Raw genomic sequence first — 56,678 nt, 5'->3', positions numbered from 1 at the left:
CGCTCCACCGTTCTCGTCATCGGCCTCGCCTACAAGAAGAACGTTCCCGATATTCGCGAGAGCCCATCGTTGCGCCTGATCGAACTGATCGAGGAGCGCGGCGGCCACACCGCCTATCACGACCCCTACGTTACCGAGATCCCGCCGACGCGCGAGTATGCCGCTCTGAAGGGCCGGCGTTCAGTGACGCTCGACGAGCCCACGGTGGCGGCGTTCGACGCCGTGCTGATCGCCACCGACCACGACCAGGTGGACTACGCAGCCCTCGCCAAGTGGGCGCCGCTCGTCGTCGATACCCGCAACGTCTTCCATCGAAACGGCCTGACGGGCAGCCACATTATCAAGGCATAGCGCAACGGTCGTGCGCATCCCTGTGGCCACAACAGCTAGCCGGCGCCACCCGCAAAGGGTTGAGTGGCCTTGTTGCGCGCCAGCGCGGCCTTGAGATTGCTCGCCGCCACCGCATAGCCTCCAGAGGCGCCGTCGACGAAGTGTATGTGGTCGCGGGTCATCGGCGTCGGCACGATGCAGGTCATCAGCGCCGAATCCTGCCGGTGCAGGCCATAGTGTCCGACGCCCTCTGCCTCTGCCCGCTGCAGCCGCGCCTCGATCCGTTCGAGGCACGGGGCGCTGATATCGATCGTCATTTTCAGGCCGTCGTCGAATTTACGGAAGTCGGTGTTGTCGGCAAGGTCGCGGCGGTATCGGTTCGTATCGAAGGGCCCAAGGTTCCAGCCCATGCGAAGGCAGACGAAAAGTGCCAGCGTCTGCACGGTGATAACGCAACGCTTCAGGAAACGTCGCCCTCGCGGAGCGGCCGCGCGCGTCTCGGTGTCGATCCCCTGGAAGGAGAACCGCGCGGTCGGCCCAAGCTCGGGAACGGGGTGACCGCCGCGATCTTCCTCGTCGGCAAGCGCGACGATGTCGGCGATCAGCGCCTGGAATTCCGGTCCGTTGCCCTTCGCGCCCGGCACCGCGATGATCGAGGCAATCGTGCCGTGGCGGGACTCGATCGGGTTCCAGCGACAGGAAAGGCCGGTCAGGTCCGGCCGGCTGCCGGCAGGCGCCGCCGCGACGTGATAGCGCCCGGCCTTCATCGCCGCCTCGGCCCAGCTTGCGCCGCCGCCTGCAAACATCGCGTAGGAAACCTCGTCGCTGGCCTTGAAGCGGGCGACGCGCATGTCGAGCCCGTGCTGGCGGATGTCGCTGACCGGAACGAGCGCGGTCCGCAACTCAAGGTCAAGTTCCTCCGCCACCCAGGTCTTCACCGCGGCCAGCGCGTCGCGGGCCCTGTCGTCCATCGATGCCGGCAGCGCCGCCAGGGCGCCATCCCCCCCGAATACGAAGGGCATCGTCTTTTCTTCGAGCACGTTCATCAGGGCGGATATGACGCTGGCGCCGGCCATGTTGACCGTCTTGTAGCGGCCGTCGGCAATCGCACCGGTCGAGTTGACGATATCGGCCACGGCCAGCAGCCAGCCGTCCGGCAACGGCCGGTAATTCGCTTCGTCCGCGACGCCTTCGAAGGCGTCGAACAACGGCACGCTATCGTAAAATCGGCCTTCCATTGCCTCAGCCATCAGCGCCTCGATCTTCGCTCGCCCTTAACGTTCGTCAGATAATTCACGCGGGAGCGCAACAAAAAGTTTCATTGGCTGTTACCACGGAGACACCTCTGTCCGTTTCTGCAGCCTAGAAGATAGGCGAGGAGCGGATTTGGCCGGAGGGGGACTTGGCGACGCGATGGTTAGTTTCCAAATAATAACCCATGGCATTGCAGGGGTGTGGCCATCTGTGCTTGTTTAACAGTCACACAAGGATCAAAATGGTCCAAGCGTGCGTAGTGAAGCCGAAACTGAATGCGTGACGACAACTTTCGAGTGCGGTTCTGGGGCGTAAGAGGAAGTTTGCCGGTCTCCGGCCAACAATACGTCGCCTATGGGGGAAATACATCCTGCATCGAAATTCGATGCGGCAAGGACGTATTGCTGTTCGATGCCGGCTCTGGCCTGCGCGAGGCTGGCTATGCGCTGATCGCCGAAGGCGTCGAAGAGTTCGATCTGTTCTTCACTCACAGCCACTACGACCACATTATCGGTCTTCCCTATTTCAAACCCATCTACAAATGTCGCAATTCGGTGCGCTTCTGGTCTGGCCATCTGCACGGCACCATGACCACGCGGGAGATGATCCGCGATTTCATGCGCCCGCCGTGGTTCCCGGTCGATCCCGACATCTGTCAAGCGAGCCTCGACGGCATGGACTTCAAACCCGGTGACGTGCTGACCCCGCGTGCTGGCGTCACCATCCGCACGACGAGCCTCAACCATCCCGGTGGCTGCGTCGGCTATCGGATCGAATGGAACGGCCGCGCCGTCGCTCTCGTCTACGATACCGAGCACGAGCCGGGCGTCCTCGATCCCGGCGTGCTCGAACTGATCGCCGGGGCCGACCTGTTCGTCTACGACTGCACCTATCTCGAAAGCGAGATGGAGCATTTTCAGGGTTACGGACACTCGACCGGCATGCATGGCGCACGACTGGCGATGGCCGCCGGCGTCAAGCAGCTCGCCATGTTCCACCACGATCCGTCGCGCACCGATGAGGCGTTGGCCGCCATGGAACGCGATGTCCAGGCGACATTCCCCGGCGCCTTTGCCGCCCGCGACGGACAGATCGTCGAGCTCGATTGAGCATCTGAAATCGCGTCGGGATGTCCTTTACCCGAAATTCGGGCCGGAACTATTTCACGCCTCGTGGATTCCTTCTTTCCAAAGAAGGAGTACCGCATGAGCAAGGACAAGAAGGCCCAGCAGGCGATCGAGGAAACCGGCAAGGATCCCTCGGGTGGGCAGCATCTTCCAACCGCAGGTCCTCACGCAAAGGATCGACTGACCGACAAGACCAAGACCCCCGGCTCAGGGTTGCTGCCGGACAACGATGACGACACTGTCGTACCCGGTAGCGGCTGAGGTGGTGTTCTAGCGAAACATGGGCCGTCGCATCCGACGGCCGCACCTCCCTGACACGGCGGCAAGCGTCCCTAATGTTTGTCGCGGCAGGTGGCGAATCCAAACTACGCTTCCGCCAGCGAAAGGACCATTAAGCTACGAGATCGGCTCCGGTCCGCCAGCGACAGGCCGGATGCGCGGCCGTAAGCGTGAAGAGCTCCTCCATGAAGGACCAAACGCCGGCGTCGTGAACCAGGTGATGGGTGAGCACTCCGATGGTTCGCCCGGCCTGATCCCGCCTCTTTTCATCGTCACCGCAGACCTGCCTTAGCCTGGCGATGATGTCAGCTACAATCGCCGCGTGCTCGCGGCAGCCGCGTGTTCCCTGCCAATCCATCACATCGGCATGGGTGTTGACGAGCTTGAGGAGCGAGGGCTTTTCCGGACCGAAGACCGACAGCGCCGCAAAACCGATCCCGGGCAGGTCATCCAGAAGCGCGCCGTCGATCCGGTTCCACGGCGGCACCAGCATCGGCACGAAGCTGCGCGGAAACAGCGCCTGGAGGCGCGCGTAACCCTCCGTGAGTTCATCGAGAACCGTTGAGCGTGGCCGGTGCGCGCCGAGTTCCTGTTTCTTTTCCTCGGGCGGAGCATGGTTGCGGTGCGCCCAGCCGTGCACCGCGACGCTGACGCCGGCATGCCCGTCGAGGCGGCGCGCAAGCGCCTCGCCCGTCGGCGCGGGCGGCACGGCGATGACCACCGGAACCAGGTGCTTGTCAACCAGCGACAACAGGCGGTCGAGTGCTGCCGTCGGCTCGGCGGCGTCGTCGTCCCGCAGCCAGAAATCAACCTGTCGACCGGACGCGGCCACGCGGTCGAGCGCGACGGCAAGCTGCTGCCAATGGGGTTGTCTCATGCCGTCGCCTCCAGATGCTCGTCAAATATCGTGCGCAGCCGCCGCGCCGCGGCAGGGAAGGAACGTTCGTCATGGACGAACCGTCCGGCGGCCGTACCCAATCTCCGCCGAAGGACCGGATCCTCTATCAGCGCGCGCATCGCCGCCGCAAAGGCGGTGGCATCGCCGTCGGGCGTAAGGATCCCAGTCTCGCCGTCCCTGACCACTTCCGGCACGCCGGCGGTATTTTGCGCAACGACCGGCAAGCCCGCCGCCTGTGCTTCGAGATAGGCAAGCCCATAGGCCTCGCCGCAGCCCGGCCAAACGTAGAGGTCGCTGCCGGCAAGAATAGCCGGCAGATCGGCAGCGGTCCTTTCGCCGAGCCAGTCCAGCCGGTCGGACGGCAAGGCCGAGAAGGCCTGTTGCACCTCGTCGCGGCACGGACCGTCGCCAACGATCGTCAGGGTCCAGCGGCTATCGGCGATGTGTGTCAGCGATTGCGCCAGCATGCGGTAGCTGTCCAGCTTGTCGCCGCTGCGCATCATGGCGACAGCGACCATGCGGCAGAGGTCATCCGTGCTTCCGCCGCCCGGCACGAAAGGGGCCGCATCGATAAAGGGAGCAAGCATCGCGTGGCGGCAGTCGGGCGCGGCCTCCAGCAGGCCATCCCGGTCCCGGCGCGTCAGGCAGATGTTGACTGCCGCCTGCTCGATGGCCTGGAGCACCTGGCGTTGGGCGATCGCGCGCACGCCCTCGTTTCGCCGCGCCGAGTAGGAGGCCTCTGCCGTCACGTAGGGGATGGTGAATTCGGCGGCAAGCGAAGGACCGAGCAGGTCCGGCGCCTTGTAGTAGGGATGGTAGCAGAACCACAGATCGGGGGCGCCGTCGCGCATCCAGCCCTGCCGGAGGCGAGTGATCTCGCCTGCCGCCGCTTGCTCCAGTTCACGAAAATCTACGTCCGACGCGGTCGCCATGAAGCTGCGCAGGTCCGAGACGACCGCGACCTCGTGCCCTCCCGCACGGAGTGCTGCAACCAGCATGCGCGCCATCAAGCGATCACCCGAAGGCACGGGATGGTCAGGGGATTTCAGCGGTGCGTAAAAGGCGATCTTCATCCGCAGCGAGCTATCGTTTCTCCGCGGCGGCCTGTCAACCGACCGCGCCGGGAGCTTGCCGCTTTCCGGTGGGATCGCGGGAGAGGAAAGCATGCGTCCGCGCCGCCGTCTGCAGCCAAGGGGATACCAGGCCCGACCGCCAGCGGTTCATCGGTCGATCGGCAAATCGTAGTAGTCCCGGCGGATCAGTTTCAGCGAACGGTCCGGCTCGATGACATAGGTTTCCTGAACGAAGCTGTTGCCGCTCGTGAAGCGGTGCGGGACGATGCTGCCGACGGGCGCCTTCGTCAGCTTCGTGCGCGGCTGCCCGCCATAGGTGATGCTGCCGGGGATCGGCTCCAGGTCCGGCGTCGTGCAGCCCGCAAGCGTCACCGCGGACAGAGCAAGCAGGCCAAACAGCCCGCCAAGGCTGCGGATGTTTTTCACCATGATCACCTGGCAGCCCCATCGCCGTCCGTGGACCGCTCCGTGCCTGCCACTCCTTGTTTCGTTTCTCTTCTTCCAGCGCGGCCAGATCGCGCCGCCGCGTTCGCTAAGGCGTTGCAGCCACCCCTGTGCTGCCGGCCTTCTCGACCGTGGTTTCCGTATCATGCTCCGAGAGCAGGCTATAGGCGACATAGTATTTGTAGATATTGCTGACGTATTGCACCGTCTCGCGCCCGACGATCGCCGCCGCCGCATTCTCGACATTGCCGAACCAGAGGTTCGGGTCGAGCCCCATATCCTTGGCCTTGGCCCTGAACTTGCGCAGGTTTCCCGGTCCGGCATTGTAGGCCGCGAAGGCAAACAGCATCTGGTTTTTCGGCGTGACGGCCGGGTCGTCGATGTAGGTATCGACAAGGTAGCGCAGATATTTCGAACCCGCTTCGACGTTGAGGTTCTCGTCCTTATCGATGCCGCGAATGTTGACGGCCTTGTCCGCAGCGGTCGATGGCAGCAACTGCATGATGCCGACCGCGCCCCTGTGGCTGCGGCGGGACTGATCGAGCTGCGATTCCTGGTAGCCCTGCGCCATCAGCATAGGTCTTCCCGTGCGTGCGGAAGATTTCCACGAGCTGCTTGAAACGTTCGACATCGGCTGGCGCATAGGCGCGCTTCAGCATCTTGTCGCCCTTGTAATAGGTGCTCCTCAGGATGTTGCCGAAGGTCGTCCCGACCTTGTGGGTCTTGACGAAGTCGTCGAGCACACCTTTAAGCTTGGGGCTGTCCTTGCGGATCGCCCAGGCGATCTCCCCGTGGTCGGAAACGACGATGTCGTCGCGCACCTTGAGGTCGGTGAACACCTTCACCCAGATGTCCGCCTTGTATTTGTCGACGACCGTCCAGGGCAGCAGGCCGGCATTGATCATCTCCAGGACGTCTTCGTCCTCGAGGTTCTCATCCATGTCCTTCAGCGTGATCGGCGCGCGACCGGCCTTTTCGAAGCCGGCGCTGAGCGCCGCCAGGTGCTCGTAATAACTGCTCGATCGGCGCACATGCAGTTCCTGCCCGCTCAAATCGTCGACGCTTGTGATCGCCGGCGCCGAAGGACCGGTGACCAGCACCTCCTTGGCTTCGTCGAACAGCGGCGCGGTGAAATCGACCTTTGCAAGCCGCGTCTCGGTGATCGTCAGATTGGCCATGACGATATCGCCAAGCCCTTCTTCGAGCGCCGACAGCAGACGCGCCCGCGGCATCGGCAGGAACCCGACGCGGATCTTGTCGATCTGCTTCTTCTTCCCCTTGTTGAGTTCGTTTTCGAGCGCCGTTCCGAAGTCGACGGCCGTGCCCAATTGCTGGCCGCGATCGAGGAAATAGATGGTCTTGCTGAAAGGCACGATGATGCGGATCACGCGCCGCTTTTCCATTCCGTCGAAGTCGTCCTTGTGGGGGACGAACATCGAGCGAAGGAATTGCTCATTCGACTGTGCCAAGGCGCCGCTTCCCGTGAAGAACACGAGAAGCAGCAGCCCCAAGAGAACGCGTTTCATGTCAGCCCCCAGCCCGAGAACCCTGTTGCCGAAATGCTATTCCTGCGGCGGACCGCCTTCGCCAAGCGCGGCGGCCGCATTCTTCTTGGCGATGGCGTCGCGGGTCGCGGCGGCCGCGGCGACGGATTGCTGCTGCTCGTCGCCCGCCACCTGCACGGTCGGCGAGGCGAAGTTGATGCCGTTTTCCTTGAAGGATTCCTTGATCATCACCTGCGCCCGGCGCCGGACCTGGGTCTGTGCCCCCGGCTTCGTCTTCATGGCGAAACTCAAGGTCATGCCGTAGTCGCCAAAGTTCTCGACACCCTTCATCTTGACCGTTTCCAGGATCAGCGGCCCGATATCCGGATCTTCGAGCAGCTTGGCGCCGATGCCCTTCACCAGTTTCTTCACCTTGGCGACGTCGGCATCGAAGGAAACGTTGATCAGGAACTTGTCGATCACCCAGTCGCGGCTCATGTTCTGCACCGCGCCGAGCGAGCCGAAAGGCACCGTGAACACGGGACCGCGATGATGCCGGAGCTTGACCGAGCGAATGCTGAAGGATTCGACCGTGCCCTTGTAGCTGCCGCTCTGGATGTATTCGCCGATGCGGAAGGCATCGTCCATCATGTAGAAGATGCCGCTGATGACGTCCTTGACCAGCGTCTGCGAGCCGAAGCCGATCGCCACGCCGAAGACACCGGCGCCGGCGATCAGCGGGCCGATTTCCACCCCAAGGCCGGAGAGCACCATCAGCACGGCCACGATCGCGATGAAGGCTGCCAGAAAGTTACGCAGGATCGGCAGCAACGTCATCAGGCGGGTGTTGCGGGCGCGCTCGGCCGGGTCTTCGGTCGCGTGATTGGCCTGCTTGACGCGCAGGTTGATGAAACCCTTGACGAGCTGCCAGACCAGATCTGCAGCCAGCAGGATGACGATACCCGCCAGGACGCCGCGGAACACCCGATTGAAGGCGTCGTCCTGCATCATCGACGTGGCGCTGACCTTGAAGACGAGCGCCAGCCAGCCGGCGGCAAGCGCGATGACCAGCAGCCGTGCGCCGCGCTCGATGAAGATGTTGCGCACCACGCGCGGATCGTCCTCTGCCGAGCTATCCAGCATCGTCTTGGTAAAGGCGCTCGTGAAACGCAGCAGCGGCGGCAAGCCGATCACGTAAAGGCCGATCCAGAACAGCACGTCCATGCCGGCGACCCAAAGCAGCCAAAGCACGATCAGGAAGGCAACCAGGAACACGTTGCCGACGATACGGCGCGAACCGACGACGGCCCCCACCGGACGCCGCACGACTGTGAGGATCCCGAGCGCGAGGACCACGAGCCCAAGAAGCGCGGTGATGAGATTGCGCACGTCCGCGGAAATCGACAACGCGCTCATCGCGTCGCCGACACCCCAGACGAGCGCCCCGCCACCGATCAGCCATAGGGCATGCCGGTGCCAGAAGCTGGCCTCATCGGGCGTGAGCGAGAGGTAACCGCCTCGCCCGTCCGCATTCCCCTCGTTGACCGGTCCCCCCGTCAGGACCGCCGAGGCGATGATCATCAAGAGGCGTGCTCCGATCCAAGCGCCGAGCAGCGGCGCGATCGTTGTTTCCAGCCGCGTCGGCCAGTCGGCGATCGCCAGCACCGACATGCTGGCAGCCGCAAACACGATGAGCGGCAGAACCCGTGTGAGCATGGTGCGGGCCGGCCCCGTCAGCACCGCCCCCTTCAGGCTGCGTCCGAGCAACCAGCGCAGGAGATATTCGGCGCCGTAGCCGATCGCCAGGATCAGGAAAAATCCCTTCAGAATGGGAGCGGCGCCATGGCTCTCCATGTCGCCGGAAAGGCGTTCGCGCGCCGCCTGCATTTCCGGAAGGACACGCGGCACGGCGTTGCCGATGCCGGTGAGATGACGCCTGATTTCGGCGGTCCAACGCGCCACGACACCGGTTGCGGGCGTTCCGGCCGGAGCTTCGGCCGCAGTGGTTGGCGGGGCTTGCTTCGTCGACAGCCACTGCTTCACTTCCGGGTCATCGAGAAGCTGGATCAGCTGCTGGACCTTTGCAGGCGGAGCCGCAGGCGCGGCTTCCTGTGCCAGGCCTGGCGCAACCAGCCCAAAAACAACGGAAAGAAAAGCCACGAGACCGAAGACCGGCCCCACAAGCAAGCGACCCGACGACCCGATACAGCCCATTCTCAGCCCCCCCCGACGAACATGCCCGTCCCCCGACCGGCACGACTCTCAATCATTACAAAGGCTAACATACCAGCGGGCTGTTGCGCCAACGTCAAGAGCGTCGCGGTCAACGGCGACGGAATCCACCACCGCCATGGAACCCACCGCCTCCATGGAAGCCACCTCCGCTAAATCCACCGCCACCACCAAAGCCACCACCGCCGTGGAAGCCGCCGCCACCGTGGAAACCACCGCCATCAAAGCCGCCGCCACCAAAGCCACCGGGTCGGTCAAAGCCGCCTCCGCCACTGCTCGGGAAATTCAACGGCCGCTGATCGAAAGACTGTCGTTCGAAGGAGCGCTGGTTGCCAAGTTGACGTCCGATATTGTCGATCGCCAGATGATCGGGGGCACGAGCGCGGTCCGCGCCTTGACCGGCTTGCTGGCGCGTGTCGATCCGCTGGTTGAGGTTCTCCGCTGCATCCGGATGATTGGCGGAGAATTGCTCGCCCGCCTTGGTCCTATCCTGGATCAAAGGCTTCTGGACTGGCTGCCAACCGTCGGGCGTATGCTTTTGCCATTGTCCGTCGTCACGACGATACACGTTTCCGTCACGGCCGGCATAGACGTCGCCGCCCTTGCCGCCGGCGACAAAGCCATGGTTCCCGTCCGACGCGCGCCAATTGACGCCGGCGCCATTGGCGGTCGAGCCGCCGCTGATGCGGGCAAAATCGGACCCGTGCTTGACGGCCGCGGTGCCCCAGCTTCCGTAGACGTTATGTCCGCCGCGGGCCATCGCCGCGTTGCCGGTGCGCGGATTGTAGGCGGCGACGAAGCCGCGGTCTCCGTTCGGTCCGTAGCCGGCCACGCCGCGAACATAGGTGCCCGTGCGCGGATTGTAGGCCGCACCGGCAGCAATGCCGCGATAGGGCCCGTAGGCATATCCATAGCGGCCGAACGTACCGATGGCCGGATTATAGAAGGCGCCGACGCCATAGGTTACCGGGCGTGGATAATAGGGCCAGTAACCGCCACCGGCCCAGCCGTAATCCCAATAGTCGTCATAGTACCAGCCGGTGCCGTAGACGAAGGTGTCCCAGGCGAGATAGGCACCCAGGTAACCCATCGTATAGCCGAACCAGACCGCGTCGGGCTCGGTATCGTAGATGCGCACATAGGTGGCATTGTAGATCGGCGACGACGGCGGGATGGTATAGATCTCGTCCGGCACCGCCTTTGCCACAGCGAACGGCCCGGTCGGTGCATCGCCGACGAACCAGACCCCGTCCTTCAGCACGAAATACTTGTCGCCGACCTTGATGACGGTCTCGTTGGTGTTGACCGCGTAGGTCAGGGACGTCCCGTCGATCGTTTCGAACTTCGGGTCGCCGCTATAGGCGACGTCCACCGTGACGGAGCCATCGAGCGAGACACGCGCCTTTTCGGGGATGCTCGCCTTCAGCCGCGCCTCTGCGTTTTCGGAGGTACCGGGAACGGACGCGCGCACCGTGTAATAGGCGGCATCCTGCGGAATGTTCTGGAAGTCCTGCGGCAGCTTGGGCGTAGCGAAGGTCCAGGGGCCGTCGAGCGTGGTACTCGCGAACCAGCGACCGGATACGAGGATGTACCAGCTTGAGTCAGCGTCACGGTAAAAGGCGTCGCTCTCGGTGTTGGTCGCAACCTTGAGACCGGTGCCCGGCACCTGTTCGAGTTTCGGCTCACCGTCGAAGGCGAGCAGTTCCGACGGCTTATCCGAATAGATGACGTCGGGCACGATCACCTTGTCCGCCTGCGGCGGGATCGCCGCCTTGGCATCCTTCCAGTTGTCGTCGTCCGGCAGTTTGCTGAGTATGTCGGGAAGCGACGAGGCGGACTGCCATCCCGAGGCGAGATCCTTCGATTGCAGCCATGACTTGTCGTTGCGCAGGTAATAGGTGGCGTCAGCCTCGACCTTGAACAGATCCCAATTGGTGTTGACCGTGAAGGAGAGCCCCTCGACGCCCTTGACCGGGGCAAACACGGCCTTGCCGTCGGTCTGCACCAGGATCGCCGGCTTCTTGCTGATAAAGATCGGCGGCGCGTCGGCCTTCAACCCCTCGACATTGCCGAGCCGCTGGTAGTCGGCGAGGCTCGCCGTCAGCTTGTCCTCCGAAACGGTGATCGTCCCGACCGGCATCAGCTTGCCGACCTCGAGCGTCAGATCCGCCAGTTCCTTCCGGTCGAGGACGGAGAAGTTGATCTCGGTCATATTGATGTCGGAAACGACGACCTGGCCGGAGGCGCTGTCGGCATCGGTCTTGCCGGTAACGCCAACCACGCCGAAGATCGGCTTGGCGTCGTCGGACTGCTTGTATTCGGCGGCGATCAGCGCATCGAGTTCGGTGAAATCCTTCCAAGCGTTGATCTGCGGCTGATAGAGCGTGATGGTCGCGCCACTATCGGTCTTGTAGGCGCGCGGCCAACCGAGCCCCTTGGGATCGGCATCGTTCAGGTACTTGCCGCTCACGAAGCCGTTCTGGCCATTGAAGCTTACCGCGCACCAGGTGCCCGCATCGTCGCATTCCTTGACATCGACCTCGGTTCCCTCGGCGATCGTCCCCAGACTGTTGAAGCCGGTTCCCGGTGCTTCCCGGAAATTGACTGAGGCGCTCGTCGTTGCCGGCCCGGCCTGCGCCGGAACCGCGGCAATCGCGAGGAGGGTGAAGGCGAGTGTCAGTCTGCGCATTACGGTTCTCCGAGATCCCGGGCGGCCGACCCGCGCCCGCAACGACTGAAGCCGAAGCTGGCACCGGAACTGGTTGAGCCATAGACATCTTTGCCCATCACCAAAGCGCAAGTACGTAACAGTAACGGCGACCGTAACGGGTCGCCGAGAAGTTAGACGCAACGGAGCGGAGCGTGCCGCAGCAAACGCCGGATACCGGAACGATTCGGAGCACCGCAGGGGCGCATGCCGTTTCACCACCCCTCCCCGGTCCTTCAGGTTGCCCGCTTCTGTCCCGATCGCGACGGTCGCTATCCCGTCTCCCCGGGTAAAATCATTAAAGCGTCGCAAATCTTTGTGTTTTAGCCCGTAGTGATTGCATAGAGTCATTTATTCAAGCAAACTCATATGTATGATTTGACCACTCCTACGTGCGGAGGAAATACAAGTGAACACGAAAGCCCCCAGCCAGATCGATGTCTTTGTCGGTTCCCGCGTCAGGATGCGTCGGTTGATGGCCGGACTGAGCCAGGAGAAGCTGGCCGACGGTCTCGGGATCACATTCCAGCAGGTACAGAAGTACGAAAAAGGCACCAACCGCATCGGCGCGAGCCGTCTGCAGGCGATCGCCGATATCCTCGGCGTGCACCCGAGCTTCTTCTTCCAGGAGGGTGAAGACCCTGCCGGCGCACGCAACGGCGACACAACGCGCGAGCCGAGCGAAATCTCGTCCTTCGTTTCGTCGAAGGAAGGCATCGCGCTCAACCGCGCTTTCCTGAAGATCGCGGACCCGGTGCTGCGCAAGAAGATCATCTCGCTGGTCGCCGCCGTTGCCCAGACGCCGGAGACCGAGACCGTCCGCTCAAGCGCGAGCCACGCTCAGGACCTGCACGGCTAAGCACCCGCGCCCGACAGGAATGACCGGATGACATTCAGACTGCAGACCCTCGGGCGCTTGCGGCTCGTCGATAACGGCGGGCGTGAGGTAGCGTTTCCCGAAAAGGGTCTGCTGATCCTATGTCATCTGATCGTCGGCGGCCACAGCGAGCAGTCAAGAAACGATGTCGCCAAGCTCCTTTGGGACGAGATCGTCCCGAGCCAGGCCTTCGTCAATCTGCGCAAGACGGTCTCCCGCATCAGCGCGCGCCAGGAAGAACTCGGCTGTCACTTCCTGAGTTTCTCGCCGTCGGCCGTGCGCCTCGACGCCAGCCGGCTCAAGAGCGACCTCGATACCATCGGGCGTGAGGCGGGCGATCCACTTTCCCGTCTCCAGTGGGCGGTCGAAACCTTCCAGGAAGACTTCCTCAAGGACTTGAAGTCCCAGGGCCAGGCGCTGCATGGCTGGATCGAGCGGCAGCGTAGCGAGCATATGGCGCTGCTGCGCGAAAGCCTGCTTCTTGCGGCAGCGGAGGCGACGAACAACCATCGCAAGCTGGTCAAGGCGGCAGCGACCCGGCTGCTCGAGCGCAACCCGCTCGACGAGGACGTGCGCAAGATCCTGACCCAGGCGTTTCAGCTTGAGGGCAATCATCTGGAGGCACGGGCTGTCTCGAATGGCGGCGGCGCGATCGCGATCAACAGGCCGGAATGGCGATCGGTCTCGACGATAATCGCGCCGACGTCGGAGCCGGCAGCCGACTCGCGCCCGCCGCGCGTCGTCCTTCTGCCGCCGAACAACGGCGCGAACGACAGTCCGGCAACACAATTTGCAAGCGCATTGATCGAGGACGTGACGATCGGGCTTTGCGCGCTTCGCTCGGTTTCGGTGATCGCGCCCTACACGGCCGCACAGATCAGCCTGCAGGCCGACAAGGCAAGCACCTACCAGAAGCACGCCATAAGCTACATTCTCGACACGCGCCTGACCGACGAAGGCAGCCGGCTGACGCTCTTCACGCAACTGATCTTCTTTGCCAATGACGAAGTGATCTGGGCAGACCGTTTCAATCTCGATGGCGACGGGCTGATGGCCTCACGGCGGGAAATTGCCCGCCAGATCGCACTGGCGATCGCCAACCAGGTGGAGCGCAACGAGACCCATCGCCAGACCTACGAGACCAATGTCGGCTCCTACCGCAGCTTCCTGCTCGGACAGCGCTATCTCAAGCAGCTCAACCTTCCGGAACTGCGGCGCGCGCGCAAGAGTTTCCGCCAGTCGCTCTATGAGAACTCCGGCTTTGCGCCGGCGATGAGCGGGCTCGCCCGCAGCTATTTTTTCGAGTGGCTGCTGACAGCCCGCGGCGACGCAGAGCTGCTGGCGCTTGCGGAACGGCATGCGCGCGATGCGGTGGTGGCCGACGACACGCTGGCAACGGGCTATCGCGAGCTTGGCGTCGTCAAGCTCTACTTGAGACAGTTCGACGAGAGCATGGAATACCATGACAAGGCGGAGGCGCTGAGCCCTCAGCACGCCAACGTGATTGCGAGCTACGCCGACACGCTGGTGCAAGCTTCGCGCCCCGAGGGTGGCCTGCGCAAGATCCAGGCAGCAATCGATCTCAACCCGATTGCGCCGGACGAATATTTCTGGACCGCGGCCGGCGCCAGCTACTCGCTTGGCCAGTATGAGCAGGCGATCGCCTATATCGAGCGCATGCGCGATCCGACCCCTGCCGACCGGCTGTCGGCGGCAAGTTGGGGCATGCTCGGCAACCGGAAAAAAGCGCGCCAGTTCGTCCGTAAGACTTTCGACGTGCATCCGGACTTTGATCTCGACAAGTGGATGACCATCGTTCCCTTTAGGGAAGAATGGCAGCGCGTTCATTATTGCGAGGGCCTGCGCAAGGCGGGCTTCTGATTTCTCACATCAGCAACGGCCAGGAGGGGAAAATGGCAAAAGTAGTGGTGATCGGTTTGGCGGGTGACAACCGGCTTTGGGTTGCGGATCTGGATGCGGGCACGGTCTCGCAGATCGCAACGCCGACGCAGGGGCCGCTGGCTGCGGCCAACGACCTGCGTAACAACAGCGGGGCAATGGTGCACAAGGGCGTCAATCTCGCCGTGGTTGCGGCCTCGTCCGGCTCCGTTTCCGGCGGGTTCATGGACGGCTAGTCCACGCGTGGCACAAGCCGCTGAAACTGGCCGGCCGTCGGACGAGCATTCCAGCCGTCCGGCGGCCGAGCCGCTTTCCTACAGCGATCGCGCCTGCCCGCCAGAAGAAACGTTCCGGCGGATCGAGGCATCCCTGCCGGCGCTCGGCGTCACCCGGCTTGCGCGGCTGACCGGCCTCGACCGGCTCGGCATTCCCGTCTGGAGCGCCGTGTCGCCCAACGCCCGATCGATCGTCATCAACCAGGGAAAAGGCATCACCGACGTTGACGCCAAGGTTTCGGCGGCCATGGAGGCGATCGAGCGGGCAGTGGCCTGCGCGCCGTCGGCCGCGACAAGAACGGCCACCAGCCGGGCTCTTTCCGAAACGGGCGATCGAACGCTGCATCTGCCGGGGCTCATCTCGGCGGGGCAAGCGGACCTTCAGAACGACGAAACGATCGACTGGCTCCGTGGCTTCGACCTCTTTGACGGCGCAACCACCTGGGTCCCGCGCGAAGCGACAATCCTCGACCGGACGATCGTCGGTTATCGTTACTGGCAGTCCTCCGATGGCCTGGCCTCGGGCAACACCGAGACCGAGGCGACCCTGCACGGCTTGCTCGAGCGCATCGAGCGCGACGCCGAAACGCTGTGGCGAATGCTGCCGCTGAACGGCAAGCACCGAGGCTGCATCGATCCGGGAAGTTTCGAGGATCCTGTCCTCGATGCCCTTACGGAACGGATCGCCTCTTCAGGTCTGGAGTTGCGCCTGTTCGACATGACCAGCGACATCGGCATCCCCTGCTATGCCGCAACCCTCGCCGAAGCGGGCATTCTCTCGGCCAGGCAGCCGCGTTATCACGACGTCACGATCGGCCACGGTGCCCACCCCGTGGCGCGGCGCGCCGCCATCCGTGCCGTGACCGAGGCCGCCCAGTCGCGGCTTACCTATATCAGCGGCGCCCGCGACGATGTGTTCCCGGAAACCTTCACCCGCGACCTTCCCGAGGAAACGCGAGGCCTGTTTGCCGCCGTGCCGCTCCGGACAAGCGTGGCGGCCCCCGATGCCCCGGCCGGGCCTCAGGCGCTGCTCGATTACGTACTGCTGCGGCTTGAAGCGGCTGGCATCCGGACGGTTGTCGTCGTTCCGCTGATGGAAGGCGTTGCACCTTTCTCGGTGGTCAAGGTCATCGTTCCGGCCCTCGAAAATCCCGACGGCCTGCGCAAGCGTCGCTTCGGAGAACGCGCGCTCGCCCGTGCTCTGGAGGCCGGATGAACGTTGTCTTTGTTGGCCCGACGCTGCCGGACGCACGAAACGCGGCGGACAAGAGCGTCCTAATCCTCCCGCCTGCCGTTCAGGGCGACGTCCTGCGCGCAGTTGAGGGCGGTGCAACCGCGATCGGGCTTATCGACGGCAACTTCGAGAATGTTGCGCCCGTCTGGCACAAGGAAATCCTTTATGCGCTGTCGCTGGGCGTGCAGGTCTTCGGCGCGGCCAGCATGGGCGCGCTGCGCGCGGCGGAATGCGCGCCCTTCGGCATGGTCGGCATTGGCGAGATCTACCGGCAATACGCCGAAGGAGCCCGCGTGGACGACGCCGATGTTGCGCTGATCCACGGCCCGGCCGAACTCGGCTATCTGCCGCTGACACTCCCGCTGGTCAACGTCGATGCGACACTCAAGCGCCTCTCGCAGACCCAAGCCCTTGCCCCAGCGCTCATCGCATCGATGGGCGCGACGGCGTCCGCCATGTTCTACAAGGAGCGCAACTGGGCGGGCATCGTCGCGCGCGTTGCACTGCCGGCGGGGACGGACCCCGCCCGTCTCACCGCGCTGCTCGCGAGCGAATATGTCGACCAGAAGGGCATCGACGCGCGACATTTACTGGACGCACTGCGACACACGCCAACCCAACGGACGGTTGCAACGCAAGGCTGGAAATTCAATTCTACCAGCATGTGGAAGAGGTTGTTCGGTCAACCTGACGCTTCATCTTAAGGATGTGGTTTTCACATACAACGTGTGTCACGCTCATGTCACGCGCAATGCCGCGAAGTCACGCTATGATTGGCCACGGTGGGCTGGATCTGCGGATCCAAAGGAAGCTGGGGAAAATCATGCTATCTTCATTTGCTGTGCCGGTAGAACCGGAAGACAAGGAAAAGGAGCTCTTGGCACTGGCTCGTCTTGTCACCTATGCGCGCGACTCCGCCAAGACCCTCAACGTCGAAGGCGTGCAATACTGTCTCGAACTCGCGCTCGCATCGCTGCTCAAGGAGGCCGAGGACTGCGGCAGCCAGAGAGCGCATCTGACCAACGAGTTGCTGACGCGCCCGAGCCTCGGCCGCTGCTGAGTTCAACGCCGCTTTTGGGATTGCCGTCATCCCGCGATTGGTCCGCCTGCGCGGACCGGTGGCTTTGCGATTGAGCGATGACACGAAGATAGCCCCGTTTGGCCGAAGGCGAAGCGGGGTTTTGGTCGTTGTTAGACCTAGCGTCTGCCGCTCCCCGCGTTTCGCCGCAAGCGGATTTCGTCGCCGAACGATCGTTGCTCTCGCACGCATGAGACAGCTCAGGGAATCCGTAAAACAGACGGCCGGGACGGATATTCCCCGCAAACCAGTTCCGTTCGAAAGCCCGCTTCGCGCTTTCGTTGAAATTTAGTCCATAATTTCCATAGACAATATTGAGTGAGCGAGCCACCTCCGGTTAGGCTTCTCCCATCATGTGCGAACCGGCGCAGGGCCCTTATCGACTGGCCCACCGCCTGAACGACAAGGGAGACCAGCTTGAGCCAGACAAATCCAACCCTGCCCGTCCTTGACCTTTCGCGCTTTGCGGCGGGCCACCCCGAGCGGGCCGCAGCGCTCGACGAGTTGCGCAGCGTTGCCCGCTCGGTGGGCTTCTTTTATCTCGAGGGCCACGGGATCCCGCAGGACGAAATCGACGGCATTCTCTCGCTTTCGCGCCGCTTCTTCGCGCTGCCGGAGGACGACAAGCTGGCGATCGAGATGCGCAAGTCGCCGCACTTCCGCGGCTACAATCGCGCCGGCCTCGAATACACGCGCGGCACGCAGGACTGGCGCGAACAGGTCGACTTTGGTCCCGAGCGCCAGAGCCTCAATATCGCGTCCGGCGATGCGCCGTGGAAGCGGCTTGTCGGCCCGAACCAGTTTCCGGACGCCTTGCCGGAACTGAAGCCTGCGATCCTTGGCTATATCGAAGCCATCACCGGGCTCGGTATCCGGCTGATCGAGATTTTCTCCGAAGCGCTCGGGCAGAAGCCCGATGTCTTCGGGCCGATCTATCGCGATGGCCCCAACCAGTTGCTGAAGATCATCCGCTATCCCGGCCGCGACAAGACCGAAAGCGATCAGGGCGTCGGCGCCCACAAGGACGGCGGCTTCGTCACCATCCTGTTGCAGGACGTGGTCGGCGGACTGCAGGTCGACGACGGCAAGGGCGGCTGGATCGACGCACCGCCGAAGCGCGGCACCTTCGTCATCAATGTCGGCGAACTCCTGGAACTGGCATCGAACGGCTATCTGCTCGCCAACATCCACCGGGTGGTAACGCCGCCCGCTGGCGGCGATCGGCTCTCGGTCGCCTTCTTCCTCGGCGCCAATCTCGCTTCGACCATCCCGGTGCTCGATCTCCCGCCACAGCTTGCAGCCGAGGTCCGCGGCGTCACTCAGGATCCGCAGAACCCGCTCTTCCACGAGGTCGGCCGCAACGTGCTGAAATCCCGGCTGCGCTCGCACCCCGATGTCGCCGCCGCGCACCACGCAGACCTGCTGGAACAGCCAAAGGCGGCCGTGCCCGCCTGATCAACCGGACAGCGCCGATCAACCTGAGAGCCAAGGAGAAATGGCATGACGATCCATCAGAAGCCGGAAGAACCGGCAGTCGAGATCAAGACGCCGAACGGCCTGCGCGAAGCCGGCGGGCGGTTGCATCCCGAAACGCTGGCGCTCCACGGCGGCAGCTATCGCTTCGATCCGGCAAGCGGCGCCGTCGCCGTGCCGATCTACCAGACGACCTCCTATCAACTGCCCGGCACCGACGGCGCCGACAAGCTCTTTGCGCTGGAGGCGCCGGGGCATCTCTACACCCGCGTTTCCAACCCGACGCAAGACGCGTTTGAGCAGCGGCTGTCGGAGATCGAAGGGGGAGCAGCCGCGCTGGCACTTGCCTCCGGCCAGGCGGCATCGGCCTTCGCGCTCCTGAACCTTGCGCGCTCCGGCGACAACGTCGTCAGCGCCGCCGGCCTTTATGGCGGCACCTGGGCGCTGTTTGCCGCCACCCTGAAAAGTTTCGGCATCGAGGTTCGTTTCGTCGATGCGGCTGATCCCGAGGCGTTTGCCCGGGCGACCGACGACCGGACACGTGCCTATTATGCCGAGTCCCTGCCGAATCCGAAGCTCGAGGTCTTTCCGATCGCCGAGGTCGCCGAGATCGGCAAGCGCTTCGGCATTCCGCTGATCGTCGACAACACGGCGGCCCCGCTGACGATCCGGCCCTTCGACCACGGCGCTGCGGTAGTCGTCTATTCGACGACAAAATACATCGGCGGGCACGGTACCTCGATCGGCGGCGCGATCATCGACAGCGGCCAGTTTCCTTGGCACGAGCATGAGGCGCGCCATCCGAACCTGCACGAGCCTGACCCGAGCTACCAGGGCAAGACTTGGCTCGAAAAAGCGGCCGCGATCGCGTTTCATCCCTATATCCTGCGCGCCCGCGCGGTGCTGTTGCGCGACCTCGGCGCCGCGATCAGCCCGCTAAACGCATTCCAGTTCATCCAGGGTCTGGAAACGCTGCCGCTCCGGATCCGGCAGCACAACGAGAATGCCATCAAGGTGGCCGAGTTCCTCCGCACCCACCCGAAGGTGGCGCGGGTGATCTTCCCGAAGTTCCAGGATGGCGAGGCGAAGGCACGCGGCGGGAAATATCTGCTGAACGGCCACTATGGCGCGCTCGTGGGCTTCGAGCTGAAGGACGGTCGCGAGGCGGGCCGGCGTTTCATCGACGGGCTGAAACTGCTCTACCATGTCGCCAATATCGGCGACGCGCGCTCACTGGCCATTCATCCAGCCACGACGACGCACTCGCAGCTGTCGGAGATCGACCAGCTAAAGACCGGGGTGACGCCCGGCTATGTCAGGCTTTCGATCGGCATCGAACATTCGGACGACATCATCGCCGATCTTAGACAAGCGATCGACGCCGCCTGAGCGTAAGACGCTTTCGCATTTTCCGCGGGCTCGTCCACAGGGGCGAGCCCGCGGAGCCGTTTGCGGCTCAAAACACGTCTGTAGGCCTTTGTTTCGTTTCATGCGAAAAGAGCTTCTCGTCGCGCGTCAGCCGTCGCGGGGCATCGGGACACGCACAGGAGGAAAAGACTATGAGCAAGAATACCCAGGTCCTGCTTGCCGCGCGGCCATCCGAAAAACCGGTGCCGAGCGATTTCCGCGTCGTCGAAACGGCTATCCCGGAGCCGGCGGAAGGCGAGGTTCTCCTGAAGATCCTCTACCTTTCGCTCGACCCCTATATGCGCGGCCGCATGAATGCCGGCCGCTCCTATGCCAAGCCGGTGGAGATCGGTGCTGTCATGGAGGGCGGCACGGTCGCCCGCGTCCTCCGCTCGCGTCACCCGGATTTCAGCGACGGCGATTTCGTTCTTTCCCACTCCGGCTGGCAAAGCTATGCGCTGTCGCGTGGTACTGACTTGCGCAAGCTCGATCCGGCGGCCGCACCTCTTTCGACGGCACTCGGCATTCTCGGCATGCCCGGTTTCACCGCCTATGCGGGGCTGCTGACGATCGGCAAACCGCTGCCGGGCGAAACGGTCGTCGTGGCGGCTGCAAGCGGCGCCGTCGGCTCGGCGGTCGGGCAAATTGCCCGCATCAAGGGTGCGCGCGCAGTCGGGATCGCCGGCGGTGCGGACAAATGCGCCTTCGTTCGCGACACGCTCGGCTTCGACGCGGTGATCGATCATCGCGCGCCTGATTTCGCCGAACAGCTCGCCGCCGCCTGCCCCAAAGGCATCGACGTCTATTTCGAGAATGTCGGCGGTCATGTCTGGGATGCGGTGTTCCCGCTGTTGAACGACTTCGCTCGCGTGCCCGTCTGCGGCCTGATTGCGCACTACAACCAGCCCGCAGGCGCGCAAGCCGGGAGCGACCGGTTGCCCGGCGTCATGCGCGAAGTGCTCAGCCGGAGCCTGCTCATCCGGGGTTTCATCCAGCGCGAGTTTGCCGATCAGAGGCCGCTCTTCTATCAGGAGATGGCCGGCTGGATCAAAAGTGGCGAAGTCCGCTACCGCGAAGACATCGTCGACGGGCTCGAGAATGCGCCGGAAGCCTTCATCGGTCTGCTGGACGGCCGCAATTTCGGCAAGCTGGTGATCCGGGTCGCCGCCGAAAACTAAAAGGGGCTCGGGCCCGGCCTTACTGCTGGGCGAAGCCGGCCTTGGCGAGACCGTCATCGAGCAACGCGATCAGGTCCGGCGCGTAGCCGCGAGCGACCAGTTCCGTATCGTACGGCTGCGACGCGCGCGTTTCGTTCAAGCGCAATCCGTCCAAGGCGCTGGTCGCTTCCCGCGTCAGGCCGAGTTGGCCTGCCGCTGCCACGCGCAGGAGATTGACTGCCATGTCCGCCGGATTGGCAAGTTCGCGTGCGCGCCTCAGCGCTTCGCGGTAGCGGCCGCTGCGGTAGTCTTCCAGCGCCAGGGTCAGCGCGGCATCGTGGTGAAGATACTCGCTGCCGGCATCCGCCACACGGGCCAGATTCACCCCTTGCGAATAGGCGCCGCTGACGAAAAGCAGCAGGCCCAGCCGTGCCGGAATGGCGTCGTCGAGCGGATTGAGTGCCGCCGCGCGCCGACCGGAAATGAACGCCGCTTCCCTGTCGCCGGCTGCAAAGCGCGCTTGCATCTGGGCGACGTAGCTCTGGCTCGATTGCGGTGCCAGCGCAACGGCCTTGTCGGCGAGCTTCAGCGCACGCTCAGCCACCGTCGGCGCGGCGCTCGCTTCACCGGTTGCCACCAAAACCATCGCCAAGCTCGCCAAAACATCGGCGTCGGCGGCCTGGTAGGCGACGGATTTTTCAAGGCAGCCGTGGGCCGAAACCAGTCCCTCAGGGTCGATCCGCGCCAGTGCCACATCCGCCTGAAGCACGCAGCCGAAGCCGATCGACGGCGTCACCAGTTGCCGCGCAGCCTCCAGACTGACAATGACGCCCTCTTCGCCGGCAAGCGAAAGGGCCAGACGAGAAAGCAGCTTTTCCTGTATTTCCTGCGCATCGCCGCTGTCGAGCGCCACCTTCGAGCTGCCGGACCTCAATGCCTCGTTGCTTTGCACATCGATCACCTGCCAGGAGACCTCATGCCGGCGCTCGTCGGTGCTGTAGGCGATGGAAAGCCTGTACTCCTTGCTGCCCTGCAGCTTGACCGGCGGCGCGGACGAAACCCACCCGGTTATCGACGCCACGTCGACACCCGCGGGCGAGACCGGCGCAAGAGTGCGGACGGCGGAAAACTGCGAGAGTGCGTGGACCAGATAGTCTCCCGCCTTCTTCTGCACCTCGTCGTCAGCCCCGAGCCGCGTCGGCACGTCAACTACGATCGTCGGCTTGGCCGAGAAAACCGGCTGCCAGGGAAGGTGGTCGGCAACGGACACGTAGAAGGCCCCGGCCATGACCGCCACGCCGGCTCCAAGTGCCGCGAAGCCCGCAAGCGGGCGCCATTTGCGGGCAAGAACGGCAGGCGCAATCGCGAGCTCGATGGGCTGCTCAGCTGCCGCCTCAGCAACCGGCGTCGTGCTCTCGAGCACCCCTCTCAAAGGCTCACCGCTGATCACGAATTGCGGAACGTAATTGCCTTTCGGCAGCTCGATGCGAAGCTCCGCTCTTTCGCCGAGCGCCTCGTAATACTGCGCCAGGGCCGCGCGCAGGCGCGACGCTTCCACACGCACGATCGGATCGGTCGCAGGATCGAAGGAGGCGGGCCGTCCGAAGACGTCAATGGCGATCGTGTAGGCTTTCACCTGGCCCGAACGGCCAGCGAAAAACTCGTCAACCAGGTACCGCAACAGCTTGCGATGACGCTCGGTCGCGTGAAACTGGCTGTCGGCAAGAATGCGCTCAAGGGCGGCTCGCGCCTCGCATTCTGCAACGGCAATGCAGTTCGTATGACCCGCATTTCTGCTGGCTTCCATGATGCGCTCCCAACTGCCACAACCCCAAAGAGAGTGCAACGCGAGGCGAACTCTAGACGAGAGCTTCTGTGGCGGAAAGAAGAATATCGCACCGTCACAAAATATTTTCATCGAAGAATTGAATCATTTTAAGTTGGAACAGGAACGCCCGATCATTCCCATAGAATTCTTGTGGGGTTTTCGTCGCTCTGACAAGCTCAAGCGAGCTATTTGTTAATCACAACGGACTACGCTCACGTCCCCGTATCGGCGATACAGACGGAAATGACCTCTTCTTCGATCTCGCGACAGATCAATTCATACTCCGAGATCATCGAATGATCCAGAGGGGCGAGACGCCTTTGCCGGTCAAGCATAGAGCTCGCTTCCTCATAGGCTTCGCAGAGGCTTGCCAGGGACTGGTTCTTGGCACAGAGCAATTGCAACTGGCCGCGCAGAGCCGGCAGCCTGAGCATAAGCTTCAGTAGTCCCCGTTGAGAGGCTGCGCTGGGCATGGGTTACCATCCGTTTGAACGACAATCGATGCTCATGCCTTTGCATTCCCCAAGGTGTCAGCGACGACCAGACACCGTTGCGGGCGGGGGGCCGGCTCGCCGGTCGGTGCTTGTGGCCAATCCGACCCTCGCTTACCTCTCCCCTGAGCGAAAAGTGGCACGAACGCCGATTTTCGGAAGTACGTAACAGTAACATTGGTCCGGATTGCCGGCACCTTGGCAATCTTCGCCTCGAATCCCATGATTCGGGCCGTCAGCAGCCGCACAGGCGGCACACGCGATATCGCGATCGGTGTTGAGAGATGTTCCGCGGCGGGAAAGACGAGCAAGAGCACCATCGTCCGCGCGACGATAGTCGACCACGGCCCCGCGCTAAAGTCGCGCTTGGCACTCGGCCCTCGCCCCGACATCGATCGCTGAGGCGCACGGCGCCAGCCGTGCAGCCACCTATTTTTCGAAGGCGTAGATCTTGCGCCAGTCGTTCTTCATATCGACCAGAAGCCAGTTCCGCTGCTCGGCCTCGGTCATCGCCTTGTCCAGCTTGCCGACAGGGGATTGCCGATCATAGGCCCATTCGCGCTCCCCGTCCGTATGGTGAACGATCATGCCGAAACGCGGGCCGGACCCCGCCGTTACCCAACGCAGCATCTCATAGTCGCCATCGGAATTACCGGCAGCGAAGATCGGGCGGCGGCCGATAAAGGTGTTGATCCCGACCGGCTTGCCGGCACCGTCGTCGATGAAGTCGATCTTGGGCTCCCGCATCAGCACCGGCGCGTCGCCGTCGAGTTCGTACTTCGTCGTGATGCTGCTGCCGACCACCTGCTCGGGTGGGATCCCATACATCTGTTCGGTCATCGGCCGCATGAATTCGATGCCGCCGCCCGAGACGATATAGGTCTTGAAGCCGCTTGCCCTGAGATAATCGAGCAACTCGCGCATCGGCAGAAAGGTGATCTCGTTATAGGGGCGATCGAAGCGCGGATGCCGGGCGGTCGCGAACCAATCCGTGACCGTTTTCGTGAACGCGTCCGTCGTCATGCCGGCATGGGTCGCCATGACCAACTCGACGATGCCTTTTTCGCCGGCGGCGGCAACGCCTGCCATGTCCCCCTTCAGCAGCGATGCGAAAGGCTCCTTGTCCTTCCATTCGGGGTGCTCGGGCGCCATCGCCTTGACGCGGTCGATGGCGAACATGCCCTGGAAATAGTTCGGCTGCTCGGTCCACAGCGTGCCGTCATTGTCGAAGACGGCGATCCGCTCTGCCGGCGCCACGAAATCGGCGCTGCCCTCGCTGGTGACCCGTGTGACGAAATCGACGATCTCGTTTTTCGCCTCCCCATCGTTCCACGAGGGCAGAATGTCGGCCGGCGCATCGGCCGCCACAAGGGCAACAGGTGAGGCGAAGGCCGCAACGAACGCGAGCAGCAGGCCAGCGAGCCTTGCGCGAAGCCGCGGTTTGCAAGCCCTTTCGTCCATCACGAACCCCAAACGCATCGCTGTTGCCGTCATCATCCATCCTCCTGGCGGAACGGTTTTCAAGTCCTCCGGCCGGATCAGGGCCGCCGAATGCAACGGAACCCAATATGGGTCGTCGCCGCGTTTTCCTCGTGCGCGTGACGCGCCGCCGGACGATACCGACGGCAATAGTTAGGCGCGCAGAGATGGGATCCGCCCTTCACGACGCGACGGGCGATATGGATCGTCGGCTGCCGCGGATCGAAACTCGCTTCCCGGTCCCCGCCCCGCGGATTGGCGGGTATGCAGCAGCTCTTTTGCGCCGGCGCAGGGTGGCGGGTGGACCAGTAGTCGCTGGTCCATTCCCAGGTATTGCCGATCATGTCGTAGAGGCCGTAGCCATTGGCGGGAAAGCTCGCGACCGGCGAGGTCCGCTCGAAGCCGTCGGGCTTCAGGTTTTCCGTCGGAAACATGCCGTGCCAGGTGTTTGCCATGAAACGTCCCTCGGGCACCAGTTCGTCCCCCCAGGCAAATTCCGCGCCTTCGAGCCCGCCTTTCGCGGCGAACTCCCATTCGGCCTCCGTCGGCAGGTCCTTTCCCGCCCAGGCGGCATAGGCCTTGGCGTCGAGGTAGGAGACCTGCACCACCGGATGGTCGAGTTTGCCGCGGATGTTGCTCTGCCGCCCATAGGGCCGCCGCCAGTCGGCGCCGAACTTGAAGTTCCACCATTGCGAAGGACTGTTGCTGGTCACCCGCTTCGGCGGGTCGAAGATCACTGAACCCGCCCGCATCATTTCCGGAAGCGCGCCCGGATAGTCCTTCGGATCGGGCGTCTTCTCCGCCTCGGTCACGTAGCCGGTCGCCTCGACGAAGGCGGCGAACTGCCGGTTGGTAACGGGCGTGACGTCGATCCAGAAGCCGTCAACTTTCACCGGATGGGCCGGCGCTTCCTCCGGATAGTGCTTGTCCGAACCCATGAGAAAGGTCCCGCCCTCGATCCAGATTTGCTCGCGGGCGCTGATCGCCGCGGGCGTTTCGTCGACAAGGGGCATTTTCGGGGACATTTGCATGTGGCTCTGATCTCCCTTGGCACCGTCGGCTAGCACGCGCGCGGACGGTCTGCACACGTTAGCGCCAAATGCCCGCTGCCCAAAGTACGTAACCGTTACGCAATCGCCCAAAGCCCTCGGGGCGCAGGCCGCGTGCCACAAGAGGTATCCGCCATCGCCGCTCAGGCCTTCGTTACTGTTACGTTCTTTCCAATTGGCCTGATTTAACAATAAGCTCTCGCGAAAGTTCATGACGACTGATGTTGCCGGCGGGGCAAGGGAGCAGGACTTCATGGGTGCACGCGACGATATCCAGCAACTCGGCAAGCGCATCGGCGAAGCGATCATCGGCCAGGAGGGCATGATCGAGCGCTTGCTGCTGGGGCTGCTCAGCAACGGCCATCTGCTGGTCGAGGGCCTGCCCGGACTTGCGAAAACCCGAGCGATCAAGAGCATGGCCAAAAACCTCGATGCGGAGCTTTCGCGCATCCAGTTCACACCCGACCTCTTGCCCGCCGACATCACGGGGTCCGAGATCTATTTTTCCGAGGGCGGCAAGGGCGCGTTCCAGTTCCAGGAAGGGCCGATCTTCGCCAATCTCATCCTCGCCGACGAGGTGAACCGGGCGCCGGCCAAGGTGCAATCGGCGCTGCTCGAGGCGATGGAGGAACGCCAGGTCACGATCGGCGGCAAGAGCCATGTGCTGCCCGATCTGTTCCTGGTCATGGCGACCCAGAACCCGATCGAGCAGGAAGGCACCTATCCGCTTCCCGAAGCGCAACTGGACCGCTTCCTCATGCACATCCAGGTGGATTATCCGGACGCAGCCTCAGAGGCAGACATCATGCGGCTCGTGCGCTCGGAGGAACCCAACGCCAAGTCCAACAATCATGCGACGGAGAAGCTTGCCCAGGACGCGGTCTTTGCCGCACGCAAGGAAATATCGGCGATCACCGTTTCCGAAGCGATCGAGAACTACATCGTCGCGCTGGTGATGGCGACACGTTATCCCGACAAGGTCGACAAGGATCTGGCCAAGTGGCTTCAGGTCGGCGTGAGCCCACGCGGCGTCATCGGCCTCGATAAGGTTTCGCGGGCGCACGCCTGGCTGAACGGCCGCGATTTCGTCACGCCCGACGATGTGCAGGCGACCGTGCACGATGTCTTTCGCCATCGCCTGGTGCTCTCTTACGAAGCGCATGCCGGCGGCACCACCGCCAACCAGGTGATCGACCGCATCGTCGAGCTCGTCGCGGTCGCCTGAGGATGGAGGTTCGCCGATGGCCATATCCCTGCCGGCCCTCGCCCGCTCACGCGGCATCATAAAGCCCCGCACCGCCGACACCACCGGCGTCTACACCTCGGTGGACGCACTTGTCGGTCTCGAAGCGATGGCCCGCGACCTGACGTTCCTGCGCAAGGCGCCGGTGCGCCGCCTGCTTGCCGGCCGTCACGAATCACGCATGCGCGGCCGCGGACTTTCCTTCGAGGAACTACGCAACTACCTGCCCGGCGACGACATCCGCGCCATCGACTGGCGCGTGACGGCGCGCACCGGCAAGCCGGTCGTCCGCGTCTATGACGAAGAGAAGGACCGGCCGGCCCTCATTGTCGTCGACCAGCGCATCAACATGTTCTTCGGCAGCCGCCGCGCGATGAAGTCGGTCGCCGCGGCGGAAGTGGCAGCGCTCTCCGCCTGGCGCGTGCTGGCCCTTGGCGACCGTGTCGGCGGCTTCGTCTTCGGCGACGAGGAGGTGACCGAAACGCGCCCATACCGCAGCCGCGAAGCGGTGATCCGGCTCGCCGACAGCATCGTTCGCCACAATACCGCACTGCAGGCCGGTTCGCAGGCGCCGCATGGGGCCGAGCAGCTCGACGTCGTGCTGACGACCGTCGCCAACATCGCCCGGCACGATCACCTGATCATCGTCGTCAGCGACTTCGACGGCTACAGCCTCGAAACCCGCGACATGCTTTTGAAGCTTTCGGCCCACAACGATGTGATCTGCGTTCTGATCTACGATCCCTTCCTGCTCGAACTGCCGCGCAAGGGCGATATCGTCTTTAGCGGCGGGCTGCTTCAGGCCGAAGTGCAGTTCGGCCATGGCAATGTGCGCGAGGCGATCGACAGCTTTGCCCGCAAGCGCGGGCGAGCGCTGCGCGCCTGGCAGGAGGAGCTCGGCCTGCCCATGCTGCCGATCTCTGCGGCGGAAGAGGTGGCGCCGCAGCTGCGCACCATGCTCGGCCAACTCGCCAGCCGGCAGCGGAGGCGATGATGGCGACGGCGGCACCTCCGAAAGATCCGATGCTCGACACCGCCCTTCGGCAGCTCGCGGATATCGCCTTGCCGCAACCTGTCTCGATGATGCCCCAGACCCCGGCATGGGTGGTGCTCGGCTGCATTGTCCTCCTCATGGCGGCCTTTGCCTGCTGGCGCTGGTACCGGCGCTGGGAGGCCAACAGCTACCGCCGCGAAGCGCTCGCCGACCTCAGAAAGATAGAAGCCGGATTGACCGCCACCGGATCGCGTGGCGAGGCGCTCGTTGCCCTGCCTGTCCTTTTAAAGCGGACCGCGCTCTCGATCTGGCCACGCGAAGCCATTGCCGGCCTGCACGGCACCGGCTGGACAAAGTATCTCGACGCTCATTCCGGCGGCCCCGTCTTTCCGATCGCCTCTGCGCGTTTTTTCGAGGAAGCCGAGTATCGTGGCAGCCAGGCGCTCGCCGCGATTCCGGAGGCTGAGGCAAAGGCCTATATCGCGGCAGCGCGGCGCTGGATCGAGGCGCATCATGTACGTGCTTGACCACGCCTGGGCACTGATCCTTCTGCCGTTGCCCTTCCTTGTCTGGTGGCTGCTTCCGCCATACCGCGAGCAGTCGGCCGCCGTCAGGGTGCCGTTCTTCAAGGACATCACCGCGGCGGCCAATCTCGGTCCGACCGAAGGCTCCGTCGTTCCGAGAACCAATCTCGGCCAGAAGGTGATCGCACCCATCTGCTGGACGCTGATCGTGCTGGCGCTGGCGCGGCCGCAATATGTCGAGCCGCCGATCGAGAAGGTCGAACCGCAGCGCGACCTGATGTTGGCGATCGATCTGTCACAGTCGATGGACACGCGCGATTTTCGCGATCCTGCCGGCAACCTGCAGACCCGCGCCGAAGCGGTGCACGCGGTGGTCGCCGACTTCATCGACCGTCGGCCCAATGACCGGTTGGGCCTGATCGCCTTTGGCGATGCCCCCTATCCGCTGGTGCCGTTCACGCTCGACCACAAGACCGTCAAGCTGATGCTGGCCGACAGCCTGCCGGGCATGGCCGGTCCCCGCACCGCCGTCGGTGATGCGATCGGGCTGGCGATCAAGATGTTCGACGCCAGCACCGCGCCGGACAAGGTGATGATCCTCTTGACCGACGGCAACGACACCGCCAGCAAGATGCCGCCCGACAAGGCCGCCGGCATCGCCGCCGAGCGAAAGGTGGTGATCCACACGGTCGGCATCGGCGATCCCAATGCTCAAGGAGAACAGAAGCTCGACACGGCGGCACTCCAGCAGATCGCCGAAGCGACGAAGGGGCGCTACTTCTTCGGCCAGGATCAGGCCGGTCTGCAGAACATCTACCAATTGCTCGACCAGTTGACGCCGGCAAACCAGAAGACGCTCTCCTGGCGGCCGCGCATCGAGCTGTTCTACTATCCGCTGGGTGCGGCACTCCTGCTGGTGCTCGCCTATCACGCCGTCATGTGGCTCCTATCCTCGCTCGGCGACCGGCGTCAGCGCCGGGAGGCAGCGCCATGATCGCGGATTTTCACTTTCTGCGGCCGCTGTGGCTGCTGGCCCTCGCCGCCGTCCCGCTGCTGATCTACCTCGTTACCCGGCGCGGCGATGTCCGCTCGCAGTGGCAGGACATGATCGCACCGCATCTGCTCGATCACCTGCTGATCGACAAGGGCGGGAAACGGCGCTTCCAGCCGGTGCACGTCACCGCCGCACTGATCGCCGTTGCGGCGATCGCAGCCGCTGGCCCGACCTGGCAGCGTGAACGGCCGCCCTTCGTCGAGGACACCGCACCTCTGGCAATCGCCATCGACCTCAACCCGACGATGAACGCGACCGATGTTTCGCCGACGCGGCTCGAACGCGCCAAATTGAAGGTCCAGGACATTCTCGACAGGAGGAAAGGCTCGCGCACCGCGTTGTTCGCCTATGCCGGCTCCGCCCACATGGTGCTGCCGCTCAGCGACGATGCCGCGCTGGTCAAATCCTACCTCGCCGCGCTGTCGCCGCAGATCATGCCCGTTGAGGGTAAGGACACAGCCAAGGCCCTGCAGGAGGTCGAAAAAGCGCTCGCCAACGAAACGGTGCCTGGCACCATCCTGTTCATGACCGACGGCGTCGAGCGTTCCGCCTTCCCGGCCTTCGGTGGGTATCAGGGGCGCAACTCGCTGATGGTGCTCGGCATCGGCACGGCAGAAGGCGGTCCGGTCAAGACGGCGGACGGCGGGTTCCTGACCGACGCCACCGGCGCGCATGTCAGGGCGAAGCTCGATGTCGACGGCCTCAAGGCGCTGCAGTCCGCATCCAAGGCCGAGGTGGCGTCGATCACATCCGACGACGCCGACGTCAGCTGGATCATCAGGCGCATCCAGACGAATTTTGCAGCGAAGACGGCCGAAGGGCTGACGCGCTGGCACGATCTCGGCTGGTGGCTGACGATTCCGATTGCCGTCTTCGGCCTCTTCTGGTTCCGACGCGGCTGGACCATACGCTGGGCGGTCTATCTGCTCGCGGCCACTTCGCTCATGGGCAGCGAACGGGTGGAGGCGGCGGACAATCGCTTTATCGACCTCTGGCTCACTCCGGACCAGCAGGGCCGTCGCGCCTTCGAACAGGGCGATTTCCAGGGGGCCTCTGAAACGTTCGCGGATCCCGCCTGGCGCGGCGCAGCGCTCTACCGCGCCGGCCGTTTCCAGGATGCGATCGACGCCTTTGCCGAGAGCGATACGGCGGAAAGCTACTACAATCAGGGCAATGCCCTCCTGCACCTCGACAAGGCCGAGGAGGCGATCGCCGCCTACGAGCAGGCGCTAAAGCGCCGCCCCGACTGGACCGACGCCCAAAAGAACCTCGAGATCGCCAAAAAGCGCAAGGCCGACAAGGACAAGCAGGAACAGGACGCACAGCAGGAACAGGCGGGCATTGACCCGGACCAGGCCCAGTTCGACGACAAGGGCAAGAAGGGAACGGAAGCGACCGTTCAGGGCGGACCGCAGACGGCCGACATGTGGATGCGCAACATCCAGGTGTCGCCGGCCGACCTGCTGGCACGAAAATTTGCGATCGAAGCAAAGGAGGCGGCCCCGTGACAGCCCTCGCCGCCCTGCCGCGGCTGATCATCTGGCTCCTCGGCCTGTCGCTTTGGCTTGCAGGCACGGCCTTCGCCGCCGATCCCTTTGCCCGCGCGACGCTCACGACCAAGGCGCCGATTTATGCCGGCCAGCAGATCGAGGTCGACGTCGACGTCTTCGTGCCGAACTACTTCCTTTCGCCGCCGCAGTTTCCTCTGTTCGATCTTCCCGGCACTGTCGTCACCATGCCCGACGAACGCGGCATGAACCTCAACGAGACCGTCAACGGCGAGGCCTTCTCAGGCATCCGCAAATCCTACGCGATCAACCCACAGGCGGCAGGCGACTACGTGCTGCCGCCCGCCATCATTCCGTTCGGCTATGCCGCCGTACCCGGCCAGATGAGCAAGGGTCAGGTGACGTTGCCTTCGCTCAAGTTCACGGTCGAAGCCGTTCCGCAAGGCGCAGGTGGAGAGGCCGGCGTCACCGCCGGAGAAATCACCCTCACCCAGTCTTTCGACCGGGATCCCGCGGGGCTAAAGGCAGGCGATGCCCTGGTGCGGACCATCACCATCCGCGCCGCCGGCCTGGCGCCGATGATGATCCCCGAACCGACCTTCGACGCCCCGGCGGACGTGCAGCTTTACCGGCACGATCCGGTGCTTTCGGAGGAGCGCACGTCACGCGGGGATATCACGGCGGGACTGCGCAAGGACGTGGCAACCTACGTCTTTGCAAAGCCCGGCACCTACGCGCTTCCAGCGATCAGCCTGCCCTGGTTCGACCCGGCGAGCGGATCGATGCAGACGGCCGAGGCGAGCGGCGTGACCGTCAGCGTCAACGCTGCCCCAACGGCTGCGCCCGCACTCGCCCCGCCTGCGCCGCCGCCCGCTGAGGAACCTTTCGACTGGTTGTGGTGGCTCGGCGTCGCGGCATCGATCGCCGCTCTCGCGGCGCTTATCCAGTTGGCCGCCAATCTGTTCGGTCGCCTCGAAACCTGGCTGGAAACCGCGCTCGAGCAGAGGGCGCAATCCGAGGCCACGGCATTTCGCCACGTGCTCGACGCCTGTCGGGATCACGACCCCACGCGGCTGGAGACGGCGCTCGACCATTGGTCACGCCGGACTGGCAACACGCCGCTCTCGCGCTGGCTCGACAGCTTCGCCGACCCGGCGACGGCAGACGCTTTTGCCGATTATCGCCGCAGCCGCTATGGCAGCAGCAGCTCCCATCAGGGCGGGCCAGATCTCCTGCGGTTACGCAGCGGTCTGAACGTGGCGAGACAGCGCTGGCTGGCGGAAACCTCCGCCGATGGCGGCGGCCCGACATCGGACTTGCCCGATCTTAATCCCGGTCTGGAGGCCGCGCCGCCAAGGCGCTTCGGAGCCGTGGGCCGGACCTGATTTACCCGCCGTCGCCGACCTTCGTAACTGTTACGTACTTACCCGCGGACACCCGCCGGTAGAAGTTGAATCGGTAAATCCGAAACTTTGCCTGCATTCCGAGAGCGATTGCTTGCTGCCTCAGGGAGACATGAGATGAGTATCGATCTGAAAAACCGGCTTGGCCGGCTCGCCGCGTGTACCATCGGGCATGCCGCGAAACCGAAAGCGCTGGCGCTCGCCGGCACCGTGCTTATGTCGTCGATTTCCGCCTCCGCGCTGCCGGCCTTCGCGCAGGATGCCGCCAAGCCCAACATCCTCGTCATCTTTGGCGACGATATCGGCCAGACCAATATCAGCGCCTATTCCTTCGGTGTCGTCGGCTACAAGACACCGAATATCGACCGGATCGCGCACGACGGCATGATGTTCACCGATTACTACGCCGAAAACAGCTGCACCGCCGGCCGCTCTACCTTCATCACCGGCCAGACCGTGCTGCGCACCGGCATGTCCAAGGTGGGCGTTCCCGGCGCTCCGGTCGGACTCCAGGACCGCGACGTGACGATCGCCCAGGCGCTGAAAGCCCAGGGTTATGCCACCGGTCAGTTCGGCAAGAACCACCTCGGCGACCAGGACCGTTTCCTGCCGACGGCACACGGCTTCGACGAGTTCTTCGGCAACCTTTATCACCTGAATGCCGAAGAAGAACCGGAACGCCCATACTGGCCGAAGGACGATCCGGCTTTCCTCAAGTCCTATGCCCCACGCGGCGTGCTGCACTCCTTCGCCGACGGCAAGGTCGAGGACACCGGAGCGCTCAATTCCAAGCGCATGGAGACCATCGACGACGAGACGACCGCGGCGGCAATGGACTTCATCAAGAAGCAGACGGATGCAAAGAAGCCGTTCTTCACCTGGATGAACACGACACGCATGCATCTGTTCACGCATGTGCGCGACCAGTACAAGGGCCAGAGCGGAATGCCCGGCAACGACTATGCCGACGGCATGATCGAGCATGACGGGGACGTCGGTAAACTGCTGGACCTGCTCGACGAGCTCAAGATCGCCGACAACACCATCGTCGTCTACACGACCGACAACGGCCCCAACCAGTTCTCCTGGCCGGATGCGGCGACCACGCCGTTCCGCAGCGAAAAGGACTCGAACTGGGAAGGCGCCTTCCGGGTACCGGCAATGATCCGCTGGCCCGGCAAGATCAAGCCGGGCGTTTCCAACGAGATGTTCTCGGGTCTCGACTGGTTCCCGACGCTTTTGGCTGCCGCCGGCGACAAGGACATCAAGGAACGTCTGCTGAAGGGTACCGACCTCGACGGCAAGACATTCAAGGTTCATCTCGACGGCTACAACCAGTTGCCCTACCTCACCGGCGAGCAGCCAAAGAGCGCACGCAAGGAGTTCTTCTACTTCAACGACGACGCCAAGCTCGTCGGCATGCGCTGGGACAACTGGAAAGCCGTCTACTGCGAAATGCGCAAGCCGGGAGGTTTCGACGTCTGGCAGGATCCCTTCACCTGCCTGCGCGCACCGAAGATCTTCAACCTGCGGATGGACCCCTATGAGCGGGCGGACATCGTCTCCGATCAATACAACGACTGGCGAACGAAAAATGCCTATCTCTTCGCCCAAGCGGTCGGGAAATCCGCCGCGTTCCTCGAAACCTTCATCGAGTATCCGCCAAGCCAGAAGCCGGCAAGCTTCTCGGTCGATCAGATCGAAGAAAGCGTGCACCAGAAGATCGACGAGATCCTGGCGAAGTCCCAACCTGCCCAATAACACTCTCGAAGGCGGCGCCTGGTGTGCCGCCTTCTCTTCCTGCCTTTGTTAAGAGATGGCGTGCCGCAATGACGAAGACCGTTCCGCCCGCTCGATCGGTGATTTTCGAGGAGTCGAATGAGGGCACCTCGGCGGCAAAGCGGACGCACATCGCTCCGGCAGCCGCGGCATTCCTGCTCTTCCTCTCCGGCACCGCCGCTCTGGTCTTCCAAGTTCTCTGGATCAAGCAGCTTTCGCTGGTCACCGGCGTCGATGTCTATGCGGTCAGCACCGGGGTCAGCGCCTTCTTCCTCGGCCTTGCGCTCGGCAGTTTTGTCCTTGGCCGTGCCGGCGACCGTTCCCGCCAGCCGCTCCGCCTCTATGCCCTGCTTGAAACCGGGGTCGCCATACTCGGCGCCGGCGTCACCTTCATACTTTCCAGAATCGCGCCGGTCTTCGTCGCGATTGAGGGCACCAGCCCGCTCGCCGCCTGGGCCCTGCTGGTCCTGATCGTGGCGACGCCAGCCTTCCTGATGGGTGGCACCCTGCCGGTCCTGCTGCGGGCGCTAAACGCCTCAGCAGGCAGCGTCGCCGCGAAGGGCGGCAGGCTCTATGCCGCCAATACGCTCGGCGCGATCGCCGGGTGCCTGGCGGTCTCTTTCGTTCTCATTCCCGCCCTCGGCGTTCAGGCGACAGGGCTTGCGGCAGCGGGGCTCGGCCTTGTCGCCGCAGCGATCGCGCTTTCCCTGAATGTGCCTATCGCCCGGGAACCTGTTCAAGGGACACTCCCTGGGGAAACGCGTAGCGCTAACGGTTCGCGGCTGGCGCTTGTCCTCTATGCCATCGCCGGCGGTATCGCCCTTGGCTATGAAGTGGCCTGGTCGCAGGCGATCGTGCAGTTCATCTCCACCCGCTCCTTCGCCTTTTCCGTGGTGCTTGCCACCTATCTTTCTGGCCTTGCCCTCGGCGCCGCCCTTTTTGCGCGCCGGAGCGAGCGCCTGTCCGACCCCTGGGGGGCCTTCGGCTTGTTGATCACGCTCGCCGGCCTGGTGGCGCTCGCCGAACTTGCGCTGCTTGGCCCCTGGCTGACGGCGCTGCAGACCAGCGCTGAGGCCGCCGTCGCCGACGTCACCGGTAGCATCTTTGCCGGCATGTGCGCGCGCTTCCTCGTCGCCGCACTGACGATCGTCTTTATCCCGACGCTGATCCTCGGCGCCGCCTTCCCGGTCGCCCTCGGGCTCGCCGTCGACCCTGAACACGCCGGCCGCGACACCGGCCGGGTTCTTGCCTTGAACACGCTCGGCGGCATTTTCGGCACGCTTCTGACCGGCTTTGTGCTGATCCCGTCTCTCGGTATCGTCAGAAGTTTTTCCGTCCTCGCCATTGCCGCAGCCGCAATCGGGCTCGTCGCCGTCAGTCGCGGACAGGGCGGCTGGATGGGCCGGCGGCTACTCGCACCGGCTCTCGGCACCCTCACCGTGCTGATCGCCGTCATCGTGCCGTCGGATCGGCTGGCGAGCCTGCTCAACCTTTCGCGCGGCAATGGCACGATCGTTTCCTATGAAGAGGGTCTCGGCGCCACCGTCGCCGTCATCGAACAGGGGCAGCCCGACCGCCGTTTCCGCCGCCTTTACATCCAGGGCGTTTCCAACACCGGCGATGCCATGCCGTCGCTGCGCTACATGCGGCTGCAGGCGCTACTGCCGCTCGTCATCCACAAGGGCGAGCCGAAATCGGCTCTGGTCATCGGTCTCGGTACCGGCATCACCGCCGGTGCGCTGCTCGCCTATCCCGGCCTCGACCGGCGCGTTGCCGCCGAACTCCTGCCCTCGGTCGCCCGCGCCTCGACGCTCTTTGCCGGCAACTTCAATGCGGCTGGCGATAGCCGTCTCGACGTGCGCGTAGCCGACGGCCGGCGCGAACTGATGCGGAGCCAATCCCGCTACGATCTGATCACGCTCGAACCGCCGCCGCCCTCGGCCGCCGGCGTGGTCAACCTCTACTCGTCCGACTTCTATCGCCTGGCGCGTGAGCGCCTCGCGCCGAACGGGCTTGTCGCGCAATGGCTGCCGATCGCCACTCAGAACGACGAGGACACCCGCGCGCTCGTGCGCAGCTTCCTCGACAGTTTCCCGCATGCGACGCTCTGGTCGACCGAACTGCACGAGATGCTGCTCATTGGCTCCATTGAGCCGCAGGAGCTTGACGCTTCCCGCATTGCCGCCCGGCTCGCCGACCCGACGCTTGCAGCAGCGCTTCGCGACGTCGGCATTTCCGGACCGGCCGACCTGCTCGCGACCTGGATGTCCGATCGCACCGGGTTGGAGCGCTATGCCGGTTCGGCCCTGCCGGTCACCGACGACCAACCGCGGATCGAATATGCAAGCTGGGTTCGCCCCGACGAGTTGCAGCGCACGCTGCCGGCCCTGGTTGCCCTCCGCAGCAAGGCTCCGCTTCTCGGCGCGGACCCGGCGTTCGACAAATCCGTGACGGATGCCCACAACCGGCTGATGCTGTTCTACCAGGCCTCGCTGAATGCCTATGCCGGCTACCGCGACGAGTGGGCGCGCGACATGGAATTGCTGATGCGCGTAGAGCCGACCAATCCCTATTACCGCTGGTTCGTTTCAAGCAGCGAGCGCTGACGGCACAGCGCCGATTCCGGGCGCTACACCACGCGGCTATGCATATTCCCCAAAAAGCGGGAATGATTCCTGCGCGGTCGGAGATTGGCGCAAAATATTTGCACAGCATTCGATCGTTCCGGTACGGATTTGCAACACGGAAGCATCGACAGCGTAGTAAACTGCCCCTGTTCTTCTGCCCCTAGGCAGACAGGGAGGCATTGCATGGAAAAGACGGACAATCAAAACGCCGACTCGCGCGTCGCGATGGATGGCGAGATCGGAATTCTCGCGCGCCGCCGCATCGAGGCCGGCATCATCGCGCCAATCTATGAGGCGATGCGCGAGGAGATCGGCGAGGAGCGCGCCCAGGCGATCCTCGACAAGGCGATCACCAAGGCCGCGATCGAGGCGGGCCGGACCTTTGCCGCCAAGACACCCGGCGGCACCAACCTGCGCACCTTCCAGGAACTTCAGGATCTCTGGACCCAGGACGACGCGCTGGTCATCGAGGTCACCAAGGCGACGGACGAGGAATTCCACTACAACGTCAAGCGCTGTCGCTACGCCGAGACCTATCGCGAGATGGGCCTCGGCCATATCGGACACCTGCTGTCCTGCAACCGCGACGGCGTCTTCTGCACCGGCTACGACTCGCGCATCACGCTGGAGCGCACCCAGACTGTAATGCAGGGCGCCTCCCATTGCGATTTCCGCTATCGGCTCAACAAGGACGCGCCGGAGCAGCAGAAATGAGCGCCGAAGCCATGCGCAGCGAAACCAGCCGCATCAACACGCCGGCGACAAGCGGCGACCGGCTGTGGGCCGACATCGTCTCGACCGCGCGCTTCGGTGCTGCGGACAAGGGCGGGGTCACGCGGCTGACATTGACCGAGGAGGATCGTGAAGTCCGCGACTGGTATGTCGCGGAATGCCGCGCGCTCGGCTGCACGGTCGAGATTGACCCCATCGGCAACATCTTTGCGACCTATGCCGGCGAGGACATGTCGCTGCCGGCGATCGCCGTCGGCAGCCATCTCGATACCCAGCCGCAGGGCGGCCGCTTCGACGGCATCCTCGGCGTGCTCGCCGGTGTCGAAATCCTGCGCACCCTCAAGGAAAGCGCCACCCGGCTTCGCCATCCGCTCGTGGTCGTCAACTGGACGAACGAGGAAGGCTCCCGCTTCTCGCCGGCAATGCTGGGCTCCGGCGTCTTTGCCGGCGCGCTGGCGCTCGATGACGCCCAGGCGCGCACCGACCGCGAAGGTGTCACGGTCGGTTCGGCGCTCGATGCGATCGGCTATCGCGGCAAGGCCAAGATCGATCCGGCTTCCTTTGCCGCCTATGTCGAGCTCCATATCGAGCAGGGGCCGCTGCTCGAAGCGTCGGCGACCGAGGTCGGTGTCGTCACGGGCATCCAAGGGCTGCGCTGGTTCGATGTCACCATCACGGGCACGGAGGCGCATGCGGGCAGCACGCCGATGGCGCAGCGCGACGATGCACTTGTTGCGGCGGCCGAAATCGTCCTTGCCGTCCGCGACATCGCCCGTCAAAACCCGCCGGGTGTCGGCACTGTCGGTTTCGTCGAGGTGGGGCCGAATTCGCGCAATGTCGTGCCCGGTTCCGTTCGGCTCCAGATCGACATGCGCCATCTTTCCGAGACGGGGCTCAATCAGATGCAAGCGGCCCTTGAAGACGCTGTCTGCAAGACTGGGCCAGGTGTCGCCTTGAACCACATCTGGTCGAAGGCGCCTGTCGTTTTCGATCCGGCGATCGTGAACGCCGTGCGCGCCAGCACGGAAGCGCTCGGCTATTCGGCGACCGACATGGTCTCCGGCGCCGGGCATGATGCCGCCCATATCGCGACAATCACCCCGACTGCCATGATCTTTGTGCCATCCAAGGACGGGCTCTCGCACAACGAGGCGGAATATACCGCGCCCGAGGAATGCGCCCGCGGCGCAGAAGTGCTGTTCCAGACCATTCTGGAAATCGACCGCCGCTAATCATCAAGACAAAACACCCACGGCAGGATATCTGCCGTGGGTGTTTCATTCTCTTGCCCGCCGCGGGCCTTAGCCGCGCTGCGAGTCGAGCTGTTCCTGATCCTTCTCGACCTGCTGGGCCTTGAGGTAGCTTTCGATCAGCAGCTGATATTCCGGGAAAATCTTGGTGTAGATCTCGGCCCACTGCTGGGCGTCGTCGCGGTGCCATGTGCGCTGCAGTTCGGAGGCGACCGCTGCCGTATCCATCGGCACCACCCCGGCCTGAACGACACGGGCAAGGGTAATCTCCTCAGCCATCTTCGAGTAGGTGCCCGAAGCGTCGACGACCACGAAGACCTTGTAGCCGTCATGCACGGCGCTGATCGCCGGGAAGGCCATGCAGACGCTGGTGATCGTGCCGGCGATGATCAGGGTCTTGCGGCCGGTTTCCTTGACGGCGGCGACGAAGTCCGGATTGTCCCAGGCGTTGATCTCGCCGCGGCGGGCGACATACTTGGCATGCGGGGCATTGGCATGGATTTCCGGGATCAACGGGCCGTTCGGGCCCTGCGGCACGGAGGCCGTGGTGATGACCGGCATTTTCGTCAGCGTCGCCATGCTGGCAAGCGCTGCCGCATGGGCCCGAAGCTTCGGCATCGGCATGTCGTTGACGGTCTGGAACAGGCCGCTCTGGTGGTCGATCAAAAGCATCACCGCATCATCGGGATCGATAACCGGGCGCTGTCCGTTGAAGTTTGCAGGTGTCATGGTCTTGCTCCTTGCTGGCTTGATTGCATGGCTGCATTCGGGAAGCAGGCATGCGTTCGGGTTCCCCGAAGCGCATGCGCTTCGGCGTTGGGATTGAGGGGCGGCACCGCCCGGTCTCCTGTTCAGTCGTGGTTCATTCCGTGTTCGCGATGCGGTCTCGCGCGGCTAAACGCTCGCGATCTTGCCGAATCGACCGGACTGGAAGTCCGTCATCGCCTGCCTGATTTCCTGTTCGGTGTTCATGACGAAGGGGCCGTACATGGCGACCGGTTCGTCGATCGGTTCGCCGGTCAAGATGAGCGCCGTCGCATCCGAATTGGCGTCCAGCGTAATGCCGCCCCCGTCGCGGCCGAAGAGAACGAATTGCGCCTCTCCCACAAGATCGCTACCGTTGACGAGCACATTACCGCGCAGGACCGCGAGGCCGAGCGAATGGCCCTCGGGTAGATCGAGGCTGAGCGAGCCTCGCTGCTTCAGGCGCAGGTCCCAGAGGTTGATTGGCGTGAAGGTGCGCGCCGGCCCTTGCGTTCCGGCGTAGCTTCCGGCGATCACCCTGAGCGATCCCGCACCATCCGGCAGGCTGACCGTCGGAATGTCGCGATCGAGCAAGGTCTGGTAGCCGGGATCGACACTCTTGTGGGCGGCCGGCAGGTTGACCCAGAGCTGCACCATTTCGAGCGTGCCGCCTTCGCGTGTGAAGCGCTCCGAATGGAACTCCTCATGCAGGATACCGCCCGCAGCCGTCATCCATTGCACGTCACCCGGACCGATATGGCCGCCATTGCCGGCGGAGTCGCGATGGTCGACCTCGCCCTGGTAGACGATCGTCACCGTCTCGAAGCCGCGGTGCGGATGCACACCGACGCCGCGCGGCGTGACACCAGGGGCAAAATTCATCGGCCCAGCATAGTCGAGCAGAAGGAACGGGCTCACATGATCGCCGGCGCGGTCGCGCGCCAGCAGCGAACGGACCGGGAAGCCATCACCAACCCAATGCGGATGCGCATTCCCGAAGATGCCGAGTATCTTTCTCATGGCTGTTTCTCCTTGGTCTCGCCATGTCAGCGAGAGCGTTGGAGGGAAGATACGTCTGCACCAAATCTGGCGGTAGACAGCCATATCGGTCTACAGTGTCCTGAAAACAGGACAAACGCCCATGCAGGATTTGAACGATCTCAAGCTGTTCGTCGACGTCGTCGAACAGAACGGCTTTGCCGCCGCGGCCCGGAAACTGAACATGCCGCGCTCGCGCCTGAGCCGTCGCATCGGCCTTCTCGAAGCGCGCCTCGGGGTGCGGCTGGTGCAGCGCTCGACGCGCCACTTCGTCATCACCGAGATCGGACGGGAATATTACCGCCACTGCGTCGCCATGCTGGTGGAGGCCGAGGCGGCGCAGGAAATGATCGACCGCACCCGTTCCGAACCGCAGGGCGTGGTTCATGTCAGCTGCCCGTCGTCGGTCGTCTATTTCCAGGTGGGCGAGATGATCGCGCGCTTCATGGCCGAATGCCCGAAGGTCGAGGTGGTGCTCGAAAGCACCAATCGCCGCGTCGACGTCCTGCGCGAAAGCATCGATGTCGCCATCCGCGTGCGCTTCCCGCCGCTCGAGGAAAGCGATCTCGTCGTCAAGCGGTTCGCCGAGAGCAAACAAAGGCTGGTCGCCAGCCCCAGGCTGCTTGCCGGTTTGAGCAACCCGCCGGCACCGGCGGATCTCGGCGGCCTGCCGAGCCTTGCCTGGAACCCCGACCGCCAAAGCCACGACTGGCGGCTCGACGGTCCCAACGGCGCGACCGCGATCGTCCGACATCGGCCACGCCTCGTAACCGAAGACATGGTGGCCCTGCGGCTCGCCGCGCTCAACGGCGTCGGCATCTGCCAGCTGCCGACCATGGTCGTGCGGCAGGACCTGAAGGACGGCACGCTTGTCGACGTGCTGCCCGATTGGGCGCCGAAGGCCGGCATCATTCATGCTGCCTTCCCGTCGCGGCGCGGCCTGCTTCCCTCCGTCCGCGCCCTGCTCGATTTTCTCGGCACCGAATTTGCGGAACTCGCCCGTCTGGACGAACCCCGGACCTGATCGTCTAAAGCCGGCGGTCAGACGGCGGCGCCGGCCCGGGTCTTGAGGATCGCGGAAAAGCGCGGATCGAAGGTCCGGCTGATCGGCTCGGCGGCAGCGCCGATCGCCACCGCCCAGGGGTCGGTGAAGCCGACCTGCAGCCGAGGAAGTGTACGGTCTCGCCGGTCGGCGATCGACGGAAGCAGCGGCATCATCGCGTCGGTCAACAGGCGCGCAAGGCCCGGCGGCAGGCCACCGCAGAGGATCACCGTCTGCGGGTCGAAGATCGTTTCCAGCGCCTGAACAGCCGCGCGCATTTCAAAGGCAGCGGCGTCGATCCACCGCAGCAGCCTTTGGTCGGGGCTCTCTGCCACAGCATCGATGCGTGCATAGAGGTCCGGATCGGCCGGGTCGAGGTCGAGAAGCTTGCACAGCGAAGCGATCGAGGCGCGGTGTTCGAGCGGCATGCGCTCGTCGGAGCTGGCCCCGCGCGGCAGGCTGAGGATCATGCCGATCTCGCCGGCATTGCCGTTCGCGCCGCGATAGAGTTCGCCGTTGAGGATCAGGCCCGCGCCGAGGCCATAGCCGAAGTAAATGCAGATCGCATGATCGACGCCATGCGCCGCCCCGACCATACGCTCGGCGGTGGCGGCTGCAGCGGCGTCATTCTGCAGGCCGACATCGAGCCCGGTGCCCGCGGCAAGCGTTTCGAGCAACGGAAAGTTCTGCCAGGCGGCCATCATCCAGGGGTCGTCGGCATCGGCCTCCACGCCGAAGGGACCCGGCATGGCAGCACCAAGCCCGACCAGGCGATCCTCCGAATGCGGCGCAAGCGCCGTCAGGTCACGGCGGGTCTTTTCGATCAGCTCCAGGATGGTCCTGACCCCGGTCGCCGGCCCGCCGGCCGGCAGGTTGGCCTCGCCGCGGGCGAGCACCCGGCCGACGAGGTCGACCGCGATCGTACGCGTCACGTGCCGGTCGATCTGCAGCCCGATTGCGAACGCGCCTTCCGGCACCAGCCGGTAGGGCGTCGAAGGCTGCCCGCGGCCATTACGCACTGCTTGCAGTGACTCGACCAGCCCGTCGCGCTCCAGATCCTCGATGATGTTGGAAACGGTCTGCTTCGTCAGCGCCGTCGCGCGGGCAAGTTCCGCGCGGGACAATTGGCCGTTCAGTCGCAACGCGTCGATCATGACGCGGCGGTTATGCGCGCTCGTCCCCTCCTGATTGGTGCCGCTCTTCGCCCGGATCAGGCGCATATCGTTCATCCAAAAACCCCTCTTGACACTGTTAGAATATTGAACAAAAAATAAGTCAAGACAATTGACTTAATAGAAGCCGAAAAGAGCTTCGGGGGAACGACAGCGGCGGCAGGACCGACCGCGAGCGCTCCAATTGTTATGTCGACAGCCGCTTTGTGAAGAGCGGACTTCTCGCATGCGGCGTGCCGCATAAGGCATGCCGGGAAATCTGAAACGCTTATGTCATTGGGAGGTAGGAATGTTGAAATCCATAAGAACGACGCTGCTTTGCGCGACCCTTGCCGGCGTCTCATTCGCTGGCCACGCGCATGCTGAAACGACGCTCAACGCACTGTTCATGGCGCAGGCCGCCTATAGCGAGGCGGATGTACGCGCCATGACCGAGGCCTTCACCAAGGCCAACCCGGATGTGAAGGTCAATCTCGAATTCGTTCCCTATGAAGGCCTGCACGACAAGACCGTGCTGGCACAGGGCTCCGGCGGCGGCTACGACGTCGTGCTCTTCGACGTGATCTGGCCGGCCGAATATGCCGCCAACAAGGTGCTCGTCGACGTCACCGACCGCATCACCGACGAGATGAAGTCCGGCGTGCTGCCCGGCGCCTGGACGACGGTCGAATATGACGGCAAGCGCTACGGCATGCCCTGGATCCTCGACACCAAGTACCTGTTCTACAACAAGGAAATCCTGGAGAAGGCCGGCATCAAGGCACCGCCGAAGACCTGGGACGAGCTTGCCGAACAGGCCAAGGTCATCAAGGACAAGGGTCTGCTCGCAACCCCGATCGCCTGGAGCTGGTCGCAGGCCGAAGCCGCGATCTGCGACTACACCACGCTTGTCAGCGCCTATGGCGGCAAGTTCATCGATGGCGGCAAGCCGGCCTTCACCTCTGGCGGCGGTCTCGACGCGCTCAACTACATGGTGACGAGCTACACCTCGGGCCTGACCAACCCGAACTCCAAGGAATTCCTGGAGGAGGACGTGCGCAAGGTGTTCCAGAACGGCGAAGCCGCCTTCGCTCTCAACTGGACCTACATGTACAACCTCGCCAACGATCCGAAGGAAAGCAAGGTCGCGGGCAAGGTCGGCGTCGTGCCGGCACCGGGCGTGGCCGGCAAGAGCGAAGTCTCGGCTGTCAACGGCTCGATGGGCCTCGGCGTCACCTCGACCAGCAAGAACCCGGACGATGCCTGGAAGTACATCGTCTACATGACCTCGCAGCAGACGCAGAACACCTACGCCAAGCTCAGCCTGCCGATCTGGGCCTCCTCCTATGAGGACGCCAGCGTCACCAAGGGCCAGGAAGAGCTGATCGGTGCTGCCAAGCTTGGCCTCGCTGCCATGTATCCGCGTCCGACGACCCCCAAGTACCAGGAACTTTCGACCGCCCTTCAACAGGCGATCCAGGAAGCGCTTCTTGGCCAAGCCTCGGCCGAAGACGCCCTGAAGACGGCGGCCGAAAACAGCGGCCTTTGAGCCGCCCTCCCAAGCCCCGGGCGGGAAACCGCCCGGGGACCGCGGGAATTGGCGGCGCCGCCGCAACGCTTTAACACTTTGATTTGGCGCATCATTCGCTTGGGTCGATTACGGTCCGGGGCAATATGCGATAGCATGACGGGGCTCCCTAGGCCCGAGAAGGTTTCCATCCTATGTCCGGCACCTGGATAACAACGCGCGCATGGCTGCTCATGCTGCCACTGCTGGCGGTGATGATCGCCGTCATCGGCTGGCCGTTGATCGACACGATCAGGCTTTCCTTCACTGACGCCAAGCTCGTCGGCACCGAAGGCACGTTCGTCGGCTTCGACAATTATGCCAAGATGCTTGGCGGCTCGAATTTCCAGCGTGCGTTCATCACGACGACCTGGTTCGCGGTCGTCTCCGTTACCGCCGAAATGGTGCTGGGCGTGCTCGCAGCCCTGCTGCTCAACCAGCAATTCCGCGGCCGCACGGCGCTCAGAGCCCTGATGATCCTGCCCTGGGCGCTGCCGACCGTGGTCAATGCCACGCTGTGGCGGCTGATCTACAACCCGGAATACGGCGCGCTGAACGCCGCCCTGTTGCAGTTCGGAGTGATCGACAGCTACCGCTCCTGGCTCGGCGAACCCGGTTCGGCGCTGGCGGCATTGATCGTCGCCGATTGCTGGAAGAACTTTCCGCTGGTCGCGCTGATCGCGCTTGCCGCCCTCCAGGCCGTGCCGCGAGATATCACCGCCGCCTCGCTCGTCGATGGCGCGGGGCCCTTCAACCGTTTCCGCTACGTGATCATGCCCTATCTCGCAGGCCCGCTGCTGGTTGCGCTGGTGCTGCGCACCATCGAGGCGTTCAAGGTCTTCGACCTCATCTGGGTGATGACGCGCGGTGGTCCGGCCAACAGCACCCGCACCCTGTCGATCCTGGTCTATCAGGAAGCCTTCTCCTTCCAGCGGGCGGGATCCGGCGCGTCGCTGGCGCTGATCGTCACCCTGCTCGTCACCGTGCTCGCCGTTGCCTACGCGGCCATGGTGCGCAAAGCCGCGGGAGCCTCGTGATGGAACGCCAAAGCCCACTCTTTACCGTTTTCGTCTATGCGGCAGCGCTGCTCTTGGCGGCAATCATTCTCGCCCCCATCCTCTGGCTCTTCGTCATGAGCATCTCGTCGGCCGCCGACCTCTCGGCGAAGCCGCTCAACTGGTGGCCGGAGGAAATCGACCTCTCGCGCTACCGGCTGCTTCTGTCGACGATCGAGAACAGCGCGGGTGCGGCCTTTACCGCTTCGCTGTTCAACAGCCTGAAGGTCGCCGGCATGGCGACGCTGGCAGCGATCGCGGTCGCCATTCCGGCCGCCTGGGCGGTGTCGCGCACGTCAAATGTCTCCTGGTCGCTCTATGCGGTGATCGCCACCTACATGCTGCCGCCGGTGGCGCTCGCAGTGCCGCTCTACATGGGGCTTGCCTATCTCGGGCTTCTGAATTCTGTGTTCGGCCTGGCCCTTGTCTACCTCACCATTCTGGCGCCCTTCACCACCTGGCTGCTGAAATCCGGCTTTGATTCCATCCCCAAGGAGATCGAGAGTGCCGCGATGATCGACGGCGCCCGCCTCGACCAGATCCTGAGGCTCATCACCCTGCCGCTCGCAGCACCCGTCATGGCGACATCGGCACTCTTTGCCTTCCTGCTTGCCTGGGATGAATTCTTCTACGCGCTGCTCTTCACGTCGGACCTGCGCGCCAAGACGCTTACGGTTGCCATTTCCGATCTCGCCGGCGGCCGTGTCTCCGATTACGGGCTGATCGCCACAGCCGGGGTGCTGGCCGCCCTGCCCCCGGTACTGATCGGCCTCGTCATGCAACGTGCCCTGATCTCCGGGCTTACCAGCGGCGGTGTGAAGGGATGACGGCCATGACCACTTCGGAACGCCCCGCAGGGCTCGCCGCAATCGATCGTGAAATGGCGTGGCAGGCCGCCGATGCGGTCGCCTCCGTCCGCGGCGCAGCGCCGCGCGCCGCAGAGATCGCCCGCTCGCTGAAAGCGACCGGCAAACTCTTGCTGCTCGGCATGGGCGGCTCGCATGCGGTCGGCCGCGCTGTCGAACCGCTCTACCGCGCTCATGGCATCGACGCCGTCGCCCTGCCGCTTTCAGAGCAGCTCGGCCAGCCGCTGTCGATCGAGGACAAGACGATCCTCATCACTTCGCAGTCCGGCGAAAGCGCCGAAGTGCTGCGCTGGTTCGCCGAGACCGATGGCGGAACGCCGCACACGTTCGGGTTGACGCTGGAAGGTGGCTCCTTCCTCGCAAGCAACGCGCCTTCGCTGGTCGGCGTCGGCGGCACCGAAAAGGCCTTTGCTGCTACCCGCAGCCTGACAATCAGCTTCGCCCTGCACCTCTCCGTCCTCGCAGCCCTCGGCGATGACACCGGCGAAGCGCTTTCCGCGTTGGAAAACCCGCAATCGCCGGATACGTCCGCAGCGCTTGCGGCCCTGAGCAACGTCCGCTCCGTCGTCACCTCAGGCCGTCGCCTGCAGGGCCTCGCAGAGGCGATCGGTCTCGGCTTGACCGAACTCTCGCGCCTGCCCTGTTTCTCGCTCGAAGGCGGTCAGCTCCGGCATGGGCCTATGGAAATGCTCGGCCCTTCGGTTGGCGTCGTTCTCTTCCGTGGAGCGGATGCAACCGCCGGGCTCGTTCGCGCTATGGCGATCTCGGCCGCCGAAGCCGGTTCGCCGGTCATCGTCTTCGACGCTTCCGGCGAGGCGGCGAGCGATGGTGTCACCACCATTCCCTTTGCGCCGGCCACTGGCCTCGCGGCAATCTTCGCCATGCTGCCGGTCGCGCAGTCCTTCATGATCGCCTTTGCGGCGGCCCGCGTCGAGAATGCCGGCACTCCGGTGCGCTCGACCAAGATTACCCGGAGCGAATAACGATGCGTCCTCTTGCCGTGGTCGGCAACGCCAATGTCGACCTCATCCTCGGGCCGGCGGCCCCCTGGCCGAAAGCCGGAACCGAAATCATCGTCGACCATGACGAGTTGCGCGTCGGCGGCTGCGCCGGCAACAGCGCGCTCGCCTGGGATTCGCTCGGCGTCGACTACGCAATCGCAGCCAATGTCGGCAACGACCAGTTCGGCACCTGGCTGAGGCAGGCCTTTCCCGAGCGGTCCGTGTCCTGGCCGGTCGAAAGCGTCGGCACCACGCTCTCCGTCGGCATCACCCATCCGGACGGCGAGCGCACCTTCTTCACCACGCGCGGACATCTGCCGCTCCTCACCTTCGAGGAAGTCTGGGCGATGCTCGACGGCAAGAAGCTGCGCGGCGGCTACGCGCTTCTGACCGGCTCGTTCCTGACGGACGCATTGACGGCCGAATACGATCGTTTCTTCGACTGGGCCGATGCGCACGACATTGCGGTGGCACTCGACACTGGCTGGCCGCTCGACGGCTGGACGGAGGCGAACTGCGCCGCGACCATCGGCTGGATGAAGCGCTGCCGGCTCGCGCTGTTCAACGAGGTCGAAACGACGACGCTGACAGGTGTCACCGACCCGGCCGAGGCGGCACGCGAACTCCGAAAACATATGCCCGAAGGCGCGATCGTCGTCGTCAAGCGCGGACCACACGGCGCGATCGCCATTGACGCGGAAGGCCGCCTTTCATCGTCGCCAGCACCCGTCGTCACCGTGGTCGATACGATCGGCGCCGGCGACGTCTTCAATGCAGGCTTCCTCGCGGCACTTGCCGCCGAGATGCCGCTCGAAGCCTGTCTGCGCACCGGCGTCGCCATCGCTTCCGAGGCGATCTCCACCCTGCCGCGCAGCTACGGCCAACCGCTTTCGTCCTACCTTCAGGAGACCGGCGCATGAGCGCACTTGCGATTGAGAACATTCACAAGCGCTATGGCGAAGTCGAGACGCTGAAGGGCATCGACATCGCGCTCGAAAGCGGCGAGTTCCTGGTCCTTCTCGGCTCATCCGGCTGCGGCAAGTCCACGCTTCTCAACATCATCGCCGGACTGGCGGAGCCAAGCGGCGGCGACATCCGCATCGGCGAGCGCTCAATTCTTGGCGCGCATCCGAAGGATCGCGACATCGCCATGGTGTTCCAGTCCTATGCGCTCTACCCGAACATGAGCGTTGCGCGGAACATCGGCTTCGGCCTGGAGATGCGCAAGGTTCCGGTCGCCGAACGCGAGAAGGCGGTAAAAGAAACCGCCAAGCTGTTGCAAATCGAGAACCTGCTCGAGCGCAAGCCAAGCCAGCTCTCCGGCGGCCAGCGCCAACGCGTCGCGATCGGCCGCGCACTGGTGCGCAATCCGCAGGTCTTCCTCTTCGACGAGCCGCTCTCCAACCTCGACGCCAAGCTGCGCATGGAAATGCGCACCGAGCTCAAGCGCCTGCACCAGATGCTGAAGACGACTGTCGTCTACGTCACCCACGACCAGATCGAGGCGATGACGCTTGCGACCCGTATCGCCGTCATGCGCGACGGGAGGATCGAGCAACTGGGCACGCCGGAACAGATCTACGACCGGCCCGCCACGCTCTATGTCGCCGGCTTCGTCGGCTCGCCGCCGATGAACATCTTGGATGCGACTGTTGCTCAGGGTCAGGTGACGATCGCCGGCGGTGATCAGGCAATCGCCCTGCCGTCCCATTTTCGCGGTGTGGTCTCCGATGGTCAGCGCGTCAAGATCGGCATCCGCCCAGAAGCGCTGCGGCTGGCCTCCAGCGACGAGACTGGGCCGCAATTCAAGGCGCGCGTCGAAGTGGTCGAACTGACAGGCCCAGAACTTGTCACCACGGCACGGATCGGTGAGCAGCGCATCACCGCCTGCCTGCCACCGCGCAGCTCGCTTCTGGCCGGTGACGAGCGCGCCTTTAGCATCGAGGCGGATGCGCTGCATCTCTTTGATCCGCAAAGCGGCCGGTCGCTGGCGAAAGGCTGAGCCTTTCGCGACGAACAAGAGCCGACCGTCGCTGCCGCGGCGGCCGGCCCGATCATAGCCCCCACATCAATTGAACGACGAGCTTTTCAGGAACTCCGCCAGGCGCTCGGTCTGCGGCTTCACGAACATTTGCTTCGGGTTGCCCTCTTCGCCGATGCGGCCCTGGTTCATGAAGATCACGCGCGTCGAGACCTCATAGGCAAAGCGCATTTCGTGGGTGACGAGCAGCATGCTCATGCCGTCTTCGGCAAGCCCCTTGATCACCTGCAGCACCTCGTTGACGAGTTCCGGATCGAGCGCCGAGGTCACTTCATCGAACAGCATCAGCTTCGGGTTCATTGCGATCGCCCGGGCGATCGCCACGCGCTGCTGCTGGCCGCCGGAGAGCTGGCCGGGATAGTGATCCATGCGTGAGAGCAGCCCGACACGGTCCAGCCATTTCTCGGCAACCGCCCGCGCCTCATCGCGTCCCATACCGCGGACCTTCATCAGGCCGAGCATGATGTTTCTGGCCGCGGTCATATGCGGGAAGAGGTTGAACTGCTGGAAGGCCATGCCGGTCATCGCCCGCTGGCGGGCGATTTCCTTTTCCTTCTTGCGGCGGCGTTGGCCGCCCACGGTCTCGTAGCCGATCTCCTGGCCGTCGATGCGGATCGAGCCGCCCTGGAACTCCTCCAGCATGTTGATACAGCGCAGCATCGTCGTCTTGCCCGAGCCGCTGGAGCCGATGATGGAGATGACCTCCCCTTGTGCCATGGTGCAGTCGACGCCCTTCAGCACTTCGACGGCGCCGTAGCGTTTGTGGAGGTCACGGATTTCAAGCAGTGTCTGGGTCATCGGAGCCGAAGCCTCAGGATGGGACAGCGGTCTTGCGTTCGACGTAACGGCCGAAACGCTCGATGCTGTAGTTGATGACGAAATAGAGGAAGCCGGCGAAGAAATAGAACTCCAGGCTCATGAAGCTGCGGGAGATCTGCTCCTGGGTGCGAAGCAGAAGCTCGGCGACGCCGATGATCGACAGAAGCGTCGAGGCCTTGACCATCTCGGCCGCCGTATTGACCCAGGCCGGCAGCGCCTGCCGCAACGCCTGCGGCCCGAGCACGTAGACGAAGGTCTGCGAGAATGTCAGGCCGATTGCTTTCGCCGCCTCCGTCTGCCCCTTCGGGATCGCCTGCAGGGCGCCGCGGACGAGCTCGCCGACATGCGAACTGCAGAAGACCGAGAGCGCCAGGATGCCGGCCTGGAAGGGCCCGAGATCGATACCGACGGTGCTAAGCACATAGTAGCTCGCCAGAACGAGCACCAGCACCGGCGTGCCACGGATGAAATCCGTATAGCCGCGCACGACCCATTGCACCGGGCGATAGCCATAGGTGAGCGCCAGGCCGACGAAGACGCCGAGCACCGTTCCGACGACGATCGACAGGAAGGAGATCGAGATCGAGACACCAAGCCCCTTCAGCAAGGGAATGCGGGCGAGCCAGAGCTGGTCGAGAAATGCTGGAAAATCCATGGCGATCACCTCGGCACGGAGAGACGGCGCTCGACCGCGCGCATCAAGGCGGCCAATACCGAGCAGGTGGCGACATAGAGGCAGCTCGCAACGATCCAAGTTTCGATCACCCGAAAGGTCTCGACATTGATCTTGCGCGCCTCGAAGGTCAGTTCGGGTACTGCGATCGCGGCTGCAAGCGAAGTGTCCTTGAACAGCGAGATCATCGTGCTGCTCAAGGATGGCAGGACGTTGCGCAGCATCAAGGGAAGGATGATCGAGGTGCGTATCTGCATTTCCGTGAGCCCGATCGCCAGCCCCGCCTCGCGCTGCCCCGGCGGAACTGAAAGCAGCCCACCGCGGAAGACTTCGGCGAGATAGGCGCCGGAATAGATCGCCAGCGTCAGCACGAAGCTCTCGATCTTGCCGAGCCTGACGCCGAGCTGCGGCAAGGCGAAGTAGCTGAACAGTACCAGCACCAGGATCGGCGTGTTGCGGATGACGGTCACATAGAGACCGGCCGGCTTGCGCAGGAACAGGTTTTTCGACACCAGCCCGAAAGCGGTGACGAGACCGATTAGGCAACCCACAAGGATTGCCGCGAAGGCGAGGCCGAGACTGAGCGCCAGCCCTTCGAGCAGAAGATCGAAAGAGCGCCAGACGGCGGCAAAATTCAGAGTATAGCCCATGTTTCAGCCACCCATGCCGAAGGACGGAGGACGACCCCGCAGGCGGCGGGATCGCCCCGGAGAGGCTTACTTGTACTCGACCGGGAATCCGATCTGCGGCGGAGCAAGGTCCTTGCCGAACCAGGTCTTGAACGACTTCGCATAGAAATCGAACTCGACGCCGGTCATCGCCTCGTGCAGTGCGGTGTTGACGAAGTTCAACCAGTCCTGGTCGCCGCGCTTGACGCCGCAGGCATAGGTCTGCGGGTTCCAGCCGTAGCCGGCATCCTTGTAGCGGTTGGGGTTCTGCGTCATGTACCAGGCGAGCGACGACTGGTCGGTGGCGACCGTGTCGGCACGACCGGATTCCAGCGCCTGATAGATAAGGTCGACGGACTCGTACTGGTCGACCGTCGCTTCCGGCAAGGCGGCATGCACCATGGCCTCGGCATAGACGTTCTGCAGGACGGATACGGTGACGGACGAGCCGCCGGCCTTGAGCGCAGCGTAATCGGCATATTTGCCGTCGGCCTTCAGCATCAGGCCCACGCCCTCGCGATAGTAGGGAATGGTGAAGGCGATCTGCTGCGCGCGCTCACCGGTCACCGTCATGAACTGGCAGGTGATGTCCACCTTGTTGGTGGTGATGTTCGGAATGCGGGCGTCGGACGACTGGTTGACGAACTCGATCTTCTCCGGATCGCCGAAGAGGGCCTTGGCGATGATGCGCCCCATGTCGACATCGAAGCCCTGCAGCTTGTCGTCGGCGCTTTTGAAATGCCACGGCGCATTGGTGCTGCCGGTGCCCATGACCAGATGGCCGCGGGCGATAACTTCGTCCAGCTTGCTCGCCGGCTCCTGGGCCAAGGCCGAGCCGGCCATAGCCATGACTGCGACGGCAGCCGCTGCAAAAACGGTCTTGCTCATTTCATTCCTCCCTTTTTTAGCCTCCCCACCATTATTCTATTACTATGCATCATAATCTTGAATAATGGATTGACGTATCAAAGGCCCGCGGTCATATCTTGTCAAGGGCAGTTGAGGTAGTTTCGCCCCGATCCTGCGCCGCCCAAGAGGAGTTGAGTCGCGATGCCCCTGCCGATCGAAACCCCGGCCGTTCTCGTCGATCTTGAAATTGCCAAGCGCAACATCGAGCGCTTTCAGGCCTATGCGGATGAGCACGGCATTCGCGTGCGCCCCCACATCAAGACGCACAAGCTGCCGCAGATGGCCGAGCTTCAACTTCAAGCCGGCGCCATCGGCATCACCTGCCAGAAGGTCACCGAGGCGGAGGCAATGGTTGCGGGCAGCGACCGGATCAAGGACGTGCTGATCACCTACAACATTCTCGGCGACGCCAAGATGGCGCGGCTGGAGCGGCTCAATGACCGCGTTTCGCTCTCGGTCGTCGCCGACAGCGAAACGGTCATCGACGGGCTCGCCGGCTATTTCGCCGACAAGGACAAGCCGCTGCACGTGCTTGTCGAATGCAACACCGGCGCCGATCGCTGCGGTGTCGGCTCCCCGGCAGAGGCCGCCAAGCTCGCCCGCCGGATCGAAGAGGCAAAGGGGCTCGTGTTCGGCGGCCTGATGACCTATCCGCCCGTCAACGGCCAGGCGAAGGTCCAGGCCTTCATGAGCGAGGCGAAGCAGTTGATCGAGGCCGACGGCATCACTGTCCCCGCCATCACCTCAGGCGGCACGCCGAGCATGATGCATGCCGACGGCGCGCCTGTTGCCAGCGAATACCGCCCCGGAACCTATATCTACAACGACCGCTCGCTGGTTTCGCGCGGCGTCGCCGGCTGGGACGAGTGCGCGCTGACGGTGCTTGCGACCGTCGTCTCGGTCCCCTCCGAGAACCGCGCCATCATCGATGCCGGCAGCAAGGTGCTGACCTCGGATCTACTCGGCCTCACCGGCTACGGCCACGTGCTCGGCCGCGACGACATCCGCATCGACCAGCTCTCTGAGGAACACGGCCGCCTCGTCACCGACGGGCCAATCGGGCTCAAGGTCGGCGAGCAGCTGAGGATCGTGCCGAACCACGCCTGCGTCGTGACCAACATGTTCGACGCCGTCCATATCGTCGAAGGCGACAGGCTGAAGGATATCTGGCCGGTAGTGGCGCGCGGCCACGTGCTTTAGCCGGTCGCCATAGTTGAGCGGCGCGTTTGCCGCGCCGCCACTCTTGACGCTCCGCGCTCAGCGGACCCGGTCATAAACGAGCGCGATCTTGCCCCGCTCACCCGTCTCCTGGTGCGCAACGCGCCACGTCGTGCCCGGCAGGCCGTCCTCGAAGAGCCGCGCGCCACCTCCTGCAATCTCCAGGCAGATCAGCAGATAGGGCCTGTCGATCATGTCGGCCGAAAGGAGCGACTTGATGAGGCTGGCGCTGCTGTTGACGAGAATGTCACCTTCGCCGGACGCCTTGAGGTCTGAAACGACGTCCATCACCGATCCATTCGCGATCCGCGTGCGCTCCCAGGGAGCTTCGGTCAGCATCCTCGAAAACACCACCTTTTCCGCCACGACCAGCCCGTCCGCATAGCCGCGGTCGCGAGAGCAGGCCGCTTCGTCCCCGGCAACCGCCGACCAGTAACCGAGGAAGTCTTCGGCGTTCAGCCGGCCGAGCACGGCCGTCGTCGCCTCCTCGCAGATGCGCGCCAAATATTTCCGCCGCCGCGCATTTTTTCTGGACAGCCGCTTCGCGCTCTCCATGTATTCTGTCGTTGGTTTGGCGCGGTCGCGGAGGCGGTTGCAGGCAAACCGTTCCCGAAAAGCCCGACAAAACGATAGGACATTTCCCCATAGCTGCTTCTGGCGTCATCGGTTTACGTTGTAGCAGTCGACAAAATTGATAGTTTTATCTGGTAACCAATGGAGGTCGAAATGGTCTTTGGACGAATTACCGGAATGGTGGGACTGGCAATCGTGCTCGGAGGCCTGCAGCTGGGAGCTGCAAGTGTTGCGTTTGCCGACACGACGATCCTGAACGTGTCTTATGATCCGACACGAGAACTCTACAAGGACTTCAATGCTGCCTTTGCCGAGAAGTGGAAGGCGGACACCGGTGAGACCGTGACGATCCAGACGTCGCACGGCGGTTCGGGCAAGCAGGCCCGCTCGGTCATCGACGGCCTGCAGGCCGACGTCGTGACGCTGGCGCTCGAAGCGGACATCGACGCGATCGCCAAGGAAACCGGCAAGATCCCGGCAGACTGGAAGACGAAGTTCGAAAACAACAGCGCGCCCTACACGTCGACGATCGTGTTCCTGGTGCGCAAGGGCAACCCCAAGGGCATCAAGGACTGGGGCGATCTGGTCAAGCCCGATATCCAGGTGATCACGCCAAACCCGAAGACCTCGGGCGGCGCGCGCTGGAACTTCCTCGCTGCCTGGGCCTATGGCCGCTCCGCCAATGGCGGTGACGACGCCAAGGCGCAGGAATATGTGACCGAGCTCTTCAAGCACGTGCCGGTGCTCGATACCGGCGCGCGTGGCGCTACGACGACCTTCGTGCAGCGCGGCCTCGGCGACGTGCTGCTCGCCTGGGAAAACGAAGCCTACCTGTCGCTCGAGGAACTCGGCCCCGACAAGTTCGAGATCGTCACGCCGTCGATCTCGATCAAGGCGGAGCCGCCCGTAGCGCTCGTCGACGGCAACGTCGACACCAAGGGTACACGCAAGGTGGCGGAAGCCTATCTCGGCTACCTCTACAGCGATGCCGGCCAGAAGATCGCGGCCAAGCACTACTACCGGCCGTTCAAGCCGGCAGCGGCAGACCCGGCCGATATCAAGCGGTTCGGCGAACTGAAGCTCGTCACCATCGAAGACTTCGGCGGCTGGAAAGAAGCCCAGCCGAAATTCTTCGGCGACGGCGGTGTCTTCGACACGCTCTACAAGCCGGGCCAATAAAACCTGAACAGCGCGCGCAGCCGGCGAGCCCGGCTGCGCGCGCTGCTTCGCGTCGCGCCGGGCCGAGCCCTCGAGCGAAGCGCGTTTCATCGTGCCGCGTAAAGACTGCAAAGGTAGTGCCATTGACGGATGCGACGAAGACTGCACCCTGGCGATTTCGCCAGCCGAGTGTTTTGCCTGGATTTGGATTGTCGCTCGGGATCACGCTGAGCTGGCTGGTTCTGATCGTGTTGATCCCGCTGTCGGGTCTGGTGTTTCGCGCCAGCGGGCTCGGCTGGGCGCAGTTCGTGGCGCTGGCGCTTGATCCGCGCACGCTCAATGCCTTGAAGATCTCCTTCGGCACGGCCTTTATCGCCGCCGTTATCAATCTCGTCTTCGGCGTCATCCTCGCCTGGGTATTGGTGCGCTACCGGTTCCCCGGCAAGCGGGTGATCGACGCCATGGTCGACCTGCCCTTTGCGCTGCCGACCGCGGTTGCCGGCATTGCGCTGACGACGCTCTATGCCCCGAACGGCTGGATCGGCCAGTTCCTGGAACCACTTGGCCTCAAGATCGCCTTCACCCCCGCCGGCATCGTCATCGCCCTGATCTTCGTCGGCCTGCCCTTCGTGGTCAGGACCGTGCAGCCGATCATGGAGGAGATCGACAAGGAAGTGGAGGAAGCGGCAGCCACCCTTGGCGCCAGCCGCTTCCAGACGATCAGCCGGGTGCTTTTGCCGGGGCTCTTGCCAGCCGGCCTCACCGGCTTTGCGCTCGCCTTTGCCCGTGGTGTCGGCGAATACGGCTCGGTGATCTTCATCGCCGGCAACCTGCCTTACGTCTCCGAGATCGCGCCGCTGCTGATCGTCATCCGGCTCGAAGAGTTCAACTATGCGGCTGCGACAGCAATTGCCGCGGTCATGCTGGCGATCTCGTTTGCCATGCTGCTCCTCATCAACTCGATCC

At 63.8% G+C, this 56,678-nt stretch carries 51 protein-coding genes and 1 pseudogene (1 of these 52 running past the window's edge); 32 read left to right on the top strand and 20 right to left on the bottom strand.

Features of this window, described 5'->3' with window-relative positions; genetic code table 11:
- On the top strand, positions 1-351 hold the 3' end of the coding sequence (locus IB262_RS21790) for a nucleotide sugar dehydrogenase (protein ID WP_162741102.1). It extends 987 nt beyond the left edge of the window; only the last 351 of its 1,338 coding nucleotides appear in the window; its start codon lies beyond the left edge, outside the window; the stop codon is at positions 349-351.
- 35 nt (positions 352-386) lie between these two features.
- Here the strand turns inward: IB262_RS21790 and IB262_RS21785 are convergent, their stop codons facing one another.
- Positions 387-1,580 (bottom strand): DUF3095 domain-containing protein, encoded by a 1,194-nt coding sequence (locus IB262_RS21785; protein ID WP_127889918.1) that lies wholly within the window; start codon positions 1,578-1,580, stop codon positions 387-389.
- 279 nt (positions 1,581-1,859) lie between these two features.
- Here IB262_RS21785 and IB262_RS21780 point away from each other — a divergent pair, with 279 nt between their 5' ends.
- Both IB262_RS21780 and IB262_RS21775 read left to right on the top strand, forming a co-directional pair.
- Entirely contained in the window at positions 1,860-2,693 is an 834-nt protein-coding gene (locus IB262_RS21780) for an MBL fold metallo-hydrolase (protein ID WP_043613689.1), read from the top strand.
- Between the two features lie 96 nt (positions 2,694-2,789).
- Positions 2,790-2,972, top strand: coding sequence for a hypothetical protein (locus IB262_RS21775; protein WP_034799175.1), 183 nt, complete (start codon positions 2,790-2,792; stop codon positions 2,970-2,972).
- A 130-nt stretch (positions 2,973-3,102) separates the two neighbouring features.
- Here the strand turns inward: IB262_RS21775 and IB262_RS21770 are convergent, their stop codons facing one another.
- The 7 genes and pseudogenes from IB262_RS21770 to IB262_RS21745 form a co-directional block, all read right to left on the bottom strand.
- Positions 3,103-3,867, bottom strand: coding sequence for a polysaccharide deacetylase family protein (locus IB262_RS21770; RefSeq protein ID WP_127889917.1), 765 nt, complete (start codon positions 3,865-3,867; stop codon positions 3,103-3,105).
- Positions 3,864-4,961 carry a glycosyltransferase family 4 protein gene (locus IB262_RS21765; protein ID WP_127889916.1) on the bottom strand — a complete coding sequence of 366 codons (1,098 nt, stop codon included), beginning with the start codon at positions 4,959-4,961 and terminating at the stop codon, positions 3,864-3,866. The genes IB262_RS21770 and IB262_RS21765 overlap by 4 nt, the downstream gene beginning before the upstream one ends.
- Before the next feature lie 147 nt (positions 4,962-5,108).
- Positions 5,109-5,390 (bottom strand): hypothetical protein, encoded by a 282-nt coding sequence (locus IB262_RS21760; RefSeq protein WP_034799172.1) that lies wholly within the window; start codon positions 5,388-5,390, stop codon positions 5,109-5,111.
- A 103-nt stretch (positions 5,391-5,493) separates the two neighbouring features.
- Complete coding sequence (locus IB262_RS35985; RefSeq protein ID WP_246802686.1) at positions 5,494-5,976, bottom strand: transglycosylase SLT domain-containing protein; 483 nt, start codon at positions 5,974-5,976, stop codon at positions 5,494-5,496.
- Positions 5,977-6,160: 184 nt separating this feature from the next.
- Positions 6,161-6,808 (bottom strand): annotated as a pseudogene (locus IB262_RS35980) (transporter substrate-binding domain-containing protein); the annotation flags it as partial.
- A 159-nt stretch (positions 6,809-6,967) separates the two neighbouring features.
- Positions 6,968-9,103, bottom strand: coding sequence for a mechanosensitive ion channel family protein (locus IB262_RS21750; RefSeq protein WP_127889915.1), 2,136 nt, complete (start codon positions 9,101-9,103; stop codon positions 6,968-6,970).
- 109 nt (positions 9,104-9,212) lie between these two features.
- Positions 9,213-11,810: an SH3 domain-containing protein gene (locus tag IB262_RS21745; RefSeq protein WP_192493774.1), complete on the bottom strand. Its 2,598-nt coding sequence runs from the start codon at positions 11,808-11,810 to the stop codon at positions 9,213-9,215.
- Positions 11,811-12,237: 427 nt separating this feature from the next.
- Here IB262_RS21745 and IB262_RS21740 point away from each other — a divergent pair, with 427 nt between their 5' ends.
- From IB262_RS21740 to IB262_RS21700, 9 genes are all read left to right on the top strand, one after another.
- Positions 12,238-12,687 (top strand): helix-turn-helix transcriptional regulator, encoded by a 450-nt coding sequence (locus IB262_RS21740; RefSeq protein ID WP_192493773.1) that lies wholly within the window; start codon positions 12,238-12,240, stop codon positions 12,685-12,687.
- A 27-nt stretch (positions 12,688-12,714) separates the two neighbouring features.
- The gene (locus IB262_RS21735; RefSeq protein WP_192493772.1) at positions 12,715-14,586 is read left to right on the top strand and encodes an SARP family transcriptional regulator; all 1,872 of its coding nucleotides are present in this window, start codon (positions 12,715-12,717) and stop codon (positions 14,584-14,586) included.
- 32 nt (positions 14,587-14,618) lie between these two features.
- The gene (locus IB262_RS21730; RefSeq protein ID WP_034799164.1) at positions 14,619-14,840 is read left to right on the top strand and encodes a hypothetical protein; all 222 of its coding nucleotides are present in this window, start codon (positions 14,619-14,621) and stop codon (positions 14,838-14,840) included.
- Positions 14,841-14,847: 7 nt separating this feature from the next.
- Positions 14,848-16,095, top strand: a complete 1,248-nt coding sequence (locus IB262_RS21725) for a YcaO-like family protein (protein WP_113187013.1) — start codon at positions 14,848-14,850, stop codon at positions 16,093-16,095.
- On the top strand, positions 16,092-16,817 hold the full coding sequence (locus tag IB262_RS21720) for a TfuA-like protein (protein WP_127889910.1): 726 nt from the start codon (positions 16,092-16,094) through the stop codon (positions 16,815-16,817). The genes IB262_RS21725 and IB262_RS21720 overlap by 4 nt, the downstream gene beginning before the upstream one ends.
- A 119-nt stretch (positions 16,818-16,936) precedes the next feature.
- Complete coding sequence (locus IB262_RS21715; RefSeq protein WP_034799160.1) at positions 16,937-17,173, top strand: hypothetical protein; 237 nt, start codon at positions 16,937-16,939, stop codon at positions 17,171-17,173.
- A 435-nt stretch (positions 17,174-17,608) separates the two neighbouring features.
- Complete coding sequence (locus IB262_RS21710) at positions 17,609-18,646, top strand: 2-oxoglutarate and iron-dependent oxygenase domain-containing protein (protein WP_113187015.1); 1,038 nt, start codon at positions 17,609-17,611, stop codon at positions 18,644-18,646.
- 45 nt (positions 18,647-18,691) lie between these two features.
- On the top strand, positions 18,692-20,053 hold the full coding sequence (locus IB262_RS21705; protein ID WP_113187016.1) for a PLP-dependent transferase: 1,362 nt from the start codon (positions 18,692-18,694) through the stop codon (positions 20,051-20,053).
- Positions 20,054-20,223: 170 nt separating this feature from the next.
- Positions 20,224-21,249, top strand: coding sequence for an NADP-dependent oxidoreductase (locus IB262_RS21700; protein WP_034799157.1), 1,026 nt, complete (start codon positions 20,224-20,226; stop codon positions 21,247-21,249).
- A 19-nt stretch (positions 21,250-21,268) separates the two neighbouring features.
- Here the strand turns inward: IB262_RS21700 and IB262_RS21695 are convergent, their stop codons facing one another.
- The 4 genes from IB262_RS21695 to IB262_RS21680 all read right to left on the bottom strand — a co-directional run bounded on the left by IB262_RS21695 (position 21,269) and on the right by IB262_RS21680 (position 26,051).
- Positions 21,269-23,035, bottom strand: coding sequence for a hypothetical protein (locus IB262_RS21695; protein WP_060601583.1), 1,767 nt, complete (start codon positions 23,033-23,035; stop codon positions 21,269-21,271).
- 233 nt (positions 23,036-23,268) lie between these two features.
- Positions 23,269-23,529, bottom strand: coding sequence for a hypothetical protein (locus tag IB262_RS21690; protein ID WP_034799152.1), 261 nt, complete (start codon positions 23,527-23,529; stop codon positions 23,269-23,271).
- A gap of 447 nt (positions 23,530-23,976) precedes the next feature.
- Positions 23,977-25,044, bottom strand: coding sequence for an HAD family hydrolase (locus IB262_RS21685; RefSeq protein WP_348272619.1), 1,068 nt, complete (start codon positions 25,042-25,044; stop codon positions 23,977-23,979).
- Between the two features lie 41 nt (positions 25,045-25,085).
- A complete protein-coding gene (locus tag IB262_RS21680) occupies positions 25,086-26,051 on the bottom strand; it encodes a formylglycine-generating enzyme family protein (protein ID WP_082573032.1) in 966 nt (321 codons plus the stop codon).
- A 277-nt stretch (positions 26,052-26,328) separates the two neighbouring features.
- Here IB262_RS21680 and IB262_RS21675 point away from each other — a divergent pair, with 277 nt between their 5' ends.
- The 10 genes from IB262_RS21675 to IB262_RS21630 all read left to right on the top strand — a co-directional run bounded on the left by IB262_RS21675 (position 26,329) and on the right by IB262_RS21630 (position 39,171).
- Positions 26,329-27,300, top strand: coding sequence for a MoxR family ATPase (locus tag IB262_RS21675; RefSeq protein ID WP_192493821.1), 972 nt, complete (start codon positions 26,329-26,331; stop codon positions 27,298-27,300).
- Positions 27,301-27,316: 16 nt separating this feature from the next.
- On the top strand, positions 27,317-28,312 hold the full coding sequence (locus IB262_RS21670; RefSeq protein ID WP_090296032.1) for a DUF58 domain-containing protein: 996 nt from the start codon (positions 27,317-27,319) through the stop codon (positions 28,310-28,312).
- Positions 28,312-28,839 (top strand): DUF4381 domain-containing protein, encoded by a 528-nt coding sequence (locus IB262_RS21665; protein ID WP_244546746.1) that lies wholly within the window; start codon positions 28,312-28,314, stop codon positions 28,837-28,839. Before IB262_RS21670 ends, IB262_RS21665 begins: the two co-directional genes overlap by 1 nt.
- Positions 28,826-29,830 carry a VWA domain-containing protein gene (locus tag IB262_RS21660; protein WP_034799141.1) on the top strand — a complete coding sequence of 335 codons (1,005 nt, stop codon included), beginning with the start codon at positions 28,826-28,828 and terminating at the stop codon, positions 29,828-29,830. The genes IB262_RS21665 and IB262_RS21660 overlap by 14 nt, the downstream gene beginning before the upstream one ends.
- A complete protein-coding gene (locus tag IB262_RS21655) occupies positions 29,827-31,398 on the top strand; it encodes a VWA domain-containing protein (RefSeq protein ID WP_192493771.1) in 1,572 nt (523 codons plus the stop codon). The genes IB262_RS21660 and IB262_RS21655 overlap by 4 nt, the downstream gene beginning before the upstream one ends.
- Positions 31,395-32,783 carry a hypothetical protein gene (locus IB262_RS21650; RefSeq protein WP_348646923.1) on the top strand — a complete coding sequence of 463 codons (1,389 nt, stop codon included), beginning with the start codon at positions 31,395-31,397 and terminating at the stop codon, positions 32,781-32,783. The genes IB262_RS21655 and IB262_RS21650 overlap by 4 nt, the downstream gene beginning before the upstream one ends.
- A gap of 234 nt (positions 32,784-33,017) precedes the next feature.
- Positions 33,018-34,562: an arylsulfatase gene (locus tag IB262_RS21645; RefSeq protein WP_060530365.1), complete on the top strand. Its 1,545-nt coding sequence runs from the start codon at positions 33,018-33,020 to the stop codon at positions 34,560-34,562.
- Positions 34,563-34,630: 68 nt separating this feature from the next.
- Positions 34,631-37,186, top strand: coding sequence for a spermidine synthase (locus IB262_RS21640; protein ID WP_234798801.1), 2,556 nt, complete (start codon positions 34,631-34,633; stop codon positions 37,184-37,186).
- A gap of 204 nt (positions 37,187-37,390) precedes the next feature.
- Positions 37,391-37,921: an L-2-amino-thiazoline-4-carboxylic acid hydrolase gene (locus IB262_RS21635; RefSeq protein WP_192493770.1), complete on the top strand. Its 531-nt coding sequence runs from the start codon at positions 37,391-37,393 to the stop codon at positions 37,919-37,921.
- Complete coding sequence (locus IB262_RS21630) at positions 37,918-39,171, top strand: Zn-dependent hydrolase (RefSeq protein WP_234798800.1); 1,254 nt, start codon at positions 37,918-37,920, stop codon at positions 39,169-39,171. The genes IB262_RS21635 and IB262_RS21630 overlap by 4 nt, the downstream gene beginning before the upstream one ends.
- A gap of 69 nt (positions 39,172-39,240) precedes the next feature.
- Here the strand turns inward: IB262_RS21630 and IB262_RS21625 are convergent, their stop codons facing one another.
- Together IB262_RS21625 and IB262_RS21620 are read right to left on the bottom strand one after the other, a co-directional pair.
- Positions 39,241-39,918 (bottom strand): isochorismatase family protein, encoded by a 678-nt coding sequence (locus IB262_RS21625; RefSeq protein ID WP_034799134.1) that lies wholly within the window; start codon positions 39,916-39,918, stop codon positions 39,241-39,243.
- Positions 39,919-40,083: 165 nt separating this feature from the next.
- Positions 40,084-40,953, bottom strand: a complete 870-nt coding sequence (locus tag IB262_RS21620; RefSeq protein WP_034799131.1) for a pirin family protein — start codon at positions 40,951-40,953, stop codon at positions 40,084-40,086.
- 121 nt (positions 40,954-41,074) lie between these two features.
- Here IB262_RS21620 and IB262_RS21615 point away from each other — a divergent pair, with 121 nt between their 5' ends.
- Complete coding sequence (locus tag IB262_RS21615) at positions 41,075-41,995, top strand: LysR substrate-binding domain-containing protein (protein WP_034799129.1); 921 nt, start codon at positions 41,075-41,077, stop codon at positions 41,993-41,995.
- A gap of 17 nt (positions 41,996-42,012) precedes the next feature.
- Here IB262_RS21615 and IB262_RS21610 read toward each other — a convergent pair whose 3' ends face one another.
- On the bottom strand, positions 42,013-43,242 hold the full coding sequence (locus IB262_RS21610) for an ROK family transcriptional regulator (RefSeq protein WP_034799127.1): 1,230 nt from the start codon (positions 43,240-43,242) through the stop codon (positions 42,013-42,015).
- A gap of 232 nt (positions 43,243-43,474) precedes the next feature.
- On the opposite strand from IB262_RS21610, the gene IB262_RS21605 reads away from it, so the two are divergent.
- The 6 genes from IB262_RS21605 to IB262_RS21580 all read left to right on the top strand — a co-directional run bounded on the left by IB262_RS21605 (position 43,475) and on the right by IB262_RS21580 (position 49,655).
- Positions 43,475-44,713: an extracellular solute-binding protein gene (locus IB262_RS21605; protein WP_034799124.1), complete on the top strand. Its 1,239-nt coding sequence runs from the start codon at positions 43,475-43,477 to the stop codon at positions 44,711-44,713.
- A 173-nt stretch (positions 44,714-44,886) separates the two neighbouring features.
- Positions 44,887-45,768, top strand: a complete 882-nt coding sequence (locus IB262_RS21600; RefSeq protein WP_034799121.1) for a sugar ABC transporter permease — start codon at positions 44,887-44,889, stop codon at positions 45,766-45,768.
- Positions 45,768-46,613: a carbohydrate ABC transporter permease gene (locus tag IB262_RS21595; protein ID WP_034799119.1), complete on the top strand. Its 846-nt coding sequence runs from the start codon at positions 45,768-45,770 to the stop codon at positions 46,611-46,613. The genes IB262_RS21600 and IB262_RS21595 overlap by 1 nt, the downstream gene beginning before the upstream one ends.
- Entirely contained in the window at positions 46,610-47,635 is a 1,026-nt protein-coding gene (locus IB262_RS21590; RefSeq protein WP_034799117.1) for an aminotransferase, read from the top strand. The genes IB262_RS21595 and IB262_RS21590 overlap by 4 nt, the downstream gene beginning before the upstream one ends.
- A gap of 2 nt (positions 47,636-47,637) precedes the next feature.
- Complete coding sequence (locus tag IB262_RS21585; protein ID WP_034799113.1) at positions 47,638-48,573, top strand: carbohydrate kinase family protein; 936 nt, start codon at positions 47,638-47,640, stop codon at positions 48,571-48,573.
- Entirely contained in the window at positions 48,570-49,655 is a 1,086-nt protein-coding gene (locus IB262_RS21580; protein WP_034799110.1) for an ABC transporter ATP-binding protein, read from the top strand. Before IB262_RS21585 ends, IB262_RS21580 begins: the two co-directional genes overlap by 4 nt.
- A gap of 66 nt (positions 49,656-49,721) precedes the next feature.
- Here IB262_RS21580 and IB262_RS21575 read toward each other — a convergent pair whose 3' ends face one another.
- The 4 genes from IB262_RS21575 to IB262_RS21560 form a co-directional block, all read right to left on the bottom strand.
- A complete protein-coding gene (locus tag IB262_RS21575; protein ID WP_034799101.1) occupies positions 49,722-50,492 on the bottom strand; it encodes an amino acid ABC transporter ATP-binding protein in 771 nt (256 codons plus the stop codon).
- A 13-nt stretch (positions 50,493-50,505) separates the two neighbouring features.
- Positions 50,506-51,168 carry an amino acid ABC transporter permease gene (locus IB262_RS21570; protein ID WP_034799100.1) on the bottom strand — a complete coding sequence of 221 codons (663 nt, stop codon included), beginning with the start codon at positions 51,166-51,168 and terminating at the stop codon, positions 50,506-50,508.
- 5 nt (positions 51,169-51,173) lie between these two features.
- Positions 51,174-51,836, bottom strand: a complete 663-nt coding sequence (locus IB262_RS21565) for an amino acid ABC transporter permease (RefSeq protein ID WP_034799098.1) — start codon at positions 51,834-51,836, stop codon at positions 51,174-51,176.
- Positions 51,837-51,902: 66 nt separating this feature from the next.
- The gene (locus IB262_RS21560) at positions 51,903-52,742 is read right to left on the bottom strand and encodes a transporter substrate-binding domain-containing protein (RefSeq protein ID WP_060521812.1); all 840 of its coding nucleotides are present in this window, start codon (positions 52,740-52,742) and stop codon (positions 51,903-51,905) included.
- Between the two features lie 162 nt (positions 52,743-52,904).
- Between IB262_RS21560 and IB262_RS21555 the strand changes: the two genes are divergently transcribed.
- The gene (locus tag IB262_RS21555; protein WP_034799096.1) at positions 52,905-53,963 is read left to right on the top strand and encodes a D-TA family PLP-dependent enzyme; all 1,059 of its coding nucleotides are present in this window, start codon (positions 52,905-52,907) and stop codon (positions 53,961-53,963) included.
- Positions 53,964-54,020: 57 nt separating this feature from the next.
- On the opposite strand, the gene IB262_RS21550 is transcribed toward IB262_RS21555, so the two are convergent.
- A complete protein-coding gene (locus IB262_RS21550) occupies positions 54,021-54,536 on the bottom strand; it encodes a dihydrofolate reductase family protein (protein WP_082584657.1) in 516 nt (171 codons plus the stop codon).
- Positions 54,537-54,707: 171 nt separating this feature from the next.
- Between IB262_RS21550 and IB262_RS21545 the strand changes: the two genes are divergently transcribed.
- Positions 54,708-55,733, top strand: a complete 1,026-nt coding sequence (locus tag IB262_RS21545) for a sulfate ABC transporter substrate-binding protein (protein WP_034799702.1) — start codon at positions 54,708-54,710, stop codon at positions 55,731-55,733.
- Positions 55,734-55,849: 116 nt separating this feature from the next.
- The coding region (cysT, locus tag IB262_RS21540; protein WP_192493769.1) for a sulfate ABC transporter permease subunit CysT at positions 55,850-56,678 on the top strand (829 nt) is incomplete at its 3' end.

Origin of the sequence: Ensifer sp. ENS02 (assembly GCF_014851885.1) — a bacterium.
GTDB classification, from domain to species: domain Bacteria; phylum Pseudomonadota; class Alphaproteobacteria; order Rhizobiales; family Rhizobiaceae; genus Ensifer; species Ensifer adhaerens.
The sequence above is the reverse complement of the archived record's forward strand: the minus strand, read 5'-3'. Positions and strand labels throughout refer to the sequence as shown.

What these genes read in the sequence shown, in the direction of transcription:
- IB262_RS21785 (WP_127889918.1), bottom strand. Translation starts at nt 1,580, where the DNA reads ATGGCTGAGGCAATGGAAGGCCGATTTTACGATAGCGTGCCGTTGTTC.
- IB262_RS21780 (WP_043613689.1), top strand. Translation starts at nt 1,860, where the DNA reads ATGCGTGACGACAACTTTCGAGTGCGGTTCTGGGGCGTAAGAGGAAGT.
- IB262_RS21775 (WP_034799175.1), top strand. Translation starts at nt 2,790, where the DNA reads ATGAGCAAGGACAAGAAGGCCCAGCAGGCGATCGAGGAAACCGGCAAG.
- IB262_RS21770 (WP_127889917.1), bottom strand. Translation starts at nt 3,867, where the DNA reads ATGAGACAACCCCATTGGCAGCAGCTTGCCGTCGCGCTCGACCGCGTG.
- IB262_RS21765 (WP_127889916.1), bottom strand. Translation starts at nt 4,961, where the DNA reads ATGAAGATCGCCTTTTACGCACCGCTGAAATCCCCTGACCATCCCGTG.
- IB262_RS21760 (WP_034799172.1), bottom strand. Translation starts at nt 5,390, where the DNA reads ATGGTGAAAAACATCCGCAGCCTTGGCGGGCTGTTTGGCCTGCTTGCT.
- IB262_RS35985 (WP_246802686.1), bottom strand. Translation starts at nt 5,976, where the DNA reads ATGGCGCAGGGCTACCAGGAATCGCAGCTCGATCAGTCCCGCCGCAGC.
- IB262_RS21750 (WP_127889915.1), bottom strand. Translation starts at nt 9,103, where the DNA reads ATGGGCTGTATCGGGTCGTCGGGTCGCTTGCTTGTGGGGCCGGTCTTC.
- IB262_RS21745 (WP_192493774.1), bottom strand. Translation starts at nt 11,810, where the DNA reads ATGCGCAGACTGACACTCGCCTTCACCCTCCTCGCGATTGCCGCGGTT.
- IB262_RS21735 (WP_192493772.1), top strand. Translation starts at nt 12,715, where the DNA reads ATGACATTCAGACTGCAGACCCTCGGGCGCTTGCGGCTCGTCGATAAC.
- IB262_RS21730 (WP_034799164.1), top strand. Translation starts at nt 14,619, where the DNA reads ATGGCAAAAGTAGTGGTGATCGGTTTGGCGGGTGACAACCGGCTTTGG.
- IB262_RS21720 (WP_127889910.1), top strand. Translation starts at nt 16,092, where the DNA reads ATGAACGTTGTCTTTGTTGGCCCGACGCTGCCGGACGCACGAAACGCG.
- IB262_RS21715 (WP_034799160.1), top strand. Translation starts at nt 16,937, where the DNA reads ATGCTATCTTCATTTGCTGTGCCGGTAGAACCGGAAGACAAGGAAAAG.
- IB262_RS21705 (WP_113187016.1), top strand. Translation starts at nt 18,692, where the DNA reads ATGACGATCCATCAGAAGCCGGAAGAACCGGCAGTCGAGATCAAGACG.
- IB262_RS21700 (WP_034799157.1), top strand. Translation starts at nt 20,224, where the DNA reads ATGAGCAAGAATACCCAGGTCCTGCTTGCCGCGCGGCCATCCGAAAAA.
- IB262_RS21695 (WP_060601583.1), bottom strand. Translation starts at nt 23,035, where the DNA reads ATGGAAGCCAGCAGAAATGCGGGTCATACGAACTGCATTGCCGTTGCA.
- IB262_RS21690 (WP_034799152.1), bottom strand. Translation starts at nt 23,529, where the DNA reads ATGCCCAGCGCAGCCTCTCAACGGGGACTACTGAAGCTTATGCTCAGG.
- IB262_RS21685 (WP_348272619.1), bottom strand. Translation starts at nt 25,044, where the DNA reads ATGATGACGGCAACAGCGATGCGTTTGGGGTTCGTGATGGACGAAAGG.
- IB262_RS21680 (WP_082573032.1), bottom strand. Translation starts at nt 26,051, where the DNA reads ATGTCCCCGAAAATGCCCCTTGTCGACGAAACGCCCGCGGCGATCAGC.
- IB262_RS21675 (WP_192493821.1), top strand. Translation starts at nt 26,329, where the DNA reads ATGGGTGCACGCGACGATATCCAGCAACTCGGCAAGCGCATCGGCGAA.
- IB262_RS21670 (WP_090296032.1), top strand. Translation starts at nt 27,317, where the DNA reads ATGGCCATATCCCTGCCGGCCCTCGCCCGCTCACGCGGCATCATAAAG.
- IB262_RS21665 (WP_244546746.1), top strand. Translation starts at nt 28,312, where the DNA reads ATGGCGACGGCGGCACCTCCGAAAGATCCGATGCTCGACACCGCCCTT.
- IB262_RS21660 (WP_034799141.1), top strand. Translation starts at nt 28,826, where the DNA reads ATGTACGTGCTTGACCACGCCTGGGCACTGATCCTTCTGCCGTTGCCC.
- IB262_RS21655 (WP_192493771.1), top strand. Translation starts at nt 29,827, where the DNA reads ATGATCGCGGATTTTCACTTTCTGCGGCCGCTGTGGCTGCTGGCCCTC.
- IB262_RS21645 (WP_060530365.1), top strand. Translation starts at nt 33,018, where the DNA reads ATGTCGTCGATTTCCGCCTCCGCGCTGCCGGCCTTCGCGCAGGATGCC.
- IB262_RS21640 (WP_234798801.1), top strand. Translation starts at nt 34,631, where the DNA reads ATGACGAAGACCGTTCCGCCCGCTCGATCGGTGATTTTCGAGGAGTCG.
- IB262_RS21635 (WP_192493770.1), top strand. Translation starts at nt 37,391, where the DNA reads ATGGAAAAGACGGACAATCAAAACGCCGACTCGCGCGTCGCGATGGAT.
- IB262_RS21630 (WP_234798800.1), top strand. Translation starts at nt 37,918, where the DNA reads ATGAGCGCCGAAGCCATGCGCAGCGAAACCAGCCGCATCAACACGCCG.
- IB262_RS21625 (WP_034799134.1), bottom strand. Translation starts at nt 39,918, where the DNA reads ATGACACCTGCAAACTTCAACGGACAGCGCCCGGTTATCGATCCCGAT.
- IB262_RS21620 (WP_034799131.1), bottom strand. Translation starts at nt 40,953, where the DNA reads ATGAGAAAGATACTCGGCATCTTCGGGAATGCGCATCCGCATTGGGTT.
- IB262_RS21615 (WP_034799129.1), top strand. Translation starts at nt 41,075, where the DNA reads ATGCAGGATTTGAACGATCTCAAGCTGTTCGTCGACGTCGTCGAACAG.
- IB262_RS21610 (WP_034799127.1), bottom strand. Translation starts at nt 43,242, where the DNA reads ATGAACGATATGCGCCTGATCCGGGCGAAGAGCGGCACCAATCAGGAG.
- IB262_RS21605 (WP_034799124.1), top strand. Translation starts at nt 43,475, where the DNA reads ATGTTGAAATCCATAAGAACGACGCTGCTTTGCGCGACCCTTGCCGGC.
- IB262_RS21600 (WP_034799121.1), top strand. Translation starts at nt 44,887, where the DNA reads ATGTCCGGCACCTGGATAACAACGCGCGCATGGCTGCTCATGCTGCCA.
- IB262_RS21595 (WP_034799119.1), top strand. Translation starts at nt 45,768, where the DNA reads ATGGAACGCCAAAGCCCACTCTTTACCGTTTTCGTCTATGCGGCAGCG.
- IB262_RS21590 (WP_034799117.1), top strand. Translation starts at nt 46,610, where the DNA reads ATGACGGCCATGACCACTTCGGAACGCCCCGCAGGGCTCGCCGCAATC.
- IB262_RS21585 (WP_034799113.1), top strand. Translation starts at nt 47,638, where the DNA reads ATGCGTCCTCTTGCCGTGGTCGGCAACGCCAATGTCGACCTCATCCTC.
- IB262_RS21580 (WP_034799110.1), top strand. Translation starts at nt 48,570, where the DNA reads ATGAGCGCACTTGCGATTGAGAACATTCACAAGCGCTATGGCGAAGTC.
- IB262_RS21575 (WP_034799101.1), bottom strand. Translation starts at nt 50,492, where the DNA reads ATGACCCAGACACTGCTTGAAATCCGTGACCTCCACAAACGCTACGGC.
- IB262_RS21570 (WP_034799100.1), bottom strand. Translation starts at nt 51,168, where the DNA reads ATGGATTTTCCAGCATTTCTCGACCAGCTCTGGCTCGCCCGCATTCCC.
- IB262_RS21565 (WP_034799098.1), bottom strand. Translation starts at nt 51,836, where the DNA reads ATGGGCTATACTCTGAATTTTGCCGCCGTCTGGCGCTCTTTCGATCTT.
- IB262_RS21560 (WP_060521812.1), bottom strand. Translation starts at nt 52,742, where the DNA reads ATGAGCAAGACCGTTTTTGCAGCGGCTGCCGTCGCAGTCATGGCTATG.
- IB262_RS21555 (WP_034799096.1), top strand. Translation starts at nt 52,905, where the DNA reads ATGCCCCTGCCGATCGAAACCCCGGCCGTTCTCGTCGATCTTGAAATT.
- IB262_RS21550 (WP_082584657.1), bottom strand. Translation starts at nt 54,536, where the DNA reads ATGGAGAGCGCGAAGCGGCTGTCCAGAAAAAATGCGCGGCGGCGGAAA.
- IB262_RS21545 (WP_034799702.1), top strand. Translation starts at nt 54,708, where the DNA reads ATGGTCTTTGGACGAATTACCGGAATGGTGGGACTGGCAATCGTGCTC.